Origin of the sequence: Variovorax sp. OK605 (genome assembly GCF_900115445.1) — a bacterium.
Lineage (GTDB): Bacteria > Pseudomonadota > Gammaproteobacteria > Burkholderiales > Burkholderiaceae_C > Variovorax.
On the sequence record NZ_FOWL01000026.1, the window covers coordinates 1 to 55621 of the forward strand.

Annotated in this window: 52 protein-coding genes (1 of these 52 cut by a window edge); 23 read left to right on the forward strand and 29 right to left on the reverse strand. The window is 68.8% G+C overall.

What is annotated here, in order from left to right; translation table 11 throughout:
• The coding region (locus BM013_RS37570; RefSeq protein WP_143098466.1) for a transposase at nucleotides 1-305 on the reverse strand (305 nt) is incomplete at its 3' end.
• A gap of 49 nt (nucleotides 306-354) precedes the next feature.
• On the opposite strand from BM013_RS37570, the gene BM013_RS40960 reads away from it, so the two are divergent.
• The gene (locus tag BM013_RS40960) at nucleotides 355-861 is read left to right on the forward strand and encodes an RHS repeat-associated core domain-containing protein (protein ID WP_143098467.1); all 507 of its coding nucleotides are present in this window, start codon (nucleotides 355-357) and stop codon (nucleotides 859-861) included.
• On the forward strand, nucleotides 861-1166 hold the full coding sequence (locus tag BM013_RS37575) for a hypothetical protein (RefSeq protein WP_143098468.1): 306 nt from the start codon (nucleotides 861-863) through the stop codon (nucleotides 1164-1166). Before BM013_RS40960 ends, BM013_RS37575 begins: the two co-directional genes overlap by 1 nt.
• 402 nt (nucleotides 1167-1568) lie before the next feature.
• Here the strand turns inward: BM013_RS37575 and BM013_RS37580 are convergent, their stop codons facing one another.
• The 3 genes from BM013_RS37580 to BM013_RS37590 form a co-directional block, all read right to left on the reverse strand.
• A complete protein-coding gene (locus BM013_RS37580; protein WP_093135197.1) occupies nucleotides 1569-2810 on the reverse strand; it encodes a D-alanyl-D-alanine carboxypeptidase family protein in 1242 nt (413 codons plus the stop codon).
• 575 nt (nucleotides 2811-3385) lie between these two features.
• Complete coding sequence (locus BM013_RS37585) at nucleotides 3386-3637, reverse strand: DUF3253 domain-containing protein (RefSeq protein ID WP_093135200.1); 252 nt, start codon at nucleotides 3635-3637, stop codon at nucleotides 3386-3388.
• A gap of 11 nt (nucleotides 3638-3648) precedes the next feature.
• Nucleotides 3649-5184, reverse strand: coding sequence for a cryptochrome/photolyase family protein (locus BM013_RS37590; RefSeq protein WP_177225673.1), 1536 nt, complete (start codon nucleotides 5182-5184; stop codon nucleotides 3649-3651).
• 291 nt (nucleotides 5185-5475) lie between these two features.
• Between BM013_RS37590 and BM013_RS37595 the strand changes: the two genes are divergently transcribed.
• The 5 genes from BM013_RS37595 (at nucleotide 5476) to BM013_RS37615 (ending at nucleotide 9634) form a co-directional block, all read left to right on the forward strand.
• Nucleotides 5476-6522, forward strand: a complete 1047-nt coding sequence (locus BM013_RS37595) for an SAM-dependent methyltransferase (protein ID WP_093135205.1) — start codon at nucleotides 5476-5478, stop codon at nucleotides 6520-6522.
• Nucleotides 6519-7310 (forward strand): DUF1295 domain-containing protein, encoded by a 792-nt coding sequence (locus BM013_RS37600; RefSeq protein WP_093135208.1) that lies wholly within the window; start codon nucleotides 6519-6521, stop codon nucleotides 7308-7310. The genes BM013_RS37595 and BM013_RS37600 overlap by 4 nt, the downstream gene beginning before the upstream one ends.
• Complete coding sequence (locus BM013_RS37605) at nucleotides 7307-8005, forward strand: DUF6134 family protein (RefSeq protein ID WP_256221862.1); 699 nt, start codon at nucleotides 7307-7309, stop codon at nucleotides 8003-8005. The genes BM013_RS37600 and BM013_RS37605 overlap by 4 nt, the downstream gene beginning before the upstream one ends.
• Nucleotides 8006-8151: 146 nt before the next feature.
• Nucleotides 8152-8598, forward strand: a complete 447-nt coding sequence (locus BM013_RS37610; RefSeq protein WP_093135210.1) for a hypothetical protein — start codon at nucleotides 8152-8154, stop codon at nucleotides 8596-8598.
• A 13-nt stretch (nucleotides 8599-8611) separates the two neighbouring features.
• On the forward strand, nucleotides 8612-9634 hold the full coding sequence (locus tag BM013_RS37615; protein WP_093135213.1) for an alpha/beta fold hydrolase: 1023 nt from the start codon (nucleotides 8612-8614) through the stop codon (nucleotides 9632-9634).
• Here the strand turns inward: BM013_RS37615 and BM013_RS37620 are convergent.
• Together BM013_RS37620 and BM013_RS37625 are read right to left on the reverse strand one after the other, a co-directional pair.
• Nucleotides 9626-10939: an MFS transporter gene (locus BM013_RS37620; protein WP_093135216.1), complete on the reverse strand. Its 1314-nt coding sequence runs from the start codon at nucleotides 10937-10939 to the stop codon at nucleotides 9626-9628. The genes BM013_RS37615 and BM013_RS37620 overlap by 9 nt on opposite strands.
• 90 nt (nucleotides 10940-11029) lie before the next feature.
• Entirely contained in the window at nucleotides 11030-12670 is a 1641-nt protein-coding gene (locus BM013_RS37625; RefSeq protein WP_093135218.1) for a GMC family oxidoreductase, read from the reverse strand.
• Nucleotides 12671-12766: 96 nt separating this feature from the next.
• Between BM013_RS37625 and BM013_RS37630 the strand changes: the two genes are divergently transcribed.
• Entirely contained in the window at nucleotides 12767-13603 is an 837-nt protein-coding gene (locus BM013_RS37630) for an IclR family transcriptional regulator (protein WP_093135221.1), read from the forward strand.
• A gap of 13 nt (nucleotides 13604-13616) precedes the next feature.
• On the opposite strand, the gene BM013_RS37635 is transcribed toward BM013_RS37630, so the two are convergent.
• The 3 genes from BM013_RS37635 to BM013_RS37645 form a co-directional block, all read right to left on the reverse strand.
• A complete protein-coding gene (locus BM013_RS37635) occupies nucleotides 13617-14657 on the reverse strand; it encodes a DNA methyltransferase (protein ID WP_093135224.1) in 1041 nt (346 codons plus the stop codon).
• Nucleotides 14650-15843: a hypothetical protein gene (locus BM013_RS37640; protein WP_093135226.1), complete on the reverse strand. Its 1194-nt coding sequence runs from the start codon at nucleotides 15841-15843 to the stop codon at nucleotides 14650-14652. Before BM013_RS37640 ends, BM013_RS37635 begins: the two co-directional genes overlap by 8 nt.
• Before the next feature lie 86 nt (nucleotides 15844-15929).
• Complete coding sequence (locus tag BM013_RS37645; protein WP_143098469.1) at nucleotides 15930-16373, reverse strand: hypothetical protein; 444 nt, start codon at nucleotides 16371-16373, stop codon at nucleotides 15930-15932.
• Nucleotides 16374-16552: 179 nt separating this feature from the next.
• On the opposite strand from BM013_RS37645, the gene BM013_RS37650 reads away from it, so the two are divergent.
• Both BM013_RS37650 and BM013_RS37655 read left to right on the forward strand, forming a co-directional pair.
• Nucleotides 16553-17788 (forward strand): DUF2252 domain-containing protein, encoded by a 1236-nt coding sequence (locus BM013_RS37650; protein WP_093135231.1) that lies wholly within the window; start codon nucleotides 16553-16555, stop codon nucleotides 17786-17788.
• 60 nt (nucleotides 17789-17848) lie between these two features.
• Nucleotides 17849-18631 carry a barstar family protein gene (locus tag BM013_RS37655; protein ID WP_093135233.1) on the forward strand — a complete coding sequence of 261 codons (783 nt, stop codon included), beginning with the start codon at nucleotides 17849-17851 and terminating at the stop codon, nucleotides 18629-18631.
• Between the two features lie 25 nt (nucleotides 18632-18656).
• Here the strand turns inward: BM013_RS37655 and BM013_RS37660 are convergent, their stop codons facing one another.
• Nucleotides 18657-19100 (reverse strand): VOC family protein, encoded by a 444-nt coding sequence (locus BM013_RS37660; RefSeq protein WP_093135235.1) that lies wholly within the window; start codon nucleotides 19098-19100, stop codon nucleotides 18657-18659.
• 117 nt (nucleotides 19101-19217) lie between these two features.
• On the opposite strand from BM013_RS37660, the gene BM013_RS37665 reads away from it, so the two are divergent.
• Nucleotides 19218-20105, forward strand: coding sequence for a LysR family transcriptional regulator (locus BM013_RS37665; RefSeq protein ID WP_093135238.1), 888 nt, complete (start codon nucleotides 19218-19220; stop codon nucleotides 20103-20105).
• Nucleotides 20106-20120: 15 nt separating this feature from the next.
• Here BM013_RS37665 and BM013_RS37670 read toward each other — a convergent pair whose 3' ends face one another.
• The 8 genes from BM013_RS37670 to BM013_RS37705 all read right to left on the reverse strand — a co-directional run bounded on the left by BM013_RS37670 (nucleotide 20121) and on the right by BM013_RS37705 (nucleotide 29464).
• Nucleotides 20121-20918, reverse strand: a complete 798-nt coding sequence (locus BM013_RS37670; protein WP_093135240.1) for a sulfite exporter TauE/SafE family protein — start codon at nucleotides 20916-20918, stop codon at nucleotides 20121-20123.
• On the reverse strand, nucleotides 20915-22435 hold the full coding sequence (locus tag BM013_RS37675; RefSeq protein WP_093135368.1) for an AMP-binding protein: 1521 nt from the start codon (nucleotides 22433-22435) through the stop codon (nucleotides 20915-20917). The genes BM013_RS37670 and BM013_RS37675 overlap by 4 nt, the downstream gene beginning before the upstream one ends.
• A gap of 8 nt (nucleotides 22436-22443) precedes the next feature.
• Nucleotides 22444-23910: an acylating sulfoacetaldehyde dehydrogenase gene (locus BM013_RS37680; protein ID WP_093135371.1), complete on the reverse strand. Its 1467-nt coding sequence runs from the start codon at nucleotides 23908-23910 to the stop codon at nucleotides 22444-22446.
• Between the two features lie 19 nt (nucleotides 23911-23929).
• Nucleotides 23930-24940: a tripartite tricarboxylate transporter substrate binding protein gene (locus BM013_RS37685; protein WP_093135243.1), complete on the reverse strand. Its 1011-nt coding sequence runs from the start codon at nucleotides 24938-24940 to the stop codon at nucleotides 23930-23932.
• Nucleotides 24937-25746: an IclR family transcriptional regulator gene (locus BM013_RS37690; RefSeq protein WP_093135245.1), complete on the reverse strand. Its 810-nt coding sequence runs from the start codon at nucleotides 25744-25746 to the stop codon at nucleotides 24937-24939. Before BM013_RS37690 ends, BM013_RS37685 begins: the two co-directional genes overlap by 4 nt.
• A gap of 139 nt (nucleotides 25747-25885) precedes the next feature.
• Entirely contained in the window at nucleotides 25886-27625 is a 1740-nt protein-coding gene (locus BM013_RS37695) for a cobaltochelatase CobT-related protein (RefSeq protein ID WP_093135248.1), read from the reverse strand.
• The gene (locus BM013_RS37700) at nucleotides 27622-28608 is read right to left on the reverse strand and encodes an AAA family ATPase (protein WP_093135251.1); all 987 of its coding nucleotides are present in this window, start codon (nucleotides 28606-28608) and stop codon (nucleotides 27622-27624) included. Before BM013_RS37700 ends, BM013_RS37695 begins: the two co-directional genes overlap by 4 nt.
• A gap of 28 nt (nucleotides 28609-28636) precedes the next feature.
• Nucleotides 28637-29464 carry an IclR family transcriptional regulator gene (locus BM013_RS37705; protein WP_218153727.1) on the reverse strand — a complete coding sequence of 276 codons (828 nt, stop codon included), beginning with the start codon at nucleotides 29462-29464 and terminating at the stop codon, nucleotides 28637-28639.
• A gap of 183 nt (nucleotides 29465-29647) precedes the next feature.
• On the opposite strand from BM013_RS37705, the gene xsc reads away from it, so the two are divergent.
• Nucleotides 29648-31480 (forward strand): sulfoacetaldehyde acetyltransferase, encoded by a 1833-nt coding sequence (gene xsc / locus BM013_RS37710; RefSeq protein WP_093135257.1) that lies wholly within the window; start codon nucleotides 29648-29650, stop codon nucleotides 31478-31480.
• 4 nt (nucleotides 31481-31484) lie between these two features.
• Nucleotides 31485-32702 (forward strand): acetate/propionate family kinase, encoded by a 1218-nt coding sequence (locus tag BM013_RS37715; RefSeq protein ID WP_093135260.1) that lies wholly within the window; start codon nucleotides 31485-31487, stop codon nucleotides 32700-32702.
• 54 nt (nucleotides 32703-32756) lie between these two features.
• On the opposite strand, the gene BM013_RS37720 is transcribed toward BM013_RS37715, so the two are convergent.
• The 5 genes from BM013_RS37720 to BM013_RS37740 all read right to left on the reverse strand — a co-directional run bounded on the left by BM013_RS37720 (nucleotide 32757) and on the right by BM013_RS37740 (nucleotide 37339).
• Complete coding sequence (locus tag BM013_RS37720; RefSeq protein ID WP_093135374.1) at nucleotides 32757-33740, reverse strand: Bug family tripartite tricarboxylate transporter substrate binding protein; 984 nt, start codon at nucleotides 33738-33740, stop codon at nucleotides 32757-32759.
• A 58-nt stretch (nucleotides 33741-33798) separates the two neighbouring features.
• Nucleotides 33799-34788 (reverse strand): Ldh family oxidoreductase, encoded by a 990-nt coding sequence (locus BM013_RS37725; protein ID WP_093135263.1) that lies wholly within the window; start codon nucleotides 34786-34788, stop codon nucleotides 33799-33801.
• Nucleotides 34788-35720 carry a hydroxyacid dehydrogenase gene (locus tag BM013_RS37730; protein ID WP_177225674.1) on the reverse strand — a complete coding sequence of 311 codons (933 nt, stop codon included), beginning with the start codon at nucleotides 35718-35720 and terminating at the stop codon, nucleotides 34788-34790. The genes BM013_RS37725 and BM013_RS37730 overlap by 1 nt, the downstream gene beginning before the upstream one ends.
• Before the next feature lie 108 nt (nucleotides 35721-35828).
• Nucleotides 35829-37004 carry a UxaA family hydrolase gene (locus BM013_RS37735; RefSeq protein WP_093135266.1) on the reverse strand — a complete coding sequence of 392 codons (1176 nt, stop codon included), beginning with the start codon at nucleotides 37002-37004 and terminating at the stop codon, nucleotides 35829-35831.
• A 53-nt stretch (nucleotides 37005-37057) separates the two neighbouring features.
• Nucleotides 37058-37339: a UxaA family hydrolase gene (locus BM013_RS37740; protein ID WP_093135268.1), complete on the reverse strand. Its 282-nt coding sequence runs from the start codon at nucleotides 37337-37339 to the stop codon at nucleotides 37058-37060.
• A 126-nt stretch (nucleotides 37340-37465) separates the two neighbouring features.
• On the opposite strand from BM013_RS37740, the gene BM013_RS37745 reads away from it, so the two are divergent.
• Complete coding sequence (locus BM013_RS37745; protein ID WP_093135271.1) at nucleotides 37466-38245, forward strand: GntR family transcriptional regulator; 780 nt, start codon at nucleotides 37466-37468, stop codon at nucleotides 38243-38245.
• Between the two features lie 29 nt (nucleotides 38246-38274).
• Here BM013_RS37745 and BM013_RS37750 read toward each other — a convergent pair whose 3' ends face one another.
• Nucleotides 38275-39207, reverse strand: coding sequence for a LysR family transcriptional regulator (locus tag BM013_RS37750; protein ID WP_093135273.1), 933 nt, complete (start codon nucleotides 39205-39207; stop codon nucleotides 38275-38277).
• 82 nt (nucleotides 39208-39289) lie between these two features.
• Here BM013_RS37750 and BM013_RS37755 point away from each other — a divergent pair, with 82 nt between their 5' ends.
• From BM013_RS37755 to BM013_RS37765, 3 genes are read left to right on the forward strand one after another with little or no spacing between them, the layout of a single operon-like run.
• Nucleotides 39290-42244 carry a molybdopterin oxidoreductase family protein gene (locus BM013_RS37755; RefSeq protein ID WP_093135276.1) on the forward strand — a complete coding sequence of 985 codons (2955 nt, stop codon included), beginning with the start codon at nucleotides 39290-39292 and terminating at the stop codon, nucleotides 42242-42244.
• The gene (locus tag BM013_RS37760) at nucleotides 42241-43080 is read left to right on the forward strand and encodes a 4Fe-4S dicluster domain-containing protein (RefSeq protein WP_371281731.1); all 840 of its coding nucleotides are present in this window, start codon (nucleotides 42241-42243) and stop codon (nucleotides 43078-43080) included. The genes BM013_RS37755 and BM013_RS37760 overlap by 4 nt, the downstream gene beginning before the upstream one ends.
• A 4-nt stretch (nucleotides 43081-43084) precedes the next feature.
• The gene (locus BM013_RS37765) at nucleotides 43085-44017 is read left to right on the forward strand and encodes a dimethyl sulfoxide reductase anchor subunit family protein (RefSeq protein WP_093135278.1); all 933 of its coding nucleotides are present in this window, start codon (nucleotides 43085-43087) and stop codon (nucleotides 44015-44017) included.
• Between the two features lie 22 nt (nucleotides 44018-44039).
• Here BM013_RS37765 and BM013_RS37770 read toward each other — a convergent pair whose 3' ends face one another.
• The 3 genes from BM013_RS37770 to BM013_RS37780 form a co-directional block, all read right to left on the reverse strand.
• Nucleotides 44040-45374: an MFS transporter gene (locus BM013_RS37770; RefSeq protein WP_093135280.1), complete on the reverse strand. Its 1335-nt coding sequence runs from the start codon at nucleotides 45372-45374 to the stop codon at nucleotides 44040-44042.
• 68 nt (nucleotides 45375-45442) lie between these two features.
• Complete coding sequence (locus BM013_RS37775) at nucleotides 45443-46591, reverse strand: M14 family metallopeptidase (protein WP_256221865.1); 1149 nt, start codon at nucleotides 46589-46591, stop codon at nucleotides 45443-45445.
• Nucleotides 46588-47385, reverse strand: a complete 798-nt coding sequence (locus BM013_RS37780; RefSeq protein ID WP_093135287.1) for a gamma-glutamyl-gamma-aminobutyrate hydrolase family protein — start codon at nucleotides 47383-47385, stop codon at nucleotides 46588-46590. The genes BM013_RS37775 and BM013_RS37780 overlap by 4 nt, the downstream gene beginning before the upstream one ends.
• A gap of 101 nt (nucleotides 47386-47486) precedes the next feature.
• On the opposite strand from BM013_RS37780, the gene BM013_RS37785 reads away from it, so the two are divergent.
• The gene (locus BM013_RS37785; protein ID WP_093135289.1) at nucleotides 47487-48452 is read left to right on the forward strand and encodes a LysR family transcriptional regulator; all 966 of its coding nucleotides are present in this window, start codon (nucleotides 47487-47489) and stop codon (nucleotides 48450-48452) included.
• Between the two features lie 92 nt (nucleotides 48453-48544).
• Here the strand turns inward: BM013_RS37785 and BM013_RS37790 are convergent, their stop codons facing one another.
• Nucleotides 48545-49474 (reverse strand): SMP-30/gluconolactonase/LRE family protein, encoded by a 930-nt coding sequence (locus BM013_RS37790; protein ID WP_093135292.1) that lies wholly within the window; start codon nucleotides 49472-49474, stop codon nucleotides 48545-48547.
• Between the two features lie 150 nt (nucleotides 49475-49624).
• Here BM013_RS37790 and BM013_RS37795 point away from each other — a divergent pair, with 150 nt between their 5' ends.
• The gene (locus BM013_RS37795) at nucleotides 49625-50065 is read left to right on the forward strand and encodes a hypothetical protein (RefSeq protein WP_143072622.1); all 441 of its coding nucleotides are present in this window, start codon (nucleotides 49625-49627) and stop codon (nucleotides 50063-50065) included.
• 32 nt (nucleotides 50066-50097) lie between these two features.
• On the opposite strand, the gene BM013_RS37800 is transcribed toward BM013_RS37795, so the two are convergent.
• Nucleotides 50098-50319: a hypothetical protein gene (locus BM013_RS37800; protein WP_093135298.1), complete on the reverse strand. Its 222-nt coding sequence runs from the start codon at nucleotides 50317-50319 to the stop codon at nucleotides 50098-50100.
• Between the two features lie 415 nt (nucleotides 50320-50734).
• On the opposite strand from BM013_RS37800, the gene BM013_RS37805 reads away from it, so the two are divergent.
• The 4 genes from BM013_RS37805 to BM013_RS37820 all read left to right on the forward strand — a co-directional run.
• The gene (locus BM013_RS37805; RefSeq protein WP_093135300.1) at nucleotides 50735-51241 is read left to right on the forward strand and encodes a sigma-70 family RNA polymerase sigma factor; all 507 of its coding nucleotides are present in this window, start codon (nucleotides 50735-50737) and stop codon (nucleotides 51239-51241) included.
• On the forward strand, nucleotides 51238-52245 hold the full coding sequence (locus BM013_RS37810; RefSeq protein ID WP_256221866.1) for a FecR domain-containing protein: 1008 nt from the start codon (nucleotides 51238-51240) through the stop codon (nucleotides 52243-52245). Before BM013_RS37805 ends, BM013_RS37810 begins: the two co-directional genes overlap by 4 nt.
• A 163-nt stretch (nucleotides 52246-52408) precedes the next feature.
• Nucleotides 52409-54925 (forward strand): TonB-dependent siderophore receptor, encoded by a 2517-nt coding sequence (locus tag BM013_RS37815; protein WP_371281736.1) that lies wholly within the window; start codon nucleotides 52409-52411, stop codon nucleotides 54923-54925.
• A gap of 1 nt (nucleotide 54926) precedes the next feature.
• Nucleotides 54927-55621, forward strand: the 5' portion of a protein-coding gene (locus BM013_RS37820; RefSeq protein ID WP_256221867.1) for a hypothetical protein. The gene runs 64 nt beyond the window's last position; the window shows 695 of its 759 coding nt (coding positions 1-695); its start codon is at nucleotides 54927-54929; its stop codon lies beyond the right edge, outside the window.

Consider the following 55621-nt stretch of genomic DNA (forward strand, 5'->3'; position numbering starts at 1 on the left):
GTCGTCTCGTCGGGGATCGCCTCCAGACCGAGTCCGGCGAACGTGCGCAGCGAGGCGATCTCGTACAAGGCTTCTTCCATCGCCGGGTCGCTCAGGGCGAACCAGTTCTGCATCAGGTGCACGCGCAGCATGGCTTGCAGCGGGTAGGGACGACGGCCTAGGCCTGCCACTGGATAGTGGGGCTCGATGACTTTGAGCAGCGCCTTCCACGGCACCACCAGTTCCATTTCGGCAAGGAAGATTTCGCGCCTGGTCTTCTTCCTCTTGCCCGCTTGCTCCGCATCCGCAAAACTGATCTGGCTCATCGCTCGTGCTCCTTCGCAGGGTTCAGTCCCTCACGCAAGAAACGTGCTCTTGATCAGACCTTCCCAAGGCGATCCTATCGGACTGGATGGTGGATGGAATCGGTTTGGGTATGTCGATGGAAATCCGTTGAGCTACGTCGATCCCGACGGCCTAGCTAAGATCGGCCGCAAGCCAACAGACCTCGAGCCGCTCGATGGCGGCGGCGGCTCTGGGGTAGGGGGCGGAGCAGGGGGAAGAGCCTCCGCGCCAAACTGCCCGCCAGTCACGTCAAGAATCAAAGAATCCCTCGGGCTTGTGAAAGAGGCTGAGAAGGCAGGCAAATCAAACCAGGATGGTATTGATCGACTCGTAGAGCGGATTCGACAAGGGGATACGAACCCGGGAATGGGCAGCAAGCCTATCGGTGATGGATTGTCAGAAGCTCGTGGCATAGACGGAAGCCCTGTCTATTTTCGGGAAACACCGAATGGCACTGAAATCCTTGGCAAGTCGAACAAGGACAACCAACAGTCCGTTATTAACGAAGTGCTTAAAGCCTTCGGGAGAAAGCAATGATGGAATTTTCTCTTCACTTCCCCGCAGGTCTCACCGAACCGACAGACGACGACAATGTCGATGTTCGGATCGAACTTGCGGATGGCCGCGCATTCAGTGTGACCTTCTTCACTGTTGCCAATCTGGTAACGCTCATGGCTCGCTGGGGGAAGACCGGGGAATGCGCAAATGGACTGTACATCTGGGCAAAGAACATGATCGTGGTACAGGAAATCTCGCAAGTAGTGATAAGAAAGGTCGTCCACGATCTTGTCGCAACCGGTGATATCGAATCAGTGGGTTGGCCAATTCGCTCGGAGGACTAGCTTGCACCACCTGCAGGTTCGCGCGACTCCTGCCGGCCGCCGCCGGCCCAGCCCGGCAGGCACCCGGGGGTGCGCGCCGGGTCGCTACTTTCGGTTTGACTTACCTATTGATTCCAACGTCACTCCTGGACGTGTGGCCAAGTCGACCACGGTCGACGTGTACGCCCACGTAGGCGACATCAACGCGAGTTGGATGCCCGCTGCAAGACCGAAAAAAACTGTGCGCATTGGTCAATCTTTCAAGAGGCATTCAACCTGAACATCTGCTTCGGAGTTCTTATCAAGGCCCCCGACGGGCGCTCGTGACTGAAATCGCCATCGAGGGCCACTGGTTCTGAACAGCAACTAAAACCAAGTCGAAGTTGCAGCTCCCAGCGCAAGCGGCCTCACATCACGCGCACTTCACTTGCCAAACAACCGGCTCACGCGTTGCCACAAGCGCAGCATGAAGCCCGCGCGTTCCACGTCAGCCTGTGCAACGAGCGGCGCTTCTCCCACCGGTTTGCCGTTCGACTCCGCGACGACCTTGCCGATCACCGTTCCCTTGGTCACCGGCGCTTCCAGGTCTGGCTTGACCTGCACCGAGGTGCTCACTTTCTGGCCGCGCGGCACCGTCACCGTCCAAGGCGAGCCCAGGCCTGCGGCAACGGTGTCGGCTTTGCCGAAGGTGATCTTGGGCGTCGCAACGACCGCGTTGGGCTGAATGGGGGTGGCCTGCTCGAAGTTGGCAAAGCCCCAACCGAGCAGCGAGCGCGTCTGGTCGGCGCGCGCCTGCATGCTGTTGGTGTTGAGGATCACAGTGATCAGGCGCATCCCGTTGCGCTTGGACGAAGTGACCAGACAGTAGCCCGCGTCCTGGGTGTGGCCGGTCTTCAGTCCGTCGACGGTGGGATCGGTGTAGAGCAGCGCATTGCGATTGCCCTGCTTGATCCCGTTGTACTTGAACTCACGCTCCGCGTAGATCGGGTAGTAGTCGGAACTGTCGTGGATGATCGCGCGCGCCAGGATCGCGAGGTCCCGCGCAGACGACTTGTGCTGGGGATCGGGCAGGCCCGTGGCATTCACGAAATGCGTGTGCGTCATGCCCAGGCGCTGGGCTTCGGCGTTCATGAGCTTGGCAAAGCCCTCTTCGGAGCCGGCCATGTGCTCTGCAATCGCCTTGGACGCGTCATTGCCCGACTGGATGATGATGCCGCGCAGGATGTCGATCACCGTGGCCTGGCTGTTGAGCGGCAAGTACATGCACGACTCGGTGCTCGAGCCACGGCACCAGGCGTTCTGGCTGACCGAGACAAGATCGTCCTTCTTGAGCTTGCCTGACCGGAGTGCCTGCTCGACCAGGAAGCTGGTCATCATCTTGGTCAGCGACGCCGGCGGGAGCGGTTCGTCGGGGTTGGCCGAGGCGAGCACCTCGCCCGATTCGAAGTCCATCAACAACCATGCCTTGGAGGCCAACGCCGGCGGCCCGCCGGCAACGGCGGTTTCTCCGGCGACGGGTGCCGCGGCAGGGGCGACGGCGGCGGGTTTCTTGTGGACTGCAGGCTTGGCGGCATGGGAGGCCGCGAAAGTCGCTGCGCCGGGAATCAGGGCGCCCGTGGCGATTGCCAGGACGAGGGGGAGGACGGAGGAGGTCTTGAGTTGCATTGGCTTACAGAAGCAGAAGCGGAAAGAAGATGGGGGCGGGTCGCGCGATTTCGATTGTGCCTAGAGGATCGGGAATCGCGGCGCAAGTTCAGTCAACTGAGTAGAACTGGGGTCAGATTCCAATTCTTTTGCCACCGCAGGCCGCCTCACTGCCACTGAGTTCCGCAGCTACGTCTGAGTTCAAGCTGGAAAATTTTGAGGTTGCGGTTCAAGCCTTCCGCAAGGCTTGTCGCGCCGATTCAGAAGATGCATTGAGACTTTGGGCACTGGCGAATTGCTGCGACGCGATGAGACGACCGAAAATCGCTGAACGATTTCTGCGCAAGGGACTGGAACTGAACGGACTCAAGGGCAGAGACAGAGCAGCATTTCGGGTCAATCTCGGAAACGCACTCTTCGATCAGAAGCGCTTCCTGGAAGCTGCAGCGGCTTACCTTCCCATCTGTGAACGACGAGATGAGACAGGGCGCAAAGCTCGCTCGAACTTCAAGAGGGCAAGTGAAATGGCGAGCAAATGAAATTGCAAGAGTCTTTCAACATGGAGCAGAAGAGCCCGAGCCCGCCTCGAACCCCAGCTACCCGCGCCGCAACCTGACGGCCCCACCCGCCCGCATCGCATCGACCTCGACTTCCCCACGCGTAACCCGCAGCGATCCCTTGGCTGCCAACCTCGCAGCCACCCTGCGCACATCAGGCATCAACGCCCGCCAGGCGACATCGTCCCTCGCCAGCGCACGTGCCACCTCCGACGGGCAAATCGAGGCGGCAGCATCGCGCTGCGCCAGCAGCGCGAATATGGTTCGCTCGATCGTTTCGTCGCTGGTCATCGAAGTTGCCCCTACAGCAAATCCGGCCGCTCTCTCATCGCATCCGCCGAGCCCTGTATCGCCGCACGCTCCTCAGCGCTGAATCGCCGAAGGTTCCTGGCCATCATCACCGTGCGCGGGTTGTTCTCCAGCATCCGCTCATGGCGCGCCACGAAGTCCCAGTACATCACCGTCATCGGGCATGCCCCTTCGCCGCTGCGCGTGCCCGGCTGGTACCGGCAACCGTCGCAGTAGTTGCTCATGCGCCGGATGTAGGCGCCGCCCGCGGCATAGGGCTTGGTCACGAAGCGCGCGCCATCGGCGAAGAGCGACATGCCCACGGTGTTCGGCAGCTCGACCCATTCCACCGCGTCGACATACACCGACAGGTACCACGCATGCACCTGCGCCGGTGCAACGCCGAAGGTGAGCGCGAAGTTGCCGGTGACCATCAGGCGCTGGATGTGATGGGCGTAGCCGGTGCGCAGGGTCTGGCCGATGGCCTGCTTCATGCAGTTCATGCCGACGTTGCCTGTCCAGTACCAGTCGGGCAGGTCGTGGTGGTGCTTCAGCGCGTTGGCATCGGCCAGGCGCGGCATTCGCCACCAGTACACGCCGCGCATGAACTCGCGCCACCCCAGAATTTGCCGCACGAACCCCTCCACCGATTCCAGCGGCACGGCGCCCGCGCGCCAATGCGCCACAGCGGCGTCGATCACCTCGCGCGGGTCGAGCAGTTTCAGGTTCAGCGACGAAGACAGGAGCCCGTGGTACAGAAAGGGCTCATCGGTCCACATGGCGTCCTGGAAGCGGCCGAAATCCTGCAGCCGGAACGCGATGAAGTCCTTCAGGGCCACCAGGGCCTGTTCGCGCGTCACCGGCCAGTCGAACCGGGCAGCGCTGCCGTAGTGGTCGCCGAAATGCGTTTCAACGTCGGCCAGCACCTCGCGGGTGATGGCATCGGGTGCGAACGAGGGCGGCGGTGGCAGCATGCCCGGCCCTTCGCGGCCGAAGGCGCCGCGGTTGTCGTGGTCGAAGTTCCACTGGCCGCCTTCGGGCCGGCCAAGGTCGTCCAGCAGCACCTGGTGTTTCAGCCGCATGTGCCGGTAGAAGGCCTCCATCACCAGGCGGCTCTTGCCCTGCGCGTGGTCTGCGAATTCGGCGCGCGAGGCCAGAAAGTGCAGGTCGTCCCGAACCACGAGCCGGACACCCGCGGCCTGGCAGACACCGGCAATCGCCTGCTCGAGCCGCCATTCCCCCGCCTCGGCCATCACGACGGCCTGAGGGCGGTGGCGCGACAGCGTGCCGGTCAAGGCGTCGCCGATCGAGCCGAAGCCGTGCGTGCCCAGCTTCAGGTAGTCCAGCGGCAGGCCGCGCGCGGTGAGTGCCTCGGCAAAGTGGCGCATCGCGGACAGAAAGAGGGCGGTGCGCATCCTGGCGCTGGGCACGTGCTCGGACTCTTCGCGCACCTCGGCCATCCACACGCGGTCTTGCGCGGCGTCGAAACCTTCGAACGCCACGCTTGACAGGCTCAGCTGGTCGCCCAGCACCACCACCAGATTTCGCATCGACAGGCACGGGTGAAATTACGGAATGCCAGCTTAGCGGCAGAGCGCCGCCGGCGCGCAAGGCCGGCGTGCAAGGCCCGGGTGCAAGGCCGGCGTGCAAGGCCCGGGTGCAAGGCCGGCGCACAAGGCCGGCGTGCAAGGCCGGCGTGCAATGCCTGGATTTCGCCACGCACGGATCGCCCGAACGGGGGGCCGGCGCCCACAATGGCCCGGGCTCATCCAAAACCCGAGCTGCTGCGTACAAGTGCCTGTGGCACGCGCGTCGACGTGCCCCAACGAGGAAAAACCGACATGCCGCAAGACATCTCATTTGCCATTCGCTGGGTCGAGAAGGGCCTGGTGCCGGACACGGTGATCCGCCGCGGCATTCGCCGCCTGCTGAAGGACCGGCTCCACGAGCTGCAGGCCGGCAACGCCCTGGCCGTGGCCGACCTGACGCAAGACTTCGTGGCCCGCATGGGCCAGGCCAACCTGGCGCCTCTGCCGGAAAAGGCCAACGAGCAGCACTACGAGGTTCCCGCCGCCTTCTTCGGCGAAGTGCTGGGAAATCACCGCAAATACAGCAGTTGCTACTGGCCGGAAGGCACGCAGACGCTGGAACAGGCTGAATCCGCCGCGCTGGCGGCCACCTGCGAGCGGGCCGGGCTGCTGGACGGGCAGGACGTGATGGAGCTGGGCTGCGGCTGGGGCTCGCTCACGCTGTGGATGGCCTCGCACTACCCGAACAGCCGGATCACGGCGCTGTCCAACTCCAATTCGCAGCGCGAATACATCGAGGCGCAGGCGGCCCGGCGGGGCCTGCGCAACGTGCGGGTGCTGACCCGCGACATCAACCAGTTCGACACCGACGAGCGCTTCGACCGGGTGGTGTCGGTCGAGATGTTCGAGCACCTGCGCAACTGGCCGCAGGCCTTTGCCAACGTGGCGCGGTGGCTGCGGCCCGGCGGGCGCTTCTTCATGCACGTGTTCGCCCACAAGGAGGCGCCGTACCCGTTCGAGGTGCGCGACCCGAGCGACTGGATGAGCAAGTACTTCTTCTCGGGCGGCATGATGCCCAGCGACGACCTGGCGCTGCACTGCCAGGACGACCTGCGCCTGCTGCGCCGCTGGCGCTGGGAAGGCAGCCACTACCAGCGCACGGCCGAGGCCTGGCTGCGCAACATGGACGAGCGCCGCGACGCGCTGCGCCCGCTGTTCCAGGCCACCTACGGCGCCGATGCCAACGTGTGGTGGACGCGCTGGCGGCTGTTCTTCATGTCGGTGGCGGAGCTGTTCGGCTTCGACCATGGGCAAAGATGGTGGGTGAGCCACTATCTGTTCGAGCGCCGCGCCGCATGACGCAGGTGGCGCTCGCGGGCCTGGCACTGACCGCATCGCTGGCCTTCCTGACGTGGGTGGCCAGCCTCGTTCGCCATGACGCGAGCCTGATCGACCGCATGTGGCCGGTGTGCATCGTGGGCGCGGGCATCGTCTATTTCGTGCTGCTGCCGGTGCAGACGCGGCGCGGGCTCTGCATGGCCGTCATCGGCGCGGCGTGGGCGGTGCGGCTGTGCCTGTACATCACCTGGCGCAACTGGGGCCACGGCGAAGACCGGCGCTACCAGGCGATTCGCGCGCGCAACCAGCCGAACTTCGGCTTCAGGAGCCTGTACCTGGTGTTCGCGCTGCAGGCGGTGCTGGCATGGGTGGTGTCCGCGCCGTTCCTGCCCGGCATGACGGCGCCGCGGCCGCTGGGCGCGCTCGACCTGCTGGGCATGGCGCTGGCGCTGTTCGGCACGTTCTTCGAGGCCATCGGCGACGCGCAGATGGCGCGCTTCAAGGCCGATCCCGCAAGCAAGGGCCAGGTGATGGACCGCGGCCTGTGGCGCTACACGCGGCACCCCAACTACTTCGGCGAAACCTGCGTCTGGTGGGGCCTGTGGCTCATGGCCATGGGCGGGGCAGGGTGGGGCGGCGCGTGGAGCGTGGTGTCGCCGCTGCTCATGACCTGGCTGCTGCTGAAGGTCTCGGGCGTTCGCATGCTCGAAGGCGACATCGGCGAGCGCCGGCCGGCATACCGCGACTACATCGCGCGCACCAACGCCTTCCTTCCGGGGCCGGTGCGCGGCAACTCCAAGGCGCCATGAGAAGCAACAACCACATCCACAACCGCCGCTGCAAACACAGCCTGCACCGCCTCCTCATGGCGGCCGCCCTGGCCACGCTGGCCGCGCTCTCCAACGGCGCCGCCGCCTCGGCCGCCGGACCGGCGCGCGGCGAATGGGACTTTCGCGTGCTGCTCGACGACGCCCCCATCGGCGAGCACCGCTTCGCGCTGGCCACCGCCGGCGACGAGCGCAAGCTGGTCAGCGAGGCCAGCTTCGCGGTGAAGCTGCTGGGCGTGACGGTCTACCGCTACCAGCACAGCGCCACCGAAATGTGGCGCGGCGACTGCCTGCGCCGGCTCAGCTCGAAGACCGACGACGACGGCACGCCCGAAAAGGTGAGCGCCGAAGCCGCCGGCGACAACGCACTGGCCGTGACCACGCCCAAGGGCACGCAGGCGGTCGAAGGCTGCGTGATGAGCTTCGCCTACTGGAACCCGGCCATCCGCACACAGGCCCGGCTGCTGAACGCGCAGAGCGGCAAGCTCGAGGCGGTGCAGGTCAGCCGCGCCGGCAGCGGCACCGTGGAGGTGCGCGGCCAGCCGGTGGCCGCCACGCGCTGGCGCATTGCGACCGACGCGCAGCCCATCGACGTCTGGTATTCGGCGCAGGGCGAGTGGCTGGGGCTCGATTCCACGGTCAGCGGGAACCGAAAACTCAGTTACCGGCTCAAGTAGCTGGCCTTTGCATTGTTTTTGCTTGCGTGGCTGTTCCAGGGCCCGGCGCCCAAGGCCCTGCCGGGCGATTCGCCCGGACAGGCTGCGTTCAGCTGCCGGGCCTACAAGGCAAAGACTTGCAAAACTGCAATGCCGAAAGGGAAGCGATGAACGGTTCGAAATTCCAACTGCTCGACAGCTACTTCGACGCAAGGCTCCTGGAGCCCCGCCACGATGCGGACGCGGCCGACCGGGCGCGCCGGGCGCAGCGGATGTCGCAGCGGCTCAACGAGCTGGCGTACCCGGTGTTCTGCGAATTCGCCCAGTACTTCGAGGCCAAGCTGGGCGACGCGGCCGAGTGCTACGTCGACCGCGAGGAGGCCCAGGGCCGCGACGCCCCGCCGCACGTCGGTTTTCGCTGGGGCGCGCAGGGCGGGCGGCTCAACGAGGTGGTGTTCACCGGCGACATCGAGGCCGGCGAGGTGCACGCCACCTGGCGCTGCTGGCGCAACGGCATTCCGGTGCTGGGCGACAAGACGCTCGACCCCTTCTGGTCGCCGCCGGTGGTGCACGCGATGCTGCAGGAGCTGATCTTCCAGTTCCCGCCGGTCTGATGCGGCGCCGGCCATGCGCGCAGCCCTTGGAGCCGTCGCCCTTGTCGGGTTGGCCGTGCTCGTGGGCGTGGTGTACGAGCAGGCCGGCCGCTACCGCGCCGCGCGCGACTTTCCGCCGCCGGGGCAGATGGTCGACGTCGGCGGGCGGCGCATCCAGCTCGACTGCCGCGGCACGGGTTCGCCCACCGTCGTGTTCGAGTCCGGCCAGGGCCCCGACGGTTCGCTGAGCTGGTCGGCCGTGCAGCCGAAGGTGGCGGCGCACACGCGGGCCTGCGCCTACAGCCGCGCGGGGCTGATGTGGAGCGACCCGTCGAGCGCGCCTTCCAGCGCCAGGCAGGTGGCGCAAGACCTTCATGACGCATTGGCCCGCGCGGGCGAGCGGGGCCCGTTCGTGATGGTGGGGCAGTCGATAGGCGGGCCCTACGTCGTGAGCTTCACGCACTACTTCGGCGCCGAGGTGGCGGGGCTGGTGCTGGTCGACCCTTCGCATCCGGACCAGGTGGCGCGGGTTGCGGGCTACATGACGGAGTCGCGCTCGCTGCTGTCGCGCGTCGTCATGGGCCTGGGGTGGTCGGGCCTGGTGCGCCTTGCTGCCCCGAGGCTCTTGCCGCAAGCACCCAACCAGACAGCACATGACGTGCAGGCGGTGCGCGCCTTCGCACCCACGTCGTTTCGCACCGAGCTCGCCGAAGGCGATGCCACCGACCGCACGCTGGCCGAGGCGGGCGCCTTTCGCGACCTGGGCGACCGGCCGCTGGCCGTGCTCACCGCCATGGCGCCCTACACGGCCGGCGAGCTGCGCGGCATGAAGATCACGCCCGGGCAGGGCAAGGAAGTGCAGGCGCTCTGGAAGCAGATGCACGACGACATCACCCACTGGTCCACGCGCGGCACGCACCGGCTGCTGCCGAACGCGGGCCACGACATCCAGTTCGACGACCCCGGTGCGGTGGTCGACGCGGTGCTGTCGGTCGTCGAGAGAGTGCGCGCGGCAGGCGCCGCCGCGTCTGCAGCTGTGCCCAAGAACTCACCGTGACGGCACGGCCACCGGCGCGTCGGCCGGCGAGGCCGAGCGCCCGATCATCCACGCGCACACCGCGGACACCAGCCCCGCGAACAGCACGTACATGCAGATCTGCCACGGCTGCCCGCCGCCCGACTTGAGCAGCGCGGTCGCAATGATCGGCGTGATGCCCGAGGCGAAGATGCCCGAGAACTGGTAGACGAAGCTGATGCCCGTGTAGCGCACCTTGGCGTCGAACAGGTCGCAGAACAGCGCCGCCTCCGGCCCGTACACCGACGCATACAGGATGCCGAAGGGCACGATGATCGACAGCCAGATCAGCAGCACGTTGCCCCCGCTGTGCGTCATGAGCCAGAAGCCCGGAAACGCCGACACGGCCGTGATGATCGACCCCCACATGTAGACCTTGGGCCGTCCGAGCCGGTCGGACAGGCGCCCGAAGAACGGAATGGCAAAGCACATGACCACCGCCGACGCCATCACGCCCAGCAGCGCCTCGGTGCGGCTGATCTTGATGGTGCTCGTGAGGTAGTTGATGGAGAACACGCCGAAGATGTTGAAGAACACCCCGTCGATGTAGCGCGCGCCCATGCCCTTGAGCACATTGCCCGGATAGCGCCGGATCATGTCCATGAACGGAATGCGCAGCTCGGCGTTGCGCGCCTTCACGGCCGCGAACTCCGGCGTTTCCTGCACGTGCAGTCGGATGTACATGCCCACCATCACCATCGCGCCCGAGATGAGGAAGGCAATGCGCCAGCCCCAGGCCAGGAACTGCTCGTCGGTGAGCAGCGACGACAGCAGCGCCACCACGCCCGAGGCCAGGCACAGGCCGATGGCCAGCCCGATCTGCGGCAGCGACGCATAGAAGCCGCGCTTTTCCTTCGGCGCGTACTCGTACGCCATCAGCACCGCGCCGCCCCACTCGCCGCCCAGCCCGATGCCCTGCGCCACCCGAAGCAGCAGCAACAGCAAGGGCGCCGCAACGCCGATCTGCGCATAGGTGGGCACCAGCCCGATCAGGAAGGTGGCCACGCCCATGATCATCAGCGTGATGATGAGCATGCTCTTGCGCCCGATCTTGTCGCCGAAGTGGCCGAAGATCACGCCGCCCAGGGGCCGCGTGACGAAGCCCACCGCGAAGGTGGTGTAGGCCAGCAAGGTCGACACCACCGGGTCGCTGCCCGGAAAGTAGAGCTTGTTGAACACGATGCCGGCCACCACGCCGTACAGGAAGAAGTCGTACCACTCGATGGTGGCGCCCACCAGGGCCGAAACCACCACCCTGCGAATCGCTTTCTCGTCGCTTGCACTCATGTTTGTCTCCGATGAGGTTGTTGTCGTGGCGGCCTCTTCGCTCCTTGCTCTGCGAGCCGGAGCCTCGGGCCTTCGGTCGTGCGGAAAAAACTACAACGTGGCGGCGGCCGCCCTCGCGTCCTCTCTGATCAGGTCGACGGCCTTCTCGGCCATCATCACGGCGGGCGCGTTGGTGTTGCCCGACACCAGCGTGGGCATGGCCGAGCAGTCGATCACGCGCAGCCCCGCCACGCCGTGCACGCGCAGCCGCGCGTCGACCACGGCGAGCGCGTCGCTGCCCATGCGGCAGGTGCCGGTGGGGTGGAAGATGGTGGCGCCGTTGTTGCGGCAGAACTCCAGCAGGTCGGCGTCGCTTTCGGCCTGCGGGCCGGGCTTGACCTCGCGCTTCACGTAGGGGCGCATGGCGGGCGCCTCGGCAATGGCGCGCGCCGCCTTCACGCCGGCCACGGTGGTGGCGCGGTCGAGCTCGGTGGCGAGGTAGTTGGGCTGCATCTCGGGCGGCTCGGCCACGTCGAGCGAGCGAATGCGCACGTGGCCCCGCGACTCGGGCCGCAGCTGGCACACCGACATCGTGAAGCCCGAGTAGGGGTGCACCTTGCCGCCGGCCATGTCGGCCGACAGCGTGGCCACGTGGAACTGGATGTCGGGCGTGGCCGCCACGGGTTGGCCGTTGGCATCTTTCAGCGCGCGCATGAAGCACCCGCCCTGGTTGATGCCCACGGCCAGCGGCCCGGTGCGGTGCAGCAGCCATTCGAGGCCCATGCCCACCTGGCCGAACCAGGAGTTGAGCTGGTCGTTGGTGGTGATGGGCTTGGTGCACTCGTAGCCCAGGCGAATCTGCAGGTGGTCCTGCAGGTTCTCGCCCACGCCGGGCAGCTCGTGCACCACCGCAATGCCGAATCGCTCCAGCAGCGCGCGCGGGCCGATGCCCGAGAGCTGCAGCAACTGCGGCGACTGGATCGAGCCGGCCGACAGCAGCACCTCGGCGCGGCAGCGCGCGGTCTTGAGCACGCCGCCTTGCCGGTAGCCGATGCCGGCGGCGCGCCGCCCGTCGAACACCAGCTTGCCGGCCAGCGCGTCGGTCTCGATGCGCAGGTTGGGCCGCTGCTTCACGGCGGGTGTCAGGTAGGCCTTGGCCGTGCTGCAGCGCCAGCCCTTGTGCGTGGTCAGCTGGTAGTAGCCCGCGCCTTCCTGCGCGGCGCCGTTGAAGTCGTCGGTGCGCGGCACGCCGGTCTGCTGCGCGCCGCCGATGAAGGCCTCGATCAGCTCGTGCCTGGCCGCGATGTTCGACACCTTCAGCGGCCCGTTGCCGCCGTGGAAGGCATCGCCGCCGCGCTGGTTGCCTTCGGACTTGATGAAGTAGGGCAGCACGTCGTCGTAGCCCCAGCCCTGGTTGCCCAGCGCGGCCCAGTGGTCGTAGTCCTCGCGCTGGCCGCGGATGTAGATCAGCCCGTTGATCGCGCTGGAACCGCCCAGCGTCTTGCCGCGCGGCCAGTAGATGCGCCGGCCGTTCATGTTCGGGTCGGGGTCGGTCTCGAAGCGCCAGTTGTAGGTAGGGCTCCACATCGTCTTGCCGTAGCCGATGGGCAGGTGGATCCACAGCGAGCGGTCGGGCGGGCCGGCTTCGAGCAGCAGCACGCGCGTGGCCGGGTCTTCGCTCAGCCGGGCGGCCAGCACGCAGCCGGCGGAACCGGCGCCGACAACGATGTAGTCGAACTCTTCTTCGGGCATGCAACGGGGTCCTGGAGTGGAACAATCGCGAGGCTCGGCCGCATACTAGGCCAATGATTTTCGGAACGCAATGTTCCATTTTTAAGGTTTACCCGCATGCCCCGTTCCGCGCGCGCCTCCATCGCAGTGCCAGTTGCCGTGCCAGCTGCAGTGCCCGCCGCCGTGATTCCCGCCGACGAACCCGAGGCCGGCTCAGGCTCTTCGGCCGAGCGCAGCCTGCGTCTGCTGGCGCTGCTGGCCAACGCGGGCCGCGCCCTCACGCTGGCCGAACTGGCCGCGCAGCTCGGCCTGCCCAAGGGCACGGCGCACCGCATCTGCACCCAGTTGCTGGCCACCGGTTTCCTGGCGCGCGACGTGGACGAGCGCTCGTTCAGCGTCGGCCCCGCGCTGCGCAAGCTGGCCTTCGACACGCTCAACCACGGCGTGGTGCGCGGCCTGCGGCACGAGGTGCTGTCGGAGCTGGTGCGCCAGGTCGGCGAAACCTGCAACCTCACCACGCTCGACGGCGCGCAGGTGCTCTACCTCGACCGCGTCGAGGCGCAATGGCCGCTGCGCCTCACGCTGGACGTGGGCTCGCACGTGCCGCTGCATTGCACGGCCAGCGGCAAGCTGTTCCTGGCGTCGATGCCCAAGAAGGAGCGCGACGCGCGCATCGACCACCTGCCGCTGGAGCGCATGACGGCCAACACGCTGGTGACGGCCGAGGCGCTGCGCGCCGAGTGCGAGGCGATCGCCAAGGGCGGCTACTCGTGCGACCGCGAGGAGTTCATTGCCGGGCTGGTGGCCGTGGCCGTGCCGGTGCGCGACGCGGCGGGCGGGGTGCGCGCCGCGCTGGCGGTGCACGCGCCGACGGCGCGCATGTCGATGGACGACGCGCTCGAGCGCATCGACGCGCTGAAGGCCGCGGCGCAGCGCATGAGCGGGCTGCTCTGATGCGCCCGAGGCGCTAACCCTCGTAGCCGATGTCGAGCCGCACCAGCGCGCCGTTGCGGTCGATGCGGTCCGCGCGAAAGTAGTGACGCCCGCGGTAGCTGTCGAGGTGCAGCGGCACGGCCACCGGTTCGCCCCAGCTCGTGATCGCGAAGCCCTGGCCGCGCAGCCACTGCAGCAGCGCGTCGAGCCGCGGCGGGTCGGCATCGACGCGAATGTCCGCGTCGGCGGGCGGCGTGCCTTGCGGGTCGTCGAGCCAGCGTGCGAAGCTGCCGATCAAGGTGAAGGCATGGCCCTGTGCGCGCAAGGCGTCGAGCAGCTCCGACGTGGCCTGCAGGTCGATGCGCTCGCGCTGCTTGCGAAACACCAAGGCGTATTCATGCCGCCGGTCGGTGCGCGCTGAGGCCGTGTCGTCGTCGCCCGCGTGCGGGTAGACCAGCACCCGCTCTTCCACCATCGTGAACAGCGCGCCGAGGATGCGCGCAAGGTCGAACGCCAGCGGCAGCACGCGATCGCCGAGGCGAACGTTTTCCACCATCGCGATGCAATGGCCGCCCTCGCGCAAGTCCGCGCGCACGCTGTGGAAAACGTCGCGCAGGCCGTCGAGGTGCTGCGCGTAGCTGCGGCTGTCGTAGAGCTGCGATGCGGCATCGGCGCCAGGCCATCGGCAGCCGAAGTAGGGCACGTTGGTCAGGCACAGGTCCAGGGGCGGCAATGCGGCGCCCTGCAACGCGTCGCACGACCCGTGCAGCAGGGCCACGCCATGGCCGAGGCCGTGCCGCGCCAGCCGCTCGCGCGCGAGCTCGACGCGTTGTGCATCGACCTCGCAGCCGACGGCCAGCCGGTCTTCGAGCCGCGCGGCCAGCAGCGTGGTGCCGAAGCCCGCGAACGGGTCGAACACGGTCTCGCCGGGCCGGGAGAACTGCCGCACGAAGGGCGTCATCTGCTCGACCCAGCCGCAGTCGCGCCCGCCCAGCGGGTCGCGTGCGCGCAGGTCGTCGGGCAGCCGGTGGCGCGGCGACTCCGCCTCGAGCATCAGCCAGCTGTGGCTAGGCATGGGGGAGCACCTCGTCGTTGCGTGCCTCGTCGTTGCGGCTGTCGTCGCTTCGGGTGTCGAGCAGCACGTCGCGCCCGGGCTCCCAGCCCGCGCACAGCTGTCCGTCGGGAAAGTAGACGAGCTTGTAGACGTCGCCGCTGGCATGGCGCTGGTGCATGGCGCCGTAGTCGGCGCTCTCGAACACCACGCGCAGCCCGCTCGCGGTGCGCAGGCGCAGGTTCCAGAAGTAGTAGCCCTCGGTCAGGCTGTCGAGCGTCCAGCCGCGCGAGACATCGGCGTCGTCGAGGCAGGCGGCGAGCAGCTCGTCCATCGACACGCGGTGCGTGCCCAGGAAGCGCGCCGTGGCGTTGTCGCGGTAGCTGTCGTCCAGCCGCGAGAACTCGCGGAACACCACCGTGCCGGCGCCGCAGCGTTGCGCCCAGCGCAGGTACGCCGCCACGTCCGCCGGCTGCGCCACGCCGCCGCGCTGAAGAATGCACACCAGCCGCAGTGCCACCGCGTCGGCCAGCTGCCGCGCGGTGCGTTCGAACACCGCCTGCTCGCCGATGGCCACGCCGGGCCTGAACCGCATGATGGCCTGGTTGGCGGCGCCGTCATGGTGGTGGCGGGACAGTTCGAGCCAGCTCAGCCCGAAGGCCTGCAGCGCATCGCGCAGTTGCGCGCCGCGAGGGGCGGCAAAGCCGGCGCCGTTGCTGTAGAGCACGCGGTCCTCGACCACCGGGCCGTCGCGTTCGCCGGCGGCCAGCACGTCGAGCAGCTGCAGCATCCAGTCGGCGTCGTCGCTGGTTTCAAGACCTGAGAGCGACCACGACAGCGGCACGCCGCGCAAAGCCCGCAGCGTGCGCGCCAGGCCCTCGAAGTAGCCGGCTCCTGGCCGCAGGCGGGAGGCTGCGACCGCGCCGTCGGCCTTGCGCAGGTTTTCCGAGCAGAAGCTGCAGCGCGCCGAACACGGCTGCACCGCGGCATAAGGCGTGAACGTGATCGGCTGCGCAAAGCGGCGCGGCGTGCCGCCAAGGGTGTGCGTGTGCCAGCGCGCGCCTTCGCCGGCATCGGGCGCGCGCAGGGCCACCTGGCCGACGGCCCCGCGCAGGCGCTCGAACAGCGGCGAGCTCGCGCTGCGCGGCAAGGCGGCGACGGCGACCTTGCGCACGTCGTGGATCGGAATGCGCGAGAGTGCGGGAGACATGAGGGATGGCAGGCCGGTCGGTGAATGCAGCTTCACGGCAGCACCGCCGGGGTCGGCGGCATCCGCTGCACTGGAGGCACCGGAGGCTACTTCACAAGGCGGCAGTGCGTGAGCTTGGGCGAGGGTACCAAGGCCGTGGCCAGAAAGCCTTCGTTGAGGCATTCGAAAACCAGGGTCGACGAGAACTGGAAAGGCGTCATCTTCTGGTCCTTGAACTTCGGCTTCAGGGCTTCCTGGTCGCTCACCTCGAAGCTGGTGTCGAACTGCGATCCATCGTCGGTGACGGCCCCGAAATAGGTGCCGCCCGCTTCGCTGCCCATGCGCATCACGCGGCCACTGAAGGCCAGGCGCTTCTGCGTGTACCTGGCCGTTGCCTGTTGCGGGTTGGCCTTGTACGCCGCCACGATGTCGTTGTAGCCGAGCACGGGCGCGGCGTTGTCGGCCTGCGCGGTGCCGTGCCAGAGGGCTGCCGCGGCGAGCAGCGAGAGCGCGGGAAGGAAAGCGGCCAGCCGGCCGGCATTTTTTTGCATGTGGTTCACCCCTGAGTGTTTTTTTGATGGAGACGCCGCGGATGCCTGCGCCTGTCGCGCGAAAGCGGCGTCGTCGTGCCTCGACGGCTGGGCGAATATACAAGCGGGCGTGCCTTGAAAACTTTCTCCTGACGGTGTTCGCGGGCCGAGAATCCGGGGTATCCGAAGTGGGGAACGCCATGCTCAACGTCGCCGAGTCCATCCGCAATTTCAACGCAGGCCGCGAGCCCGAACGCCTGGCGATGAAGTACGCCAGCCTGCGCACCAGCCCCTTCGTGTTCCTGCGCGGCACCTGCCACCTGTTCTACGACCGCTTGCCGGGCGACGCGCTGTTCTCCAAGGCGCCGGCGGGCTGGCTGTGCGGCGACGCGCACCTGGAGAACTTCGGCAGCTACAAGGGCGACAACCGGCTCGTGTACTTCGACCTCAACGACTTCGACGAAGCGGCGCTGGCGCCCGTCACCTGGGAGCTGGTGCGCTTTCTCTCGAGCATCCTGGTGGCGGGCGACGGCCTGCGCGCCACCGCCGACGAAGCGGCCGCGCTGTGCCAGGTGTTCCTCGACGCCTACGCCGCGGCGCTGGTGCCCGGCAAGGCCCGCTGGCTGGAGCGCGACACCGCCGAAGGGCTGGTGCAGGAACTGCTGGACACCCTCAAGGCCCGCAGCCGCCCCGCCTTCCTCGACCACCGCACCGACCGCAAGGGCCGCGGCCGCGTCATCCGCTGCGACGGCAAGCGCGCGCTGAAGGCCGACGACGACGCGCGCGCCCGCGTCACCAAGCTCATCGACACCTTCGCCGCCACGCAGGACAAGCCCGGTTTCTTCAAGGTGCTCGACGTGGCGCGTCGCGTCGCGGGCACCGGCAGCCTGGGCGTGGCGCGCTACATCGTGCTGGTCGAAGGCAAGGGCTCGCCCGACGGCAACTACCTGCTCGACCTGAAGGAGGCACTGCCCTCGTCGCTGGCACCGCACCTGAAGCTCGCGCAACCCGCATGGCCTTCGCAGGCGCACCGCGTGGTGGGCTTGCAGCGCCGCATGCAGGCCGTGTCGATGGCATTCCTGCATCCCATCGTGGGCGCGAAGGATTCACCGTCTCACGTGCTGCGCGGCCTGCAGCCCAGCGAAGACCGCGTGAGCCTGGGCGCCGCGGGCACCAGCCTCGAACAGATCCGCGGCGTCATCGGCGAGATGGGGCAACTCATCGCCTGGGCGCAACTGCGCAGCGCGGGCCGGCAGGGCTCGGCCGACGCGGACGTGCTGGTCGATTTCGGGGGCTCGGTGACGTCGTGGGGCGCCGACCTGCTGGCGGCGGCACATGCCTGTGCGGCGCAGGTGAGGGCGGACTGGAAGGACTACTGCGAGGCTTTCGATGCGGGGGCGATGGCGTTGCCCGCGCAGAAGCGGGGCGACCGATGAGCCTCCAGCTGAACGGGCCGCACGGGAAGATTCCCGGTGCGGCGGCCATCGAGCTACTTCATGAACTCGATGCCTGAGAACTTTCCAGACACCGGCGCGGGTTGCGCAGACAGGCGCTACCTCATTCGCAGCGAAGCCGAGGGCGACGACATCGAACTGCGCGCCGGCTCGATAGAAGGCCTGCCTTCCGTGTACATCACCGAGGAAAGTGACGTTGTCGAAGATGTGCTCATCGTCGTGGACGGCATGCAGGCTCCCGGCAACTACCCGGCTCTGAGGGCAGGCACCGTCTACACGATCTTCAAGGTGATCGGTGACTTCGAGGCGGAGGTGGCCTGCATCCATTGCAAGGCGCTCCGGAAGGACAAGGGCTCGCGCCAGCATTACGTTGTGTCGGTCGGCCGCGCATACCTGCCGAAGGTGCAGATCCTGGATGCGTGGAGGGAGGGCGTTCCGGTCAGCTGGCGCGACCTCGATCCCGTTTACGGGTACCCGTGGATCAGCGCCTGCATGTCCCTGGCTTCTCCCTTCAATTGGCGCCAGACGCTGGTGACCGGGCTTGTCGTGCTGGACGTGGCCGGCTTGCGAACCGAGGACGACCTCTACTGTCACCTCGGAGAGGCGCTGTTCGGCTACCGCGGGTACGCGGGCAGCAACCTGGCTGCATTCGAAGACGTGCTTCGGCACAACGAGCCCGCGCGCATCACGTTCTCGATTCCTGACGAGGCCGAGTTCGATGCATTCCTTGCAAGGACCACGCGGCGTTCCGGCCACGCGGGTGTGTTCAAGCAAATCATCGGGGAGGCTGGTGCGGCGCTGAGGATCGAGCGGCGCGGCGCCTGATCGGTACAGGTCGGCAACCGGCCCGCTACTTCGCAAACAGCCGCGAGATATCCGAGAACGCCTTCAGCTCCAGCGCATTGCCCGACGGGTCGAGAAAGAACATCGTCGCCTGCTCGCCGGGCTCGCCCTTGAAGCGGATGTACGGCGCGATGACGAATTCGGTGCCGTGCGCCTTGAGCCGCTCGGCGGCCGCTTCCCAGTCGGCCAGCGGCAGCACGATGCCGAAGTGGCGCACCGGCACGCCGTGCCCATCCACCGCGTTGAGCTGGCTCGCGCCCGTGGCCTCGGGTGCGAGGTGCGCCACGATCTGGTGGCCGTAGAAGTTGAAGTCGATCCATTCGGGCGAGCTGCGGCCTTCAGGGCAGCCGAGCGTCTCGCCATAGAACTTGCGCGCCAGCGCGAGGTCGTGCACCGGAAACGCGAGGTGGAACGGCGACAGCATGGCGGGGTTGGAGGTGGGGGCCTTCATGTGCGTGGGCTTTCTGGTGAATCGCTGGAGGAGCAAGGAAACTGGCGCGATCGTAGGTTGGCCGATGCAAAAACAAAATCAATATATATTTGTATCGAGCATCGAAAGGATTGATGAATGATTCGGGAGCTCAAGACCTTGATCGCCGTGGCGCGCGAGGGCACCTTCTCCGCGGCGGGCGAGAAGATCGGGCTGACGCAGGCGGCCGTCAGCGCGCAGATGCAGCGGCTGGAAGCCGAACTCGGCTTCGCGCTGTTCGACCGCACCGGCCGCTCCGCGCTGCTGAACGCCGCGGGCCGCCAGACGCTGGCGCAGGCCGAGGAGCTGGTGCGCCTGTACGGCAATCTCGGTGCCGGCACGGCCGAAGACGCGTCGGCCGCGCGCGTCATCGCCATCGGCGCGATCGCGTCCGCGCAGCGCTCGGTGCTGCCCGACGTGCTGGCCCGCTTCCACAAGCAGCACGAGGGCTGCCGCACACGCGTGGTGCCGGGCGTGTCGATGTCGCTCTTCGACCAGGTCGACGCGGGCGAACTCGACATGGCGCTGATCATCCGCCCGCCGTTCTCGATGCACGGCGACCTGCGCTGGACCACGCTCGCGCGCGAGCCGTTCAGGCTGCTGGTGCCGCGGCAGCTGAAAGGCGACGACTGGGCGGAGATCCTCGCGAGCCACCCCTTCGTGCGCTATGACCGCGTGTCGTTCGGCGGGCGGCAGGTCGAACGCTTCCTGCGCGCGTCGCACCTGGGCGTGCAGGACGTGTGCGAGGTCGACGAGCTCGAAGCGATCGTGGGCCTGGTGGCAAGGGGCCTGGGCGTGGCACTGGCGCCCGAGACCGCGCCGCATCGCCGTTGGCCGGCGGCCGTGCGCGCGATCGACCTGGGGCATCACACCTTCCATCGCGAGGTCGGGCTGGTGCATCGCGGCAGCCGCAGCCTGAGCGCGGCGGCGCGTGCGCTGTCGGCGCTGGTGGGCGCGGCCTATCCGGCGCTGGCTTCCGTGCCCTGAGGCACTCGCCCCGGGTCAGCCCACCAGGCTGGCCACCGCCCGCACCACGCTCACCGCCGCCAACGCAATCAGCAGGTTCAGCACATGCTTCCTGAACTGCTCCGGCGACACGCCCTTGAAAGAGCGCTGCCCGTACCAGATGCCCGCGAGCATCGCCGGCGCGAGCCATAGCGCCCACTTGAGCGTGTCCGCCCCCATCAGGTTGCCCGACGCATGCGCCGATGACGGTATCAGCGCCGCGCAGATCAGCGCGACCACGTCGCTGAACAGCAGCAGCGCAATGAGCGTGGCGCGCAGCGCGGCCGGGGCCATCTTCGTGGTGCTCAGCAGCACCGCGATGGCAATGCCGCCGATGGCCGCCACGCCGTTGATGAAGCCCGAGGCCAGGCCGGCCGCGAGCCGCACGCTGCGCGTGGGCACCAGCGTGACGTGCGCGCCGCCGCGCAGCAGCAGCGCGGCCGCCATCAGCAGCGCACCGATGAGCAGGCGCAACGGCGTTTCCGGCAGCCAGGCGAGGAGCGCCACGCCGATGGGAATGCAGATCAGGTTGCCCAGCATCAGCCAGCTGAGCCAGGGCATGTCGACGTCGCGCGCAATGCCGCGCAACTGGCTCAGGCTCGCAAGGATCTCCAGCATGAAGATGGCGGGCACCACCAGCGCGGGCGACACCACCAGCGACATGCCCGCCACGGTGATGGCCGAGAAGCCGAAGCCCGCGAAGCCGCGCACGATGCCGGCCGCGAACACCACGCACAGGCTGTACGCGAGCGTCGCCGGCGCCAGCGGCGGCACCAGGAGGTCCGCCGCCGTCATGCCTCGAAGAGCGGCAACAGCTTCAGGCGTTGCACCTTTCCGGAGGGGCCGCGTGGCAGGTCGCGCACGAAGCGGTAGTGGCCGGGCGCCTTGTAGCGGCCGAGCGCGGTGGCGCTGAACTCGCGCAGCTCGTCCTCGGTGCAGGTGCAGCCTTCGCGCAGCACGATGCACACGCCGATGTCCTGCCCGTAGTGGCGGTCGGGCACGCCCACGGCGGCGGCCTCGAGCACGGCGGGGTGCTGCAGCAGGGCCTCGTCGATCTCGCGTGGCGCGATGTTCTCGCCCCCCTTGATGATCAGCTCCTTGATGCGGCCGGTGACGAAGAAGAAGCCGTCCTCGTCGCGGTGGCCCAGGTCGCCGGTGCGCAGCCAGCCGTCGGGCGTGAAGCTGGCGCGCGTGGCGTCCTCGTTCTTGTAGTAGCCGAGCATCACGTTGGGCCCGCGAATGACGAGCTCGCCCGTCACGCCGTTGGCCACGGCCGCAAGACCGGCATCGATCACGCCGGCCATGCAGCCCGACGCGCGCCCCACCGAGCCGAGCTTGCGCGCGGCCGGGTCCATGGGGTTCGAGAAAGAAGGCGCCGCGGTTTCGGTGAGGCCCATGGTCTCGACGATGCCGATGCCGAACATCTGCTCGAAGGCGCGGTGGTGCTCGGGCGGCAGCGCGGCCGAGGCCGAGCGGCAGAAGCGGATGGCCAGCGTCTGCGCCAGCGGCGGCTTCGCGCCCTCGAGCAGGTACGAGATCATGGTGGGCACCACGTTGATCCAGCTGCACTGCGTCTGCGTGGCCTGCTCCCAGAAGCGGCCGGCCGAGAACTTCGGCGGCATCGCAAGGCTGCCGCCGTGCGCGAGCGGCGCGAGCATGGTCACGGCGAAGGCGTTGATGTGGTACAGCGGCAGCACCGCCAGCACGCGGTCCGAAGGCTGCAGCTGGTGCTCGGCGCTGATGGCGTGCGCATTGGCCGCGAGGTTGCGCTGCGTGAGCATCACGCCCTTGGGCATGCCGGTGGTGCCCGAGGTGTACATGAGCAGCGCAACGGCGTCGGGCGAGGGCGCCGATGCGGCGGCGGCCATCTCCTCTTCGCCCGGCAGCGCGTCGGCTTCGGGGTCGACCACGACCAGCTTCACCGGCCTGTCGAAGGCTTCGACCATCTCGCGCACGCGCGATTCCCACTCGGGCGCGACGCAGACCACGCGGCAGTCGGAGTGCGCAAGCACGTAGCGCATCTGCTCGGGCTGCGACAGCAGGTTGACCGGGTTCACGACGAAGCCGCCGTGCATCGCGCCCAGCAGCAGGCGCAGGGTCTGCAGCCCGTTGGGCATGACGACGGAGACGGTGTCGCCCGGCTGCATGCCGTGCCCGCGCAGCACCGAGGCCGCGCGGCGGCATCCGCGCGCGAGTTCGCCGTAGGCGATGTGCTGTTGCGACTCGGTGGCGCGCGCGTACACCGCGTGCGGCTGGCGCTGCGCCTGTTGCTCGACCAGCGCGTGAACCGTGGTGGCTTCAGCTGCCGCCATCGCCGTGCTCACTTCGCGCCGTGGGTGGCGAAGAAGGCGCCGAAGATCTGTTCCTCGGTCGGCACCACCTCGGGAATCGGCCGCGACACACGCGTGATGTTCAGGTAGTGGCGGTAGTTCATGTTGTCCGAGAAGTTGTTCTTGCCCCAGGTGCCGCAACCCATCGACAGCGAGAACGGCAGGCCGTTGTCGAAGCTGCCGCCGGTGGCGATGCAGTGCGCCTGGTCGACGATGACGCGAGACACCGGCAGCGTGAGGCCCAGGGACAGCGCGCGCTCGGGCACGGTGCTGTGCAGGCCCACCGAGTGGCCCGCGCCTTCGTAGGCATAGATGCGCTCGACCGTGGCGGCGGCTTCGTCGAAGTCGCGCGCCGCATAGACCGCGAGCACGGGGCTGAGCTTCTCGCCCGAGAACGGATGCTCGTGGCCCACGCCGTCTTCCGCCACCATGAGGATGCGCGGGTCGGCTTCTGCAATGGCTTGCCAAGCGGCGCGGTTGGCGCCGTCCAGCGCGGCCGCGCGTTCGGCAATGGTGCGCGCCGACTGGCCGATGACGGCGGGCGAGAGCTTGCCTTCGGGCCACATCAGCGCCTGCAGCGTGGCCTTCTGGCCGGCCGCGAGCATCACGGCGCCGCGGTCTTTCAAAGCGGCGAGCATCTGCGCGCGCACCGCGTCGACGATGACCAGGCTGTTCTCCGACGAGCAGCTCGTGGCGTTGTCGAAGGTCTTCGAGCGCACGATGCGGTCGGCCGCCGCTTGCACGTCGGCCGTCTCGTCGACGATGCCCGCCACGTTGCCCGCGCCCACCCCGAAGGCCGGCGTGCCGCTCGCATAGGCCGCGCGCACGTTGGCCTGCGAGCCGGTGGCCACCACCAGGTCGCACAGGCGCATCAGCTCGGCGGTCGACTGCTTGTTGACGGGCGAGGGCAGCAGCTGCACCAGGTCGCGCGGCGCGCCGATGCGGTCGAACTGCTGGTGGATGAACGCGATGAGCCGCGCCGCCGTCGACCAGCCCTTGGGCGAGGGCGCGACGATGACCGCGTTGCGGCCCTTCAGCGCATTGATGATCTTGTTGGCCGGCGTGGCGCCGGGGTTGGTCGAGGGCGTGACGGCGCACACCACGCCCACGGGCCGCGCGATCTCGACGATGCCGCGCGCCGGGTCTTCCGCGATCACGCCGACCGAGCGCGCGCCGTGCAGGTCGCGCAGCAGGCCGAAGGTCTTGCGGTGGTTCTTGCGCACCTTGTCCTCGACGTTGCCCACGCCGGTGTCGGCCACGGCCAGCTCGGCCAGTTCGCGGTTGCGCGCCGGCTCGATGATGGCCCAGCCGGCCGCGACCACGGCGGTGTCGACCTGGGCCTGCGACCAGGTTTCGTAGATGCGCTGCGCGGCGCGCGCACGGGCGACGAGTTCCGCGATCGGGGATGAGGGGGATGAGGAGGACGAGGGGGATGAGGTGGGGGCTGGATGTTCCATCATGGGGTCTCTGTGTCGGTCAGTCGACTTTGATGCTGGCCTCTTTGGCCAGCTTCTGCCAGCGCACGAGTTCGGTGCTGACCACCTTGCCGAGCTGCTCCGGCGTGCCGCCCACGCCTTCGCTGCCTTGCGCCAGCAGCTTGTCGCGGATGTCCGGTTCCTTCACCACGGTGTTGATCACGCGGTTGAGCTTGGCGATGGCGGGTTGCGGTGTCTTGGCGGGCACGAACACGGCGTACCACGAGTCGACGTCGAAGTCGGCAATGCCGGCCTCCTGCATCGTCGGCACGTCGGGGAAGGCCGCGCTGCGCTTGGTGGTCGACACCGCGAGCGCCTTCAGCTTGCCGGCCTTCACGAACTGCGCGGCGGCCGGAATGGACACCCACAGCAGCGGCACCTGTCCGCCCATCACGTCGGTGACGGCCGGGCCGCCGCCGCGGTAGGGAATGTGCGTCATGTGCGTGCCGGTGCGCAGCTTCAGCAGCTCGCCCGCCAGGTGCCCGGGCGAGCCGTTGCCCACCGACGCGAAGGAAATGCTGTCGGGCTTGGCCTTGGCCAGCGCAACCAGTTCGGCCACGGTGTTCGGCGGAAATTGCGGGTTGGCCACCAGGATCTGCGGCAGCGAGGCGACCATGCCGACCGGCGCGAAGTCTTTCGCGGTGTCGAAGCTCAGCTTGTTGTAGATGGCGGGGTTGATGGTGTGCGACGACAGCGTGAACAGCACCGTGTAGCCGTCGGGCGCCGACTTGGCCACCACCTCGGTGCCGATGGAGCCGGCCGCGCCGCCGCGGTTGTCGATGAGCACCGGCTGGCCCAGCAGCGTCTGGAAGCGCTCCTGCACGATGCGCGCGATCACGTCGGTGCCGCCGCCGGGCGGGTAGGGCACGATCAGGCGGATCGGCTTGTTGGGGTAGTCGCCGCCGTTGTCGGCATGCGCGGCGAAGGGCATGGCAAGCGGCACGGCAAGCGCGGACAGCGTTGCGAAGGCCGTCAGGCCGGCGCGCAGCCAGGGAACGGGGAACAGCTTCATTCGAGTCTCCTTCTCTTTGGTGTGTTCGCACTGGCGCCTGCAGACGTTGCCGCGCTTGCGCGGTAGCCGAGCGTTGCGCTGGCATCGCGCGCGCAGGCCGTGATGTGGCCGGCCAGCCCGCGTGCCTGCGTGCGCGCGAAGCGGATCGAGGGCACGCTCATGCCCACCGCCGCTACCGCGTCGCCGCGCGCGTTGAACACCGGCACGCCGAGACCGCAGACGCCCAGGCGCCATTCCTCGCGGTTCTCGGCATAGCCGCGTGCCCGCGTGCGCGCCAGTTCAAGAGAGAGCGCATCGAAGTCGGTGATGCTGTTCTTCGTGTGTGCCACCAGCGCGCCCAGGCGCTGCCGCAGCGCGGCCGTGTCGAGCGACGCCGCGGCAAGCAGCGCCTTGCCCGAGGCCACGCAGCAGGCCGCCGCGCGGCCGCCGACGCGCGAGTACGCGGCCACCGGCAGCGGGCTGTCGAACTTGTCGAGGTAGACGATCTCCGCGCCGTCGAGCACGGCCAGGTGAATGGTCTCGCCCGTGGCCTGCGCAAGCGCTGCCAGGTGCGGGCGCAGCAGCGCGCCCACGTCGGCCGCTTCGCCCACCAGCGCGCCGAGCTCGAAGAGCTTCAGGCTGGGCCTGTAGGCGCTGGTGCCCGCGTCCTGCACGGCCCAGCCGCATTCGACCAGCGTCTGCAGCGTGCGGTGCGCGTTGCTGCGCGCCATGCCGAAGGCCTGTGCCAGGTCGGTGACGCGGCAGTCGCGCTGCTGCCGCGCCATCCATTCGATGGCGGCGAGGCCCTTGGCAAGCGTGGAGTCCATGTGTTGTCGTCTCCGATGTTCCAAATGCTGGAACGTCGTTCTTGGATTTGAAACGCAATGTAGGAATGCCGGGGCCCCTTTGTCAATCAGGGACTTGGATGTAATGCCAAACGCCTAAGGGCTTGGGTAGCCAAAAGTCTCAACGCCGGTGCCGCCCCGCCATGAGTTCGATCACCTCGCGGAAGAGGGTGTTGCCGCTCGAAGTTGCCAGGTCCAGCACATGGCTGCGGCTGTAGTACGGGCTCAGGTCGAGGCCCACGCCGATGCCGGCAATGGCGATGTCGCCGCGCTGTTCCTGGCGCGCGACCACATCGCGCAGGTGGTGGTCGAGGTAGTGCGCGTCGTTGGCCAGGTGGGTGGCGCTGTCCATCGGCGAGCCGTCGGAAATCACCAGCAGCAGCTTGCGCGCCTCGCTGCGCTGGCGAAGCCGCACGCAGGCCCAGTCGACCGCTTCGCCGTCGATGCCTTCGCGGAACAGGTCGGCCTTCAGCAGCGCGGCCATGGCCGGGCGCGCGCGGCGCCAGGGCGTGGCCGCGGCCTTGAAGACGATGTGGCAGCGCTCGTTCAGCCGGCCGGGGTGGGGCGGGCGGCCGGCACGCACCCACTCGCGTTGCGCACGCCCGCCGTTCCATGCGCCGGTGGTGAAGCCCAGCACCTCGCTGGCCACGCCGGCCTGTTCGAGCGCGCGCGCGAACACGTCGGCCATCATCGCGACCGACTCCGCGTGCTCCTTCATCGAGCCCGAGCAATCGATGAGAAAGGTGACGACGCAATCGGCCACGGGCGCCATGCGCTCGGTGCGGAACAGGCGGCGCTCGGTGGGCGAGGCGACCAGCTGCGCGAGCCGGCGGCCGTCGATGAGGCCTTCTTCCTGTCCGCCGTCCCAGCCGTCGCGCTCGGGTTCGGCCAGCAGCGCGCTCAGTTCGCGCGCGAGGCGGGCGATGTTCACGCCCTGCGCGGCAATGCGGCGGTCGAGCTTCTCGCGGTGGTCGGCCAGCACCTCCTTGCGTGCGAGCGTGGCGGCGTCGTGTTCGCGGTCGCAGGCGGTGGTGAAGACGCGGTAGGCGCCGCCCGCGTCGTCGAGCACCGCGCTGCGGCCCGACTCGGCGGTGGTGAAGCGCTCGATGATCTCCTGGTCCATGTCGGCGACCAGGCTGAACACGCTGCGCTTGTCGTCCACATGCGGGTCGCGTGCCGCGCTGCTTTCTTCGCCGGCCTCGCGCAGCATCGCGGCCACGGTGCGCGCGATGGCGAGCGCATGCGCGGCGTAGGCGGCCTGGTCGGTGCGGTCGCGTCGCAGGCCCGCCAGCGCATGGCCGATGAGCGGCGCGAGCGCAAAGCGCGTGGCCTCGAGCATGTCTTCGGTTTCTTCCACCACCTGCTCGCCGCTGACGCGGGCGCGGCAGATCTGCGCCACCGCGTACAGCAGCAGGCCGCGCGCGGTGTCGGTCAGGCCCGAGTGGTGGAAGGCCAGCGACCATTGTTCGTGCCGGTGGCGCAGGTTGCGGCGCATGCCCACCATGGCCTCCGGCGCCATGGCTTCGGCGCGGAACTGCTCGAGCATCTCGAACAGCATGCGTTCGACGGGTTCTTCGGGCCGCAGGCTGTCGTGCAGCGCCGCGTCGGACTCCGACAGCCGCAGCGCCAGCCCGTCGGCCGCGCCGCGAAACGAAGCGAAGTCGTCCGTCTCCGGCGAAGGGTGCAGGTGCGGCGCGAACCACGGCAGCGCGACGCGGCCGCGGTGCAGCCGCCGGCCGCGAAAGTGCAGGTCGCGCTCGCCGCTGAAGGCGCGCACCACGCCCGCGCAGAGTTCGGCCACCTGCTCCTCCTGCCGCACCCTGCGCTGCATGGCGCTGGCCGAAGCAGGCGTGCCGGTCATTCGCGCGGGCCCGGCGAGGTGAGCTGGTGCGACTCCTGCAGTTCGCGGTCGAAGCAGCGCTGGAAGTACTCGGCCACCAGCGGCCGCTCGGCGTCGTCGCACTTGTTGACGAACGACAGCCGGAACGCCAGCGCCGGGTCCTTGAAGATCTCGATGTTCTCGGCCCAGGTGATGACCGTGCGCGGCGACATCAGGGTGGACAGGTCGCCCGCCGCGAAGCCCTTGCGCGTGAGGTCGGCCACGGCCACCATCGACGCGACGAGCTTCGTGCCCGCCGCATCGGCCAGCGACGGCACCCGCGCCTGCACGATGGCGATTTCTTCCGCGGCCGGCAGGTAGTTGAGCGAGGCGACGATGTTCCAGCGGTCGATCTGCGCGTGGTTGAGCCGCTGCGCGCCGTGGTACAGGCCGTTCAGGTTGCCCAGGCCCACCGTGTTGGCCGTGGCGAACAGCCGAAAGAACGGGTGCGGGCGCAGCACCTTGTTCTGGTCCATCAGCGTGAACTTGCCGTCGCGCTCCAGGACGCGCTGGATGACGAACATCACGTCGGGCCGGCCCGCGTCGTACTCGTCGAAGATCAGCGCCACGGGCCGCTGCAGCGCCCAGGGCACGATGCCTTCCTGGAACTCCGTGACCTGCTGGCCTTCGCGCAGCACCACGGCATCCTTGCCGACGAGGTCGAGCCGGCTGATGTGGCCGTCGAGGTTCAGGCGCACGCAGGGCCAGTTCAGCCGCGCCGCCACCTGCTCGATGTGGGTCGACTTGCCGGTGCCGTGCAGGCCCTGCACCATCACGCGCCGGTCGCGCATGAAGCCCGCGAGGATGGCGAGCGTCACGTCGGGGTTGAAGCGGTAGACGGCGTCGACCTCGGGCACGTGGTCGTCGCGTTCGCTGAAGGCGGGCACCTGCAGGTCGGTGTCGATGCCGAACACCTCGCGCACGCTGAGCAACCTGTCCGGGCGGAGTTCTGCTGTATCGGTCACGGGGAGGGCTTTCGTTCTGTGAAGAGGGTCAGGCCTGTGCGCGGTCGGTGGCCGCGCCGGCGTCGATGCGGCTGAGCGCCTGCGCCGCGCGCTGCAATGCGGGCAGCAGCGTCTTCGCCCTGGCCGCGTCGAGCCGCATCACCGGCGCCTGCACGGCAATGCACAGGTTGGAAGGCGCGTCGTCGCCCGAAGGCACCAGCGTGGCGATGCACAGCAGGCCGGGCAGGAATTCTTCGTGGTCGATGGCGTAGCCGTCCTTGCGCACGCGCTGCACTTCTTTCTCGAGCGCCTCGGGGTCGGTCAGCGTCTTCGCGGTGTAGGCCTCCAGCGGCGCGTTCGACAGCAGGCGGCGGCGCTGCGCGGCGCTCATCTGCGACAGAAAGATCTTGCCGCTGGCCGAGCAGTGCGCCGGCACGCGCGAGCCCGAGTGCAGGTAGAAGCGCAGCGGCGCGGCGGTCTCCACGCGGTCGAGGTACACCACCTCGCTGCCCGAGAGCGCCGTGAGGTTGCAGCTCTCGCCGATTTCCTCGACCAGTTGACGCAGCACCGTATGGCGCGCACCGTGCAGGCTGTCGTTGAGCAGCAGGTTCTCGGCCAGCCGCCGCAGCCGCGTGCCGATGCCGTAGTGCCGGCCGTCGCCCTCGCGTTGCAACAGCCCCGAGCCTTCGAGCTGCTGCAGCATGCGGTGCAGCGTGGGCTTGGGCATGCCGGTTTCCTCCACCAGGCCCTGCAACGAATAGCGCTGGTCCTTCGCGGCCATGACCTCGAGCAGCGCGAACAGGCGCATGGTGGGCGTGTCGCCCCCCGTGGCGGGCGGCTCGGCTGCTTGCATGGGGAGCCCTTTGACGATCTTCATGGGCCGGATCATAGGTGTTTTACAAAAAAAGAGACATGGCGTACCGTTTTTTGTAAATTGTTTGACGCCAGCCGGATGCCGTCCTATATTCCGCCGGAATGAATTTCGGAACAAGGAGTTCCGAAGTTTCAAAGCGCCGGACCACCGGCAACCGATCGCCACATCCTTCAGGAGACGCCTTCCATGAGCCAGAAGCAACCCGCAGCCCCCGCCCAGCCTTCGCGTGAAGCCGTCACGGGCGTGCAGAAGATGACCCCCTCCGAGGCCTTCGTCGAGACCATGGTCGCCAACGGCGTGACCGACATCTTCGGCATCATGGGCTCGGCCTTCATGGACGCGATGGACATCTTCGCGCCCGCCGGCATCCGCCTGGTGCCGGTGGTGCACGAGCAGGGCGGTGCCCACATGGCCGACGGCTATGCACGCGTGTCGGGCCGCCACGGCGTGGTGATCGGGCAGAACGGCCCCGGCATCAGCAACTGCGTGACGGCCGTGGCCGCGGCCTACTGGGCGCACAGCCCGGTGGTGATGATCACGCCCGAGACCGGCACCATGGGCATGGGCCTGGGCGGCTTCCAGGAGGCCAACCAGCTGCCGATGTTCCAGGAGTTCACCAAGTACCAGGGCCATGTGAACAACCCCAAGCGCATGGCCGAGTACACGGCGCGCTGCTTCGACCGCGCCATCTCCGAGATGGGCCCGACGCAGCTCAACATTCCGCGCGACTACTTCTACGGCGAGCTCACCACCGAGATTCCCAAGCCGATGCGCGTGGAGCGCGGCTCGGGCGGCGAGAACAGCCTGAACGCGGCCGTCGAGCTGCTGGCCTCGGCCAAGTTCCCGGTGATCCTGTCGGGCGGCGGCGTGGTCATGGGCGACGCGGTGGAAGAGTGCAAGGCGCTCGCCGAGCGCCTGGGCGCGCCGGTGGCCAACGGCTACCTGCGCAACGACTCCTTCCCCGCGAGCCACCCGCTGTGGGCCGGCCCGCTGGGCTACCAGGGCTCCAAGGCCGCGATGAAGCTCATCGCGCAGGCCGACGTGGTGCTCGCGCTGGGTTCGCGCATGGGTCCGTTCGGCACGCTGCCGCAGCACGGCATGGACTACTGGCCGAAGGACGCGAAGATCATCCAGGTCGAGGCCGACCACACCAACCTCGGGCTGGTGAAGAAGATCACCGTGGGCATTCACGGCGACGCCAAGGCCACGGCCAAGGAACTGCTCAAGCGCCTGCAGGGCAAGACGCTGGCCTGCGACGCCAGCAAGGCCGAGCGCGCCGACAAGATCAAGGCCGAGAAGGCCGCGTGGGAGAAAGAGCTCGACGAGTGGACCCACGAGCGCGACCAGTTCAGCCTGGACGCCATCGAGGAAGCCAAGGGCGAGAAGACGCCCACCGGCGGCAGCTACCTGCACCCGCGCCAGGTGCTGCGCGAACTCGAGAAGGCCATGCCGCCGCGCGTGATGGTCTCCACCGACATCGGCAACATCAACGCCATTGCCAACAGCTACCTGCGCTTCGAGGAGCCGCGCAGCTTCTTCGCGCCGATGAGCTTCGGCAACTGCGGCTACTCGCTGCCCACCATGATCGGCGCCAAGTGCGCGGCGCCCGACCGCCCGGCCGTGGCCTATGCGGGCGACGGCGCCTGGGGCATGAGCATGGTGGAAATCATGACGGCCGTGCGCCACGACATTCCGGTGACGGCCGTGGTCTTCCACAACCGCCAGTGGGGCGCGGAGAAGAAGAACCAGGTCGACTTCTACAACCGCCGCTTCGTGGCCGGCGAGCTCGAGAGCGAGAGCTTCGCGGGCATCGCCAAGGCCATGGGCGCCGAGGGCATCGTGGTCGACAGGATCGAGGACGTGGGCCCGGCGCTGAAGAAAGCCATCGACATGCAGATGAAGGAAGGCAAGACCTGCGTCATCGAGATCATGTGCACGCGCGAACTGGGCGACCCGTTCCGCCGCGACGCGCTGGCCAAGCCGGTACGATTCCTGGACAAGTACAAGGATTACGTCTGAACCCATGACCGATTCGCTGCTGACGCTCAACGCGGGCTCCTCGTCCATCAAGGTCGCATTGTTCGATGCGGCCGCTCCGGGTGGCGGCGACGCGTTGCCGTCGGCGCGCTGGTCGGGCCAGGCCGACGGCCTGGGGGCGGGCCTGAAGGCGCGGCTGCGCGTGCGCGATGCGCAGGGGCAGACGCTGCTCGACGAGGCGCTCGACGGAGGGCAGGCCTCGCACCAGGGGGCCCTGGCCGCCTTGCTCGAATGGCATGCGAAGGAGAGCGGGGGAGAGGGAGAGGGCGAGGGCGGCCGCATTGCGGCGGTGGGGCACCGCATCGTGCACGGCGGCACGGACTTCGTGGCGCCGGTGCGTGTCGATGCGGCCTTGCTCGATGCGCTGGCCAGGCTCGAACCCTTGGCGCCGCTGCACCAGCCGCACAACCTGGCGGGCGTGCGCGCGGCCATGGCGGCGTTCGAGGGCGTGCCGCAGGTGGCGTGCTTCGACACGGCCTTTCACGCGGTGCAGCCCGAGGTCAACCGGCGCTTCGCGCTGCCGCGCGAGCTGCATGACGCGGGCGTGCGGCGCTACGGCTTTCACGGCCTGTCTTACGAATCGATCGTGGCGCAGTTCGGCGCCATCGCGCCCGAGCTGGCGCAAAAGCGCGTGATCGTCGCGCACCTGGGCAACGGCGCGTCGATGTGCGGCATGCGGCAGGGCCGCTCGGTCGCCACGACGATGACTTTTTCTCCGCTCGACGGGCTGACGATGGGCACGCGCTGCGGCCACATCGACGCGGCCGTGGTGCTGTACCTGCTGCGCTCGCGGGGCATGTCGCCCGACGATGTCGAGAAGCTGCTGTTCCGCGAGTCGGGGCTGCTCGGCATGTCGGGCGTGTCGAGCGACATGCGCGCGCTCGAGGCGTCGAGCGAGCCTGCCGCGGCGCAGGCCATCGGGCATTTCGCCGAGCAGGTCGTCCAGCACATGGGCAGCCTCGCGGGCGCGCTGCGCGGTGTGGATGCCATCGTGTTCACCGGCGGCATCGGCGAGAACGCCGCGCCGCTGCGCGAAAGCATCCTCGAAGACTGCGAATGGCTGGGCGTGCACGTCGACGCGGCCGCCAACCGCGGCGGCGCCGCCCGGCTCAGTACCGCCGAGAGCCCGGTGAGCGCGTGGGTGCTGCGCACCGACGAGGAAGCGGTGATCGCGCGGCACACGGCGCGCGTGCTGCACGCCTGAGCCGCCTGAGCCGCTTGATCCGCTTGATCCGCCTGACCCGCCCGCGAGTCGGTTTCAACTCGGCTGTATCGCCGCCGACTTGATCACCTGCGCCCAGCGCGCGATCTCGTCGTTGAGAAAGGCCGCGAACCGGTCGGGCCCGCGCGCATCGATGCTGAAGCCCTGCTGGCGCATGCGCTCGGCGATGTCGGGCGCGCCCATGATCTTCACTACCTCCGCGCCCAGCTTCTGCACGGCCGCATCGGGCATGCCGGCGGGCGCCATCATGCCGGTCCAGTTTTCCACCAGCAGCGCGGGCATGCCCGCTTCGGCCGTGGTCGGCACATCGGGCAGCGCGGGGTAGCGCGTCTTGCTGGCAATGGCGAGCGCGCGCAGCTTGCCGCCCTTCACGTGCGGAATCGACTCGGGGTAGTTGGAGAACACGATGTCGAGCTGCCCGCCGATCAGGTCGGTCATCGACGCCGAGCCGCCCTTGTAGGGCACGTGCTGGATGGCCGACTTGTTCAGGTCGTTGAAGAGCGCGAGCGTCAGGTGCGGCGGCGTGCCGCTGCCGCTGGAGCCGGCGTTGAGCTTGCGCGTCTTCGACTGCGCCATCAGGTCCTTCAGGTCGTGGATGGGGCTGGACGCCGGCACCACGATCAGCATCGGGCTGCCCGCCATCAGCGCCACGGGGCGCAGGTCTTTCTGGAAGTTGAAGGGCGACTTGGGAAACAGCGTCACGTTGGCGGCGTGCGTCAGCGTGATCGCCAGCAGCGTGTTGCCGTCGGGCGCGGCCTTGGCCACCACGTCGGCGCCGATCTGGCCGTTGCCGCCGGGCTTGTTGTCCACCACCACGCTGACCTTCCAGTGCTCGCCGAGCTGCTGGCCGACCTGGCGCGCCATGACGTCGGTGAGCCCGCCGGCCAGGAAGGGCACCACGTAGCGGATGGTCGCGTCGGAGCGGGGGTAGTCGGTGCCCTGCGCCCAACCCATCGCGGGGGCCAGCGCGCCCATGGCGGTCACTGCCGCGGCGTGCCGCAGCACCTCGCGTCGTTGCATGCTTTTCATCGTCTTGTCTCCTTTTGTTGTGGGAACTCACGGCGCCGCGCGGGCCAGCTCAGCCCAGCAGCGCGTCGGGTACGGCGATTCCTTTCTGTTCGGCCTCCAGCCGCAGGTGTTCGCGCCGCGCGCCGGGCAGCCGCACGCCTTCGTCGCGAAGCATTTCGCTCACCAGCACCTCGATGCGGTCGAGATAGCCCGCCGACCCGGCCAGCGCGCCGGGGTCGATGACGATGAAGGCCTGGCCGATGCGCGGGCGGTTGCCCGCGTCCTCGAAGAAGCTCGAGGCCTCGAAGCCGAACTGCGCGCCGATGAGCGCGGTCACCAGCAGCTCGACCACCAGCGCGAGCATCGCGCCCTTGGGGCTGCTGGCGGCACCGACCGGCAACATCGAGCCTTCGAGCGCGGCCTGCGCGTCGGTGGTGGGGAGGCCCTCTTTGTCGAGCGCCCAGCCCACGGGAATGGGCTTGCCCTGTTTCGCCGCGACCATGACCTTGCCGCGTGCCGCTTCGGAGAGGCTCAGGTCGATCATCAGCGGCGCGGCATCGCGCCGAGGGAACACGGCCGCCACCGGGTTGGTGCCGAAGATCGGGTGCCTGCCGCCCGCCGCCGGCATCGCGGCCGGCGAGTTGGCGAAGCCCAGCCCGACCATGCCCGCCGCGGCCGCCGCGCGCAGGTGGTCGACGACCACGCCGCAGTGGTGGCTGTTGGCGACGCCCGCGATGCTGATGCCGAACTCGCGCGCCCGCGCAATGGCCTCGGCCACCGCCATCTCGCAGGCCGCGAAGGCCAGGCCCTCGTGCGCGTCGATCAGCGCCGCGCCGCCCTTGGCGTGGCGCAGCGTGGGCACCGCGTTGCCGTTCACGCGGCCGTTGCGCAGATGGGTGGTGTATTGCGCGACGCGGCCCAGGCCGTGCGAGCCTATGCCTTGCGCCTCGGCCAGCACCAGCGCGCGCGCCGTGGCGCCGGCCATGGTGTCGTTCGCGCCCGCGGCGCGCAGCGCCTGTGCGACCGCGTCGCGCGCCTGTTGCAGGTTGAGCGTGGCCATCAGTGCAAGGCCTCCAGCACCTTCTGCGCGATGAGCTGGCTCACGCGCTCGTTCGACTCGATGGTCACGCCCGCGATGTGCGGCGTCAGCAGCAGGTTGGGGCAGTCCTCGAAATGCGGCGATGCCGCGAGCGGCTCGGTGTCGAACACGTCGAGCGCCGCACCGCCAAGCCGGCCTTCGCGCAGCGCCTGCGCCAGCGCCACCTCGTCGACGATGCCGCCGCGCGCGCTGTTGACGAGCACGGCGGCCGGCTTCATGGCGGCGATGCGCGCCGCACCGAAGAGCCCGCGCGTGGAATCGACCAACGGCAGGTGCAGGCTCACCACGTCGGCCTGCGCGAGCAGTTCGTCGAGCGTGGCGCAGCAGCGCACGCCGCCTTGCGCGAACGCGGGATGGCTGGCGTCCATGACCGCGTCGAAGGCGATGGCCGGCATGCCCAGCGCGCCGGCCAGCCGCGCGGTCAGCTGGCCGATGGCGCCGAAGCCCACCAGCCCCAGCGTCTTGCCCGACAGCTCGCGCCCGTTCGACAGCGCCGCGCGCGGCCAGCGGCCCGACGCCACGGCGGGCGTGCACGCACAGGCGCCGCGCAGCAGCAGCATCGCGCTGGCGATCACGTATTCGGCCACGCTCAGCGCATTGGCGCCCGTGGCCGGAATCACGCGCATGCCGCGCGCCTCGCAGCCGGCCACGTCGATGTTGTCCAGCCCCACGCCCAGGCGGCCCACCGCCCGGCAGCGCGCGAGCGCGTCCAGCAGTTCGCCGCGCACCTGCGTGCGGTTGCGCACGATGAGCGCGTCGGCCCCGGGCGCCTCGCGGTGCAGGCGGGCGCCGTCGTCCACCAGGTGGGGGTCGTACAGGACGTCGTGTTGTGCGCGAAGCTGCGCAACCGCAGCCTCGTCCATGAATTCCGCAATGACGATTCTTCTCTTCATGCAATCCTCGATGGCCTGGGTGTGTGCGGGCGCGCAGCACGCCGAAGGTGCTGCGCGCGGGGCGGGCCGCGGCACGGTGCCGGCGGCCCGTGGGGCGCTCGGCCGTGTTCAGGCCGATTCGTAGAGCCGGGTCATCACGAACTCGCGATGGCCCAGCGCCTCGGCCGCGGTGAGCCGGCCGTTGGCCGTGCGCAGCATGCAGTCGAGCAACTGGTCGCCGGCCTGGTCGAGCGTCATCTCGCGCTGCAGCAGGCCCGAGGTGTCGACGTCGACGTGCTCGCTCATGAGCCGCACGGTGCGCGGGTTGGCGCAGATCTTGATGACCGGAAGAATCGGGTTGCCGATGACGTTGCCCTGGCCCGTGGGAAAGAAGTGCACCGCATAGCCCGAGGCCGCGCACAGCGTGACCATCTCGGCCGCCGCGCTCGAGGAGTCCATGAACCACAGGCCCGCACCGGTCGGCACCTCGGCCTTGTCGAGCACGCCGTCGACCAGGCACTTCTTGCCGATCTTCTGGATGTTGCCCAGCGCCTTTTCCTCGATGGTCGTGAGGCCGCCCGCGATGTTGCCCTTGGTGGGCTGCGAGTCCGACAGGTCGCTGGTCTTGTGGCGGTTGATCATGGCCTGGTAGCGGTCGAACATGAACATGAAGCGCTCCTTCACCTCCGGCGTGCGGCAGCGCTCGGCCACGATGCGCTCGCCGCCGGTGATCTCGGAGGTCTCGCCGAACACCAGCGTGTTGCCGGTCTCGTAGAGCTTGTCGAAGGCGTTGCCCACGGTGGGGTTGGAGCCGCAGCCCGAGGTGGTGTCGCTCTCGCCGCACTTGGTGGACACCCACAGCTCGTGGATGGCGCAGGGCTCGCGCTGCTTCTCGCTGGCGGCCTGCACGAACGCGCGCGCCACCTTGCTGGCACGCAGGATGGTGTCGTGGTCGCCGTGGCCCTCGATGCCGAAGCCCACCACCGGCTTGCCCGTGGTGGCGATGCCCTCGACCACCTTCTGCGTCCAGCTGTCCTCGATGCCGATGACCACGACGGCCGCCACGTTGGGGTTGCAGCCGGCGCCGATGAGCGTGCGGAAGTGCAGGTCGAGGTCGGCGCCGAACTGCAGGCGGCCGTAGGGGTGGGGAATGGCGAGCGCGCCCTTGATGTTGTGCGCGACCGCTTCGGCGGCGGCGTTGGAAAGGTCGTCCAGCGGCAGGATGACGACGTGGTTGCGGATGCCGACGCGGCCGTTTTCGCGGCGGTAGCCGAGGAAGGTGGTGTCTTTGGAAATGATGGACATGCGGTGCTTTCGGGTTCGTGGGGAATGGACCTGGTGGTGCGCAGCGGGGGCGCCTACCAGCGCTTGGTCTTGATGTTCTGCACGTGCGCGTGCTCGCCCGCCTTGATCGGCGCGACCACCTTGCCCATGTCGATGCCGTACTTCCACACCGTGTCGCCGGGCGCCATGTCGCGCAGCGCGACCTTGTGGCCGATCGGGATGTCCTGGCGCGCGTCGACGCTGGTCATCCGGTCCTCGTCCATGATCCAGCCGCTGAGCGACATGCCGGCTTTCACGCCTTCCACCACCACCACCGCGACCGTGTCCTTCGCGTCGTGCAGAACGAAATGAATCATCGTTGTCTCCTGTTCGGACTCGCTGAAAATTTGCAGCGAGGGCAGTGTCCGAGCGCGTGTCTCCGGGTGTCAAACAGGTCATATGAATGACTTGTATGAATCGCGAGGCGGGCTCAACATCGCGGCATGCGCCGATCGAACACCCTGTCTTCGCTGTCAGCCTTCGAGCCGATTCCGGCCGACGCGGCCGGTGCGCCGCTCTACCGGCTGGTGCGTCGCTCGCTGTTGCGCGCCATCGAGTCGGGGCGTTGCGCGGCGGGCAGCGCGCTGCCCAGCGAGCGCGCGCTGGCGGGTGCGCTGGGCGTGTCGATCGGCACGCTGCGCCACGCCACCGACGACCTGGTGGCCGAGCACATCCTCGTGCGGCGGCAGGGGCGCGGCACCTTCGTTGCAGTGCACAACGCCGATCGCTTCATGTTCCAGTTCTTCCATGTGGAGCGCAGCGACGGCTTGCGCCAGGCGCCGCAGGTGGAGCTGGTGGCCTTCGAGCGCGTGCGCATGGACGAGGAGCCCGCGCAGGCGCTGGGCCTGAAGACCGGCGAGCCCGCGATCCAGATCGACAACCGCCTGCTGCTGCAGGGCCGCGCGGTGATCCACGACCGGCTGACACTGCCGGCGATGCTCTTCAAGGGCCTGACCGAGAAGCGCTTTCGCGAACGGCCGAGCACCATCTACCACCTCTACCAGACCGAGTTCGGCATCACCGTGACGCTGGCGCGCGAACGCGCCCGCGCGATGACGGCCGACCGCAGCGTGGTGCGCATCCTGGGCGTGGCCGCGGGCTCGCCGGTGATGGAGGTGCGGCGCACCGCGCTGACCTTCGGCGACAAGCCGGTGGAGTACCGCGTGTCGACCATTCACACGGCGCACTACGAGTACGTGCACCAGCTGTCGCGGCCGGCTTAGCAGCAGGCCGTTGCGGTGCGAGCGTGGGGCTAACGGGGCATAGCCCCGCGCGGCACGCTCACGCCGCAATGGCGCAGGAAGTCCGCCGTGGCGCCGCCCAGCAGCTTGTCGCGGTGCATCACGGTGGCGAGCTTGCGCACGCCCGCGGGCAGCCGCGTGCGCAGCTCGACCAGGTGGCCGTCTTCCAGCGCCTGCGCCACCGTGTAGCGCGACAGGCAGGCCAGCCCGGTGCCCGCGGCCACCACGCGCTTGATGGCCTCGGTGCTGCCCAGCTCGAAGCCCACCTTCACCTGCTCCAGGTTCTGGATCAGCCAGGCATCGGTGACCTGGCGCGTGCCCGAGCCGTGCTCGCGCAGCACCCAGGTGGCTTGCGACAGCTGCCTGTGCGTGGCCACGCGGCCCGCCAGCGCATGGCCGGGCGCGGCCACGATCACCAGCTCGTCGCTGCGCCAGGCGCGCACCACCAGGTCGGGGTGCGTCTGCGGCCCTTCGATGAAGCCCACGTCGACGTCGAAGCCCGCCACCGCCTGGATCACGTCGTGCGTGTTGGCAATGTGCAGGTGCACCTGGCTCTGCGGATGCAGCGCGGTCCATTGCGACACGCGCTCGGGCAGCAGGTACTCGCCGATGGTGAAGCTCGCCGCCACGCGCAGCGGCGCCGCATGCTCGCCGCTGAAGAGCGTCTGCACCTCGCTGGCCTGGTCGAGCAGCGCCTGTGCCTTGGGCAACAGGGCGCGGCCGTTCTCGTTGAGCACCAGCCGGCGGCCGATGCGGTCGAACAGCAGCACGCCGACCGACTCCTCGAGGTCGGCCAGCGCGCTGCTGGCGGCCGACTGCGAGCGCGCGATGCGGTCGGCCGCCGCGCGGGTGCTGCCGCCGCGCGCGGTGGCCACGAACACCTCGAGCTGGCGCAGGTTCAGGCGCAGGCGCTGGCTGGAGAGTTGATCTGTTTTTCCGGTCATGGTGAGCGATATTCTCCGCTTTTCCGATTGATCCCGGCTCCCTACCATCGACGCTGCCACGCATGAAAACAAAGGACCGCCAGTGTTCAGTTTCCTGTCCCGCGAGCCGGTGCACGACCCCCTCCGCGCGCCCACCCCCACGGTCGATACCACGGTCAAGACCACCACCTGCTACATGTGCGCCTGCCGCTGCGGCATTCGCGTGCATTTGCGCGAGGGCGAGGGCAAGGACGCCCGCCCCGAGGTGCGCTACATCGACGGCAACCCCGACCATCCGCTGAACAAGGGCGTGATCTGCGCCAAGGGTTCGTCGGGGATCATGAAGCAGGTGTCGCCCGCGCGCATCACGCAGCCGCTGCTGCGCAAGGCCGGCAGCGAGCGCGGCGCCGGCGAGTTCGAGCCCATCAGCTGGGAGCGCGCCTACGACATGCTGACCGAGCGGCTCGGCAAGATCCGCGCGACCGACCCGAAGAAGTTCGCGCTGTTCACCGGGCGCGACCAGATGCAGGCGCTCACCGGCCTGTTCGCGAGGCAGTTCGGCACGCCCAACTACGCGGCGCACGGCGGCTTCTGTTCGGTGAACATGGCCGCGGGAATGATCTACACCATCGGCGGCAGCTTCTGGGAGTTCGGCGGACCCGACCTGGAGCGCGCCAAGCTGTTCGTGATGATCGGCACCGCCGAGGACCACCACAGCAACCCGATGAAGATCGCCATCAGCAAGTTCAAGCGCGATGGCGGGCGCTTCATCTCGATCAACCCGGTGCGCACGGGCTACTCGGCCATTGCGGACGAGTGGATCCCGATCAAGCCCGGCACCGACGGCGCGCTGTTCATGGCGCTGCTGCACGAACTCATTGCGAGCGACTTGGTCGACCATGCGTTCCTGAAGCGCTTCACCAACGCGCCGCAGCTCGTGGTGCTCGACGACTGCGAGCGGCAGGGCCTGTTCGCCTTCGACCCGGACCCCGAGCGCGGCCCGCCCGGCGACGGCCGCAACCCGCACAACAAGCTGGTGTGGGACTTGAGCGACGGCAGCGTGAAGAACGCCTACCCCGAAGGCATTGCCGACGGCTGCGACCCGGCGCTCGAAGGCCACTACACGCTGGCCGACGGCACGCGCGTGGCGCCGTCGTTCCAGCTGCTGCGCGAACGCGTGGCGAGCTGCACGCCCGAGTGGGCGCAGGCCATCACCGGCATCGACGCGCAGCGCATCCGCAAGCTCGCGCGCGAGATGGGCGAGACGGCGCTGAAGCAGGCCTTCGAGCTGCCCATCCCGTGGACCGACGCATGGGGCAAGAAGCACCCGGCCACGCAGGCGCGGCCGGTGGCTTTCCATGCGATGCGCGGGCTGGCGGCGCACTCCAACGGCTTCCAGACGGTGCGTGCGCTGGCCATTCTCATGAGCGTGCTGGGCACCATCGACGCGCCGGGGGGCTTCAGGCACAAGGCGCCGTACCCGCGCCACATCGTGCCGAACTACCGCGCCTTCAACGACCCCGGCATGATCCAGCCGAACACGCCGCTCAATGCGGCGCCGCTGGGTTTTCCGGCCAGCCCCGACGAGCTGGCGATCAACCCCGACGGCTCGCCGATCCGCATCGACCATGCGTTCTCGTGGGAGCACCCGCTGTCGGCGCACGGGCTCATGCACAACGTGATCACCAACGCGGTGAAGGGCGACCCGTACCGCATCGACACGCTGCTGATCTTCATGGCCAACATGGCGTGGAACTCGAGCATGAACACGATGGCGGTGCGCGAGATGCTCAACCGCAAGGACGAGAAGGGCGAGCACATGATCCCCTTCCTGGTGGTGTGCGACGCGTTCCAGAGCGAGACCGTGGCCTTTGCCGACCTGGTGCTGCCCGACACCACGTACCTGGAGCGCCACGACGTGATGGGCATGCTCGACCGGCCGATCTCGGAGTTCGACGGGCCGGTGGATTCGGTGCGCGTGCCCGTGGTGCCGCCCACCGGCGAGTGCCGGCCTTTCCAGGAGGTGCTGATCGAGCTGGCCTCGCGGCTGAAGTTTCCGGCCTTCACCACGCCGGAGGGCGCTCGCAAGTACAGCGGGTACCCGGACTTCGTCGTCAACTTCGAGCCGCAGCCGGGCATCGGTTTTCTCATGGGCTGGCGCGGCAAGGACGGCACCGAGCACCTGCGCGGCGCGCCGAACCCGAAGCAGTGGGAGGCCTACGCGCAGAACAACTGCGTGTTCCAGTACCACATGCCCGAGACCATGCACTACATGCGCAACTGGAACCGGGAGTACCTGGACTTCGCGAAAGACAAGGGCTGGCGCCAGCGCAACGACCCGGTGCAGCTGGCGCTGTACTCCGACACGCTGCAGAGTTTCAGGCTCGCCGCGCAGGGCAAGAGCCCGGGGCGGCAGCCGCCCGACGCGCTGCGCGAGCGCATCGACACGTACTTCGATCCGCTGCCGTTCTGGTATGCGCCGCTGGAAGAGGCCGCGACCGACCTGGAGGCCTATCCGCTCAACGCGCTCACGCAGCGGCCGATGGCCATGTACCACTCGTGGGACTCGCAGAACGCGTGGCTGCGGCAGATCCACAGCCACAACTACCTGCACGTGAACCCGTTGACGGCGCAGGCCGCTGGCATCGCGGACGGCGGCTGGTGCTGGGTCGAGAGCCGCTGGGGCCAGGTGCGCTGCATGCTGCGCTACAGCGAGGCGGTGGAGCCGGGCACGGTGTGGACCTGGAACGCCATCGGCAAGGCCGACGGCGCGTGGCAGCTCGCGCCCGGTGCGGACGAGGCGCGCAAGGGCTTCCTGCTGAACCACCTGATCAGCGAGGAGCTGCCGTTTGCCGGCACCGCGAGCGGAACCATCAGCAACTCGGACCCGATCACCGGACAGGCCGGCTGGTACGACGTGCGCGTGCGGATACGGCCGGCCGAGCCCGGCGAACCCGAGGAGAGTTTTCCGCAGATGGCGAGCATGCCGGTGGTGCCGGGCGTGCTGGGGAAGGCGGCGAGCGTGTTGACGTACTTTGCGGGGAGGGGCAAGAAATGATGCAGTGGCTGAAAGACCTGATGGCGATGGCGGCCCCGTCCCCGGCTTCGCTCCCTCCCCTTCCGGGGGAGGGTTGGGGCGGCGGCGCTGGAACTGCAAGCCTTGCTTCAATGAAGGCCGCCGTGCCCCCACCCCAACCCTCCCCCGGGAGGGGAGGGAGCCCCGCGACGAAGCGCGCCGAGCCCGGCGAAACGCTGGCCAAGCAACTCGCCCTCGTCATCGACCTGAACGTCTGCGTCGGCTGCCATGCCTGCGTGACCTCCTGCAAGCAATGGAACACCTCGGGCAGCGCCGGCCCGCTCGCCGACGAGCGGCCCTACGCGGCCAGCCCCACCGGCACCTTCTTCAACCGGGTGCAGACCTACGAGGCCGGCGCCTTTCCGGTCACCGAGACCATCCACTTCCCCAAGAGCTGCCTGCACTGCGAAGACCCGCCCTGCGTGCCCGTGTGCCCCACGGGCGCAAGCTACAAGCGCAAGGAAGACGGCATCGTGCTGGTCGACTACGACAAGTGCATCGGCTGCCAGTACTGCGCGTGGGCCTGCCCCTACGGTGCGCGCGAGCTCGACGAGGAGCGCCAGGTCATGACCAAGTGCACCCTGTGCGTGGACCGCATCTACGACGAACAGCTGCCGAAGGAAGACCGCAAGCCCGCCTGCGTGAAGGCCTGCCCGACCGGCGCGCGCATCTTCGGCGACGTGAAGGACCCGGACTCCGAGGTGTCGAGGGCGATCCGCGAACGCGGCGGCTACCAACTGATGCCCGAATGGGAGACGCAGCCGGCCAACCAGTACCTGCCGCGGCACATCACGCAGCCGGCGGACGCACGGGAGTAGCCGCATGCATCCTGCTTTCTCGATCCTTTTCTTCACCACGCTCGCAGGCGCCGCGCAGGGGCTGGTGTTCACGCTGGCGCTGGCCGCGCTCTTCGGCCTGGAGCTGGCGCCCGGGTTCATGGCCGTCGCGCTGGGCCTGGCCGAGGTGATGCTCGTGGCCGGCCTGGCCGCGTCGTTCCTGCACCTGGGCCGCAAGATGCGCGCATGGCGCGCGGTGCTGATGTGGCGCACCTCGTGGATGTCGCGCGAGGTCATCGTGCTGCCCGCGTTCATCGCGCTGGTGGCGCTGTGGGCGGTGTCGTTGCAGATGGGCATCGGCGCGCCATGGTCGTGGCTGCTGCCGCTGCTGGTGCTGTATGGCGCGGTGCTGCTCTGGTACTGCACCGCGATGATCTACGCCTGCCTGCGCTTCATCGAGGAATGGGCGCATCCGCTGACAGTGGTCAACTTCACGCTGATCGGGCTGTCGTCGGGGCTGGTGCTGGCGTGTGCGTTGGCGGCGCTGTGGGGCGAGAGCCGCTTCGTGCAGCTGTTCGGGCCGTGGGCGCTGGCTGCCACGCTGGCCGCGTGGATTGCGCGCGGCACTGCGCTCAGGCGCAACGCGCGGCTGCGCCACAAGTCCACGCTGCAATCGGCCACCGGCATCCGCACCCAGAAGCTGGTGCAGAAGTCGATGGGCATGTCGGGCGGGTCGTTCAACACGCGCGAGTTCTTTCATGGAGCGTCGCTGGCGGCGCTCAGGAACATGAAGCTCGGCTTCCTGGTGTTCGCCTTTGCGTTGCCCGCGGCGCTGGCGCTGTGGGGCGTGGTCGGCGCGGCGGCGTGGCCCTGGCTGCTCGCGGTGCTGGTGCAGGCGCCGGGGCTGCTGGCCGAGCGCTGGTTCTTCTTCGCGCAGGCCAAGCATCCGCAGAACCTGTATTACCAGGTGGTTTCCTGAGCCAGCCGGCACGGCCGGAACATCAGCGGGTCACATCGACGTCTCTCGATTCGGGCAGCATCCACATCGCCCAGACGCTGAGCGCGCTCATCACCATGACGTAGTAGGCCGGCGCGAGCGGATTGTGGGTCACGGCCAGCAGCCAGGTGACGACGAACTGCGTGGTGCCGCCGAACAGCGAGGTGCTGATCGCATAGACCAAAGACAGGCCCGTGCTTCGGATGGCGATCGGCATCAGCTCCGGGATGGTCACGAGGCCGGCGGCACCGAAGACGGCGGTCAGCGCGGCCAGCACAGCGGAGACGCCCAGCAAGGTGACGGCGCTCGGCGCACCGGACAGCCACAGGAACATCGGCACGATCAGCACCACGAGCGCGATGCGCGGCAGCGTGTTGATGACCTTGCGGCCGTGGCGGTCGCACAGCCAGCCGCCGAGCAGGGCGAACAGGAAGGTCATGACGCCCCCCGTCAGGACCGAGCCCTGCGCCAGCGCCGGTGGCAGCTTGAGCACCTGGACCGCATAGGTGACCATGTAGTTGCCCACCTGCGATGCAACCGCCGTGGAAGCCGAGATCAGAATGCCCAGCACGAGGATGCGGCGGTGCTTGCCGAAGACCGAGCCGACGATCTGTGCGCCGGTCCGGTCGCGCGAACCTTCGTGCGTCTCCGGCAGGCTGCGGCGGATGTAGAAGGCGATCGGAATCAGGACCAGGCTGAACAGGAAGGGCACGCGCCAGCCCCAGGAGGCGAGCTGGTCCGGCGGCAGCATCAGTGAAAGGGTCACGCCGAAAACACCGCCCACCGCAACCGCGATGCCTTGGCTCGCGATCTGCCAGCTGGCGTACAGGCCGCGCCGTCCGGGCGGCGCCGCTTCGATGAGCAGCGCGGTGGCGGGGCCGACCTCGCCGCCGAGCGCCAGGCCCTGCAGCAGGCGACAGAACACGACGATGACCGGCGCCGCGATGCCGATGCTCGCGTAGCTCGGCGTGGCCGCCATGCCCAGCGTGCCGAAGGTGATGAGCGCCACCGTGAGCAGCATGGCGGGCTTGCGCCCCGCCTTGTCGGCGAAGGCGCCGATCAGCACGCCGCCCAGCGGGCGCGTGAAGAAGCCGACACCGAAGGTCGCGAGGGAGAGCATGAGGCTGCCGAACTCTCCGCCGACCGGGAAGAAGGTGCGGCCGATGTAGACCGCGAAGTAGGCGTAGATGACGAAGTCATAGAACTCGAGGGCGTTGCCGGCCACGGCGGCTGCGACCGCCTTGCGGCTGATCGCGGTGCCGGCCGCGTGCGCGCCAGCTGCGGTGGTGGCCGGGCGTGTCTCGTCGCCCGGGCGTGCGTCGACTGTGGTGGTGCTCATGAAGCGGCCTCTTTGTCTCGTTGTTGTGTGGGGTGTGGCGTGGGGTGGGGTGCGATGCGGCGCGCGGATCAGGCCGCGAGCTTCGCCGCGGCGTCTTCCTCGAGTCCGCGCAGGGCTTGCCGGCAGGCTTGCGAGCCCTGTTGCCAGGCCGCGAGCTTCCAGTCTTCGGCATCGGGGAAGAAGGCGTCCTTCATTTCCTGCCGGATCGCGGTTGCCTTGGCCGCGTCGGCACAGCCGTGGCGATGCAGCCAGTGCTCGGCGCGCATGGCCGCGGAGACCCGCGCCATGGGCCAGGTGCCGTACTCCAGGCAGATGCCCACATGCAGGGCCTGGGGGCATTCCTCGGCCAATGCGGTCTGGATCGGACCGGTCAACGGGATGCTGGTGGAGGTGCCCGTGGTCACGGAGGTGAGCTCGCCCCACCAGCGCGTTGCGCGCTCGAGCACGGCCTCGTCGAAGCTGGCGAAGATCCGCTCTCCCACGCCGTACGGGCCGAGACCGGTGTGGATGTCGATCGAGGCGAGTTCGCGAACCTTGGGGGCGTATCGCTTCAGGATTTCCCGAAAGGTCCGGTTGCTCCAGGCCGGCTCGGTGCCCCCGTAGTGGAGCCCGTCGGCGTGCACGTGCTGGCCGAGCGAGGTGGCCCGCTGCAGGCCGCGGGCGCCATGGCGCTCGCGATAGGCGTCCAGGAGGCCTTCCGTGCGCGGCTGCGGTGGCCATTCGGGCGGCAGCAGCAGCTCGTGGATTTCGGCATAGCCGGCGTTGACCGGCAGCGGTTTCGAGAAGTCGACGAAGTTGCGGTTGAGGTCGATGTTTTCCTGCGTGGCGCGGCGCAGGTGGGAGAAACCGTAGGGGTTGACCGCATGAACGTACAGAACCGCTGTGTCGTGCGCGCCCTGCGGCCGTGCCTGGGCCTGTGCCGGGGCGCCGAGATCGAGCATGCCGGTCTGGATCGCCGATCCGCAAAAGCCCTCCACGCCGTGCACGCCGCTGATGACGACGAGCATCTTCGACGCATCGGCCGGGCCGTCGAGCACGACGTCGGTGGCCAGCACCTCGCCCTGCGCGCCGGCGAGCGCGAGTTCGTGCGATTCGACGGCAAGGCCGCGCCGCGCCGCGGCGCGCAGGAACTTGTCGCGTGCCTCGGCATAGTTGGCGCTGAAGAGCGCGGCGATCTGATGGTTTTCCAAGGGGATGTCTCCGTGGGGGTTGTTCAATTCGGTTCGGGCGCGCGCAGGCGCTCTTGCCGGCGCATGCGGCACGCGTCGCCGAAGGCCGTGAACAGCGCGCGCGCGAACGCGTTGTCGTCGATGCGCATTTCGGGATGCCATTGCACGGCCAGCGCGAACCGCGGCGCCGACTCGATCGAGAACGATTCGATCAGTCCGTCGGGCGCGGTCGCTTCCACGCGCAGGCCCTTGCCGAGCCGCTCGATGCCCTGGTGATGCAGCGAATTCACGACCGCGCGCGTGCCGCCCGCCAGCTGCGCGAGCACGCCGCCTTCGACGATGTGCAGCGCGTGGCTGTCGTCGTACCAGCGCTGGACCGGGCGGCCATGGTCGCCCTCGCGATGGTCGAGGCGGCCCGGCTGCTCGTGCACGGCGGGCTCCAGGCTGCCGCCGTAGAGGACGTTGAGCTCCTGGAAGCCGCGGCACACGGCAAGCACCGGTACGCCGGCGGCGATGAGCCGGGGCAGCAGCGGCAGGATCGTCGCGTCACGCGCGAGGTCGAGCTGCATTTCGGGGTACGGCTCGCTTGCGCCATAGCGTGACGGATGCACGTTGGACGGGCTGCCCGTGAGCACGATGCCGTCGATCGCATGGATCAGGCTGTCGGCGTCGATCGCGTCGCCGGCGGCCGGCAGTGCGAGCGGAAGTGCCCTGGACACCTCGCTGACGGCGCGCACGTAGCCGTCGAGCGCCGCGTGTGCCGCATGGCCGTGGCGCTCGATGCGATCGGACGCGATGACCACGACGGGCCGCAGGGTTGGAGGGGGAATGTGGGGATTCATCGACGCGATCTGGTGGGTTCGATCGCAGTCTAAGAATCGACTACAGTTTAGTAAATTGCAATTTAGCTGCGAATAACTTGCAGAATGTGCAAGTAAAAATCATGAACACGCGACAGCTCAGACACTTCCTTGCCGTGATGGACCTGGGCTCGCTCAGTGCAGCGGCGGAACGCGTGCACCTCAGCTTGCCGGCCCTGTCGCGCAGCCTGAGTGCGCTGGAAGAGGCCTTGGGCGTGCCGCTCTTCGACCGGCAGGGGCGGCGCCTGCGGCCCACGCCCTATGCCGACGCCTATGTCGAACGCGCTCGGCGCATGGTCTTCGACGAGAAGGAAGGCGCCCGGTCTCTGTCGCTCATGCGCGCCGGCGAATCGGGGACGTTGTCTTTCGGCATGGGCTCGTCCATCGCCCGCTCCCTGCTGGGGCCGATGATGCTGAAGCTCGTGGCAGAGGCCCCCGGCCTCAGGCTCAGCGCGATGGTGCAGAGCTCGGACGTGCTGTTCGATGCGCTGCGCAAGGAGCGGCTCGATTTCTTCGTCGGCGATGTGCGCATCGCGGCGCACGAGCCGGACATGGTGGCGGAGCCCGCGTACGTGAGCACCTTCGGCTGGTTCGCACGCGCGGGTCACCCGCTGGCCGGGCGCAAGCGCATCGGCATGCCCGAACTTTCCGCCCATCCGATGGTGATGGCGGGGTATGCGGACCGGTCGGTCATCCGCCGCATCGCGGAGCTCTACGGTCTGTCGATGCCGCTCGAAAACCACTTCGCCCTGAACACCGACGACGTGAACACGATCCACACCCTGGTTGCGTCGAGCGACGCCATCGCCCCGTCCACCGACATCGCCGTGATCTCGGCCTTGCGCGCAGGAACGATGGTGGCCCTCGATGTGGAGCCGAGGCTGGACCTGGACATGACGCTGGGCATCGTCAGGCACGTCGGGCGAACGTTGGTGCCCGCCGCGGAGCGTGCATTCGCCATCGTGCGGGCGTACTTTGCCGATGTCGCGCAGGAGGTCGTCAGGCAGCGTGGCCGGGTGCCGGTGAAGAAGAAGGGCGCCGTTCGCTAGCCGCGGCGCGCATGAAAGGCCCGGACTGCCGTGGACCCTTTGAAGGGCGAAGGGTCCGTCGGCTGTACGCCCGATCGAGCCGGCCGGATGTCTTATGCCTCGCAGTTCAATGCAAGCCCCGGCGTCGGCCAGTCGTCGATGGCGATCAGCCGGCCGCTGCCCGAGAGCGTGACGTAGGCCGTGCGCCGGTCGCGTCCGCCGAAGCAGATGTTGGTGGTGTAGCGGTCGGGCAAGGGCACGTGCTCGACCGTGCCGCCGTCGGGCGCGACGATGCTGATGCCGCCGTGCAGCAGCGTCGCCACGCAGAGGTTGCCGAGCGCGTCGACGGCCATCGAATCGAAGCGCTGGTAGTGGCCGCCGGGCGAGGCGCAAAGCATGCGGCCGCCGTACGGCGACGGCCAGCCGTCCTTGCGCACGCGGCCCGGCGCGGTGATGTCGAAGGCCCAGACGCGGGCGCCTTCGGTCTCGGCGTAGTAGAGCGTGTTGCCGTCCGGCGAGAGGGCGATGCCGTTGGGCGTCATCACCGGCCGCGCGATGGCGCTTGCGGCGGCGCCACCGGCGTGGCCGTAGAAGAGGCCGCCGCGGTCCATGTCGCGCTCGCGCACCTTGCCGAGGTCGGTGAAGTAGAAGCCGCCGTGCGCGTCGAACACGATGTCGTTGGGGCCGCACAGCGCATGGCCTTCCACCGTGTCGTACAGGCGTTCGGCACGGCCGGTGGCAAGGTTCACGCGCTCGATGCGGCCGCCCGAATAGTCGTCGGCCTGGCCCACCGGGCGCACGCAGCCGTCGGCCTCGGTGTGCCACTTGAAGCCGCCGTTGTTGCACACGTAGACCGCGCCGCCGGGCCCGATGGCCGCGCCGTTCGGGCCGCCGCCGAGGTCGGCCACCACCTGCACCAGCCCGTCGGCGCGCACGCGCGTGAGCGTGCCGCGTGCGATCTCCACGAGCAGCACGGAGCCGTCGTTCATGGCGATCGGGCCTTCGGGAAACTGCAGGCCGGTGGCGAGTTCTCGGATGCGCATCGGAGCTCCTTCAATGAGCGCAGGCGGGGAAGCGCCTGGAGGGGAGGCACCAGTTTGCACCGGGCGTGCCGGCGTGGGGCGCATCGCGCGCCTTTTCTGCTTCAAGTCCTACGCCTGCGCCACGGCGAGCCGCCGTCAGATGGTCGAACCATGCAAGACAGCTTTCTCGACCGGGCGCTTCTACTCCTCCAGCAGCATGCCTATGCCCGGGTGCTGTGCGAATTTCATCGAATGGAAGACACGCGGTGCCGGGTGATCGATGTCGGCACGCACCGCAGCGCCGACGCGCGCGAACGGCTCGCGCGGTGCGAGCGGCAGTTGCTGGCTTGCCGTGATGCACTGGAAGACCCCGAGAGGGCTGCGGCCGTTCGCATCGCGCGGGCGCTGTACCTGCGGTTCCTGCTGAGCAGCGCGACCGCGAGGCTGCAGCCCTGGTGCGACGGGGAAGATTTGGCGCACATGCCGCGCTCGCACATGTTCGAGTGGATCGCGCACGACTTCGAGCGTGTCGAGCTTGCGGCGCTCGAAGATGCGATGACGCCGGCCGAGGCGGCGCTGTATGCGCGGTCGCTCGAAGGCGTCGACGACTGACGAGAGAGAGGGAAAGAGAAGAGGGCGCCGGCCTACCAGCGCTTCCACCAAGGGCGGGGAGCCTCGCGCAACGCGAGGTGGCGCGTGTCGAGCTCATGCACGGGCGCGGGCCGCGCGCCGGTGATGCGCCGCACCTCCACCTCGAGCGCATGCGCGATGCCGCGAGCGTTCTCGTCGCCGCGCAATGCGCGCCGGCGCCATTCGGCGGCCAGGGCCGAGAGGCCGTTCGGGTCCAGGTTTTGTGTCTCCACCATGGGCGTCGAGTTTTCCACGTGGGCAAGCGCTTTCTTGTAGGCGCAAGGGTCATGCGTGTGTGCGAAGAAATTACACGACGCTACATCTCGCGCTGTTTTGAGCCGACCGGCGCGGGCACAGGTCAGCTCCTCGGGGGCGCACGGAAACACGTGCATGGATGGCCAACGGAGCCCTGGAATCGCGGTTGACCGCCGCGAGCCCCGCCGGCCGCAACGACCCTTCCCGGTTGCGACGTTTTTCACGATTGTCAAAACAAGTCACTGTTGTGGCTCATTCGCCGCACGCCGGATGTAACGGACGCGGCGCCTTCGGCCGTGGGCAAAACGCGACGGCAGGGTTTCTGCTGATTCGCCTAGAATTGAGAACCATTCTTATTAAGTGAAAGCGCAGCGCCCGCCGCTGCGTGGAGAACCCATGCCGGCCGCCGATGTCGTGTTGCAGCACCAGGTGCAATCGCTTTACAGCACCCACCACGGGTGGCTGCACGGCTGGCTGCGCAAGAAGCTCGGGTGCTCGCACAACGCGGCCGACCTGGCGCACGACACCTTCGTTCGCGTCCTGAGCAAGCCGCAGCCGGTGACCGCGGCCGAGCCGCGTGCCTACCTCGCGACCATCGCGCACGGGCTGGTGGTCGACTTCCACCGGCGCAGGGCGCTAGAACGCGCCTACCTCGACACGCTCGCCGCGCTGCCCGAACCGCTCACGCCCTCGCCCGAGGAGCGCGCGCTGGTGCTGGAGGCGCTGGGCGCCATCGACGCGATGCTAGACGGCATGAAGCCGCCGGTGCGCCAGGCCTTCCTCCTGTCGCAGCTCGACGGGCTGACCTACAAGGAAATCGCCGCGCAGTTGAAGGTGTCGGTGCGCACGGTCAACAACTACATGCTCAAGGCGCTCGAGCATTGCTACCTGCTCGCGCCGTGACGTCCGCCGGCCCCATCGCGCTGAAGGCGCCGGACGAGGCCGAGGTGCGCCGCCACGCAATCGCCTGGTACGCGCGCCTGTGCTCCGGCGAGGCGACCGACATCGACCGCGACGACTGGAACCGCTGGCACCGCGCCCACCCCGCGCACCAGCGCGCCTGGCAGCGGCTCGCCGCCATGCAGGCGACCTTGCAGCGCGTGCCGGGCCATATCGCCGCACCCACGCTGCGCGCCGCGCAGCCCGAGCGGCGCCGCATGCTGCGCGGCATCGCGGTGCTGGCCTCGGGCGGTTCGCTGGCCTGCCTGTCGTGGCAGGTGGCGGGCAACGACGGCGGCTGGCGCACGTGGCTGGCCGACTACCGCACGGGCACTGGCGAGCAACGCGCGGTCACGCTGGCCGACGGCTCGCGGCTGATGCTGAACACGCGCACTTCGGCAGACGTGTCGATGGACGCTTCGCGCCGGCTGGTCACGCTGCGCGAGGGCGAGATCCTCGTCGAGACCGCCAAGCCGCGCGCCGGCATCGCCCACGGCGTGAAGGACGCGCGCCCCTTCATGGTCGAGACGGCGCAGGGCCGCATCCTCGCGCTGGGCACGCGCTTCACCGTGCGCACGCTGGGCGAGCGCACGGCCGTGACGGTGCTGGAAGACGCGGTCGAGATCCGCGCCGCGCAACGCCCCGGCCAGGTCGTGACGCTGCGCGCGGGCCAGCAGGTGTTCTTCGGCGGCGCCGGCGTCGGCGAGCCGCGCGAGGCCGACGCCGGCGCCGCCGACTGGGCGCAGGGCAGTCTGGTGGTCAACGACCGGCGGCTCGCGGACGTGCTGGCCGAGTTGTCGCGCTACCGGCGCGGCCACCTGGGCTGCGACCCGGCGGTGGCGGACATCCGGGTGTCGGGCGCGTTCCCGCTGGACGACACCGACAAGGCGCTGGCCGTGCTCACGCGGGCGTTCCCGGTGCGCCGCGTGGGCATGACGCGCTACTGGGTGTCGCTGGTGCCGGCCTGAGCGCGGCGCCGTTTGCCGCCTGCCGCCTTCCATTCGTTGTTCCCATCGCGTTTCTTCGCACCCGGCCATTTTTTTCATTCTTTCTTTCACCGCTTCCTTCATCTTTTCCGGTTTCGTTCGGCCTACCCCATAGAGCCATGGCAAACGCCGTGGCCAGCCATCCATGCCGAAGGAACCTCGAATGCACGTGCCGCCGTCCCCCGCTTCCCTCACCCCTGTTCGCAAGGCGCTGTGCCTGCTGGCGGCCATGCTCGCGATGCCGCTCGCGGCGACGGCCGCTGAGCCTGCCGCAGTGGCTTCAGCAGCCTCCGCGCAGACCACGGCCCCGCGCGCCTACCGCATCGACGCCGGCCCGCTGGCCGCGGTGCTCGGGCGCTTCGCCGCGGCCGCGGGCGTGGCGCTGTCGTTCGACCCCGCGAGCACGAAGGACCTGAAGTCGACCGGCCTGCAAGGCAGCTACACGGTGCGCGCCGGCTTCGCCGCGCTGCTGTCGGGCACGGGGCTGGAGGCGGTGGAGGGCGGCGCGGGCGAGTTCACGCTGCGCAAGGCGGGCCCGGGCCCAGTTGCGGCCGCGGCCGCCGCCGACATGGACGATGCCGACGGCACGCTGCCCGCGGTGCGCGTGGTGGCCCGCGCGGCCCCGGCGCCCGCCGATGCCGACGACCGCTACCAGCCCACGCCCGACGCCTCGACGCTGCGCACCACGGCGCCGGTGCTGGAGATCCCGCAGGTGGTGAACGTGGTGCCGGCGCAGGTCATTCGCGACCAGCGCCCGCGCAACATCGACGACGCGCTCGCCAACGTCAGCGGCATCAACCAGGGCAACACCCTGGCCAGCACGCAGGACACCATCATGAAGCGCGGCTTCGGCGGCAACCGCGACGGCTCGATCATGCACAACGGCATGCCGCTGGTGCAGGGCCGCGGCATGAACGCGGCGGCCGAGAGCGTGGAAGTGCTCAAGGGCCCGTCGTCGCTGCTCTACGGGCTGATGGACCCGGGTGGCGTGATCAACGTGGTCAGCAAGAAGCCGCAGCTGCGCCAGCGCACCTCGCTGTCGCTGCTGGGCTCGGGCTATGCGGGCGGACGCGACGGCGGCGGCGCCACGCTCGACACCACCGGTCCGATCGGCGAGAACGGCCTGGCCTACCGGCTGATCGTCGACCACGTGAACGAGGACTACTGGCGCAACTTCGGCACGCACCGCGAGACGCTGGTGGCGCCGTCGCTCGCCTGGTACGGCGACGACACGCAGGCCGTGCTCTGGTACGAGTACCGCAAATACACCACGCCCTTCGACCGCGGCACCGCGCTCGACCCGCGCACCCAGCGCCCGCTCGCGCTGCCCAAGACGCAGCGCCTGGACGAACCCTTCAACGAGATGCGCGGCGAGACCCACCTGGGCCAGCTGTCGGTCGACCACCAGTTCGGCGGCGGCTGGGCCGGCCACGTGAACCTCAGCTACAACCGCGAGGCCTACGACGCCAACCAGCTGCGCGTGAACGGCATCAACACCACGCGCGGCACCCTCACGCGCAGCAACGACGCCACGCACGGCGCGCTGAGCACCGACAGCTACGCCACCGCCTACATGGACGGCACGCTCGAGCTGGGCGGCATGCGCCACGACCTGCAGTTCGGCTGGGACGCCGAGTACCGCAAGATCTACCGCGCCGACCTGCTGCGCCAGGCCACCACGCGCACCTTCAGCTACCTGCTGCCGGTGTACGGCCTCGAGGCGCCGTCGGGCACCGTGTCGGCCAGCGACAGCGACCAGACCGACCGGCTGCACAACCAGTCGCTGTTCTTCCAGGACTCCATTCACCTGAGCGACCGCTGGATCGCGGTGGCCGCATTGCGCTACCAGGCCTGGACGCAGCTGGCGGGACGCGGGCGCCCGTTCAAGGTCAACACCGACACCGACGGCTCGAAGGTGCTGCCGCGCGTGGGGCTGATCTACAAGCTGAGCGACACGGTGTCGTTCTACGGCAGCTACACCCAGTCGCTGAAGCCCGCCTCGACCATCGCGCCGCTGTCCAGCGGCTACGTGCTCGATGCGTCGGTGAAGCCCGAGGAGGCCAAGTCGTGGGAAGTCGGCGCCAAGCTCGACATGCCCGGCGGCCTGACCGGCACCGTGGCGCTGTTCGACATCCACAAGAAGAACGTGCTGGTCTCGCAGTTCAACGACACGACCAAGCTCACCGACTGGCGCACCTCGGGCGCGGCGCGTTCGCGCGGCCTCGAGGTGGACGTGGCGGGCCAGCTGAGCAAGAACTGGAGCGCCATTGCGAGCTACGCCTACATCGACGCCAAGACCACCGAGGACCCGCTGTACGCGGGCAACCGGCTGTGGAACGTGGCGCGCCAGACGGCGTCGCTCTCAGCCGTGTACGACTTCGGCCAGGTGTTCGGCGGCGAAGGCCGGCTGCGCCTGGGCGCGGGCGCGCACCACGTGGGCAAGCGCGCGGGCGACTCGGCCAACAGCTTCGTGCTGCCGGGCTACACCACGGTCGATGCCTTCGCCACCTACGACACGCGCCTGTACGGCAAGAAGGTGAAGTTCCAGCTGAACGTGAAGAACCTGTTCGACAAGACCTACTACCCGTCGGCCGTGAACAGCTACTTCATCTCGGTGGGCGACGCGCGGCAGGTTTCCGTCCTCACCACCTTCGAGTTCTAGGATGAGCAAGTTCCTCGAATCCAGGCACCTCACGCGCCGCGCCGCCGTCCTGCTGGCCGCGGGTACTCTGGCCTTCGCCAGCCAGGCCGCCGAGCTGCCGGGGCAGGGCCGCAAGGTCGTGCTGCTGGTGCAACGCGACGGCCCCAGCCTGCCGGTCGACGAGAAGGTCAAGGCGCACCTGGAGTCGCGCGGCTTCGCGGTGACGCTGCAGGACCAGTCGGCCACACCTGCCGTCACGGCCGGTGCGGCCGGTGCGGCCGGTGCTGCCGGCGCTGCCGGCGCGGACCTGGTCGTCATCTCTTCCACGGTCGCCGCCAAGGACGTGAGCGCCGCGTGGCGCCAGCTGCCGGTGCCGCTGCTGACCTGGGAGAACGACCTGCTCGACGACCTCGCCATGACGGGCAAGCGCCACGACAGCGATTTCGGCGAGGCCGCCAAGGAGCGCTACCTGTGGCTCGTCAATGCGCCGCACCCCATGGCCGCGGGCCTGCCGGCCGGCGTGGCCAACGTCTACGTGAAGCAGGCGGGCATGAGCTGGGGCAAGCCCGGGCTGGGCGCGACGACCATCGCCACGCTGTACGGCCAGCCCGAGAAGGCCGCGATCTTCGGCTACGAGAAGGGCGCCACCATGGACTACGAGTCGCTCGCGCCCGCGCGCCGCGTGATGTTCTTCCTCGGCAACGAGGGCTTCACCAA

Bases quoted from the DNA above. Each gene is read 5' to 3' on its own strand.
- BM013_RS37575 (WP_143098468.1), top strand. From the start codon at position 861: ATGGAATTTTCTCTTCACTTCCCCGCAGGTCTCACCGAACCGACAGAC.
- BM013_RS37580 (WP_093135197.1), bottom strand. From the start codon at position 2,810: ATGCAACTCAAGACCTCCTCCGTCCTCCCCCTCGTCCTGGCAATCGCC.
- BM013_RS37585 (WP_093135200.1), bottom strand. From the start codon at position 3,637: ATGACCAGCGACGAAACGATCGAGCGAACCATATTCGCGCTGCTGGCG.
- BM013_RS37590 (WP_177225673.1), bottom strand. From the start codon at position 5,184: ATGCGAAATCTGGTGGTGGTGCTGGGCGACCAGCTGAGCCTGTCAAGC.
- BM013_RS37595 (WP_093135205.1), top strand. From the start codon at position 5,476: ATGCCGCAAGACATCTCATTTGCCATTCGCTGGGTCGAGAAGGGCCTG.
- BM013_RS37600 (WP_093135208.1), top strand. From the start codon at position 6,519: ATGACGCAGGTGGCGCTCGCGGGCCTGGCACTGACCGCATCGCTGGCC.
- BM013_RS37605 (WP_256221862.1), top strand. From the start codon at position 7,307: ATGAGAAGCAACAACCACATCCACAACCGCCGCTGCAAACACAGCCTG.
- BM013_RS37610 (WP_093135210.1), top strand. From the start codon at position 8,152: ATGAACGGTTCGAAATTCCAACTGCTCGACAGCTACTTCGACGCAAGG.
- BM013_RS37615 (WP_093135213.1), top strand. From the start codon at position 8,612: ATGCGCGCAGCCCTTGGAGCCGTCGCCCTTGTCGGGTTGGCCGTGCTC.
- BM013_RS37620 (WP_093135216.1), bottom strand. From the start codon at position 10,939: ATGAGTGCAAGCGACGAGAAAGCGATTCGCAGGGTGGTGGTTTCGGCC.
- BM013_RS37625 (WP_093135218.1), bottom strand. From the start codon at position 12,670: ATGCCCGAAGAAGAGTTCGACTACATCGTTGTCGGCGCCGGTTCCGCC.
- BM013_RS37630 (WP_093135221.1), top strand. From the start codon at position 12,767: ATGCCCCGTTCCGCGCGCGCCTCCATCGCAGTGCCAGTTGCCGTGCCA.
- BM013_RS37635 (WP_093135224.1), bottom strand. From the start codon at position 14,657: ATGCCTAGCCACAGCTGGCTGATGCTCGAGGCGGAGTCGCCGCGCCAC.
- BM013_RS37640 (WP_093135226.1), bottom strand. From the start codon at position 15,843: ATGTCTCCCGCACTCTCGCGCATTCCGATCCACGACGTGCGCAAGGTC.
- BM013_RS37645 (WP_143098469.1), bottom strand. From the start codon at position 16,373: ATGCAAAAAAATGCCGGCCGGCTGGCCGCTTTCCTTCCCGCGCTCTCG.
- BM013_RS37650 (WP_093135231.1), top strand. From the start codon at position 16,553: ATGCTCAACGTCGCCGAGTCCATCCGCAATTTCAACGCAGGCCGCGAG.
- BM013_RS37655 (WP_093135233.1), top strand. From the start codon at position 17,849: ATGAACTCGATGCCTGAGAACTTTCCAGACACCGGCGCGGGTTGCGCA.
- BM013_RS37660 (WP_093135235.1), bottom strand. From the start codon at position 19,100: ATGAAGGCCCCCACCTCCAACCCCGCCATGCTGTCGCCGTTCCACCTC.
- BM013_RS37665 (WP_093135238.1), top strand. From the start codon at position 19,218: ATGATTCGGGAGCTCAAGACCTTGATCGCCGTGGCGCGCGAGGGCACC.
- BM013_RS37670 (WP_093135240.1), bottom strand. From the start codon at position 20,918: ATGACGGCGGCGGACCTCCTGGTGCCGCCGCTGGCGCCGGCGACGCTC.
- BM013_RS37675 (WP_093135368.1), bottom strand. From the start codon at position 22,435: ATGGCGGCAGCTGAAGCCACCACGGTTCACGCGCTGGTCGAGCAACAG.
- BM013_RS37680 (WP_093135371.1), bottom strand. From the start codon at position 23,910: ATGGAACATCCAGCCCCCACCTCATCCCCCTCGTCCTCCTCATCCCCC.
- BM013_RS37685 (WP_093135243.1), bottom strand. From the start codon at position 24,940: ATGAAGCTGTTCCCCGTTCCCTGGCTGCGCGCCGGCCTGACGGCCTTC.
- BM013_RS37690 (WP_093135245.1), bottom strand. From the start codon at position 25,746: ATGGACTCCACGCTTGCCAAGGGCCTCGCCGCCATCGAATGGATGGCG.
- BM013_RS37695 (WP_093135248.1), bottom strand. From the start codon at position 27,625: ATGACCGGCACGCCTGCTTCGGCCAGCGCCATGCAGCGCAGGGTGCGG.
- BM013_RS37705 (WP_218153727.1), bottom strand. From the start codon at position 29,464: ATGAAGATCGTCAAAGGGCTCCCCATGCAAGCAGCCGAGCCGCCCGCC.
- xsc (WP_093135257.1), top strand. From the start codon at position 29,648: ATGAGCCAGAAGCAACCCGCAGCCCCCGCCCAGCCTTCGCGTGAAGCC.
- BM013_RS37715 (WP_093135260.1), top strand. From the start codon at position 31,485: ATGACCGATTCGCTGCTGACGCTCAACGCGGGCTCCTCGTCCATCAAG.
- BM013_RS37720 (WP_093135374.1), bottom strand. From the start codon at position 33,740: ATGCAACGACGCGAGGTGCTGCGGCACGCCGCGGCAGTGACCGCCATG.
- BM013_RS37725 (WP_093135263.1), bottom strand. From the start codon at position 34,788: ATGGCCACGCTCAACCTGCAACAGGCGCGCGACGCGGTCGCACAGGCG.
- BM013_RS37730 (WP_177225674.1), bottom strand. From the start codon at position 35,720: ATGAAGAGAAGAATCGTCATTGCGGAATTCATGGACGAGGCTGCGGTT.
- BM013_RS37735 (WP_093135266.1), bottom strand. From the start codon at position 37,004: ATGTCCATCATTTCCAAAGACACCACCTTCCTCGGCTACCGCCGCGAA.
- BM013_RS37740 (WP_093135268.1), bottom strand. From the start codon at position 37,339: ATGATTCATTTCGTTCTGCACGACGCGAAGGACACGGTCGCGGTGGTG.
- BM013_RS37745 (WP_093135271.1), top strand. From the start codon at position 37,466: ATGCGCCGATCGAACACCCTGTCTTCGCTGTCAGCCTTCGAGCCGATT.
- BM013_RS37750 (WP_093135273.1), bottom strand. From the start codon at position 39,207: ATGACCGGAAAAACAGATCAACTCTCCAGCCAGCGCCTGCGCCTGAAC.
- BM013_RS37760 (WP_371281731.1), top strand. From the start codon at position 42,241: ATGATGCAGTGGCTGAAAGACCTGATGGCGATGGCGGCCCCGTCCCCG.
- BM013_RS37765 (WP_093135278.1), top strand. From the start codon at position 43,085: ATGCATCCTGCTTTCTCGATCCTTTTCTTCACCACGCTCGCAGGCGCC.
- BM013_RS37770 (WP_093135280.1), bottom strand. From the start codon at position 45,374: ATGAGCACCACCACAGTCGACGCACGCCCGGGCGACGAGACACGCCCG.
- BM013_RS37780 (WP_093135287.1), bottom strand. From the start codon at position 47,385: ATGAATCCCCACATTCCCCCTCCAACCCTGCGGCCCGTCGTGGTCATC.
- BM013_RS37785 (WP_093135289.1), top strand. From the start codon at position 47,487: ATGAACACGCGACAGCTCAGACACTTCCTTGCCGTGATGGACCTGGGC.
- BM013_RS37790 (WP_093135292.1), bottom strand. From the start codon at position 49,474: ATGCGCATCCGAGAACTCGCCACCGGCCTGCAGTTTCCCGAAGGCCCG.
- BM013_RS37795 (WP_143072622.1), top strand. From the start codon at position 49,625: ATGCAAGACAGCTTTCTCGACCGGGCGCTTCTACTCCTCCAGCAGCAT.
- BM013_RS37800 (WP_093135298.1), bottom strand. From the start codon at position 50,319: ATGGTGGAGACACAAAACCTGGACCCGAACGGCCTCTCGGCCCTGGCC.
- BM013_RS37805 (WP_093135300.1), top strand. From the start codon at position 50,735: ATGCCGGCCGCCGATGTCGTGTTGCAGCACCAGGTGCAATCGCTTTAC.
- BM013_RS37815 (WP_371281736.1), top strand. From the start codon at position 52,409: ATGCCGAAGGAACCTCGAATGCACGTGCCGCCGTCCCCCGCTTCCCTC.